The organism is Burkholderia ubonensis, from assembly GCF_902833085.1.
GTDB lineage: Bacteria > Pseudomonadota > Gammaproteobacteria > Burkholderiales > Burkholderiaceae > Burkholderia > Burkholderia ubonensis.
This window is the reverse complement of record NZ_CADFEB010000010.1, coordinates 337,466-393,433: the sequence shown is the minus strand read 5'-3', so window position 1 is coordinate 393,433 and position 55,968 is coordinate 337,466. Positions and strand designations below refer to the sequence as shown.

General features: G+C 68.9%; 56 protein-coding genes, 1 tRNA gene and 1 riboswitch (1 of these 58 running past the window's edge). Of the genes, 16 read left to right on the top strand and 41 right to left on the bottom strand.

The window, feature by feature from the left end:
* Positions 1–917, bottom strand: the 5' portion of a protein-coding gene (locus HWX31_RS28120; protein ID WP_174964664.1) for a LysR family transcriptional regulator. The gene continues 10 nt to the left of window position 1, outside the view; only the first 917 of its 927 coding nucleotides appear in the window; the start codon lies at positions 915–917; the stop codon falls past the left edge of the window.
* Between the two features lie 93 nt (positions 918–1,010).
* On the opposite strand from HWX31_RS28120, the gene HWX31_RS28115 reads away from it, so the two are divergent.
* A complete protein-coding gene (locus HWX31_RS28115; protein ID WP_174964665.1) occupies positions 1,011–2,303 on the top strand; it encodes an MFS transporter in 1,293 nt (430 codons plus the stop codon).
* Positions 2,304–2,379: 76 nt separating this feature from the next.
* Here HWX31_RS28115 and HWX31_RS28110 read toward each other — a convergent pair whose 3' ends face one another.
* Positions 2,380–3,021 (bottom strand): LysE family translocator, encoded by a 642-nt coding sequence (locus HWX31_RS28110; protein WP_174964666.1) that lies wholly within the window; start codon positions 3,019–3,021, stop codon positions 2,380–2,382.
* A 79-nt stretch (positions 3,022–3,100) separates the two neighbouring features.
* On the bottom strand, positions 3,101–4,066 hold the full coding sequence (locus HWX31_RS28105) for an NAD(P)-dependent oxidoreductase (RefSeq protein ID WP_269764390.1): 966 nt from the start codon (positions 4,064–4,066) through the stop codon (positions 3,101–3,103).
* On the opposite strand from HWX31_RS28105, the gene HWX31_RS28100 reads away from it, so the two are divergent.
* Positions 4,065–4,808 (top strand): Mut7-C RNAse domain-containing protein, encoded by a 744-nt coding sequence (locus tag HWX31_RS28100; RefSeq protein ID WP_174964667.1) that lies wholly within the window; start codon positions 4,065–4,067, stop codon positions 4,806–4,808. The genes HWX31_RS28105 and HWX31_RS28100 overlap by 2 nt on opposite strands.
* Before the next feature lie 84 nt (positions 4,809–4,892).
* On the opposite strand, the gene HWX31_RS28095 is transcribed toward HWX31_RS28100, so the two are convergent.
* On the bottom strand, positions 4,893–5,126 hold the full coding sequence (locus HWX31_RS28095) for a hypothetical protein (protein ID WP_010097315.1): 234 nt from the start codon (positions 5,124–5,126) through the stop codon (positions 4,893–4,895).
* A gap of 311 nt (positions 5,127–5,437) precedes the next feature.
* Between HWX31_RS28095 and HWX31_RS28090 the strand changes: the two genes are divergently transcribed.
* The 4 genes from HWX31_RS28090 to HWX31_RS28075 are packed head-to-tail and all read left to right on the top strand — an operon-like array spanning position 5,438 to position 9,709.
* Positions 5,438–6,646, top strand: coding sequence for an efflux RND transporter periplasmic adaptor subunit (locus tag HWX31_RS28090; RefSeq protein ID WP_174964668.1), 1,209 nt, complete (start codon positions 5,438–5,440; stop codon positions 6,644–6,646).
* A gap of 1 nt (position 6,647) precedes the next feature.
* Positions 6,648–7,358 carry an ABC transporter ATP-binding protein gene (locus HWX31_RS28085; RefSeq protein ID WP_059775942.1) on the top strand — a complete coding sequence of 237 codons (711 nt, stop codon included), beginning with the start codon at positions 6,648–6,650 and terminating at the stop codon, positions 7,356–7,358.
* Between the two features lie 21 nt (positions 7,359–7,379).
* The gene (locus tag HWX31_RS28080) at positions 7,380–8,534 is read left to right on the top strand and encodes an ABC transporter permease (RefSeq protein WP_059631649.1); all 1,155 of its coding nucleotides are present in this window, start codon (positions 7,380–7,382) and stop codon (positions 8,532–8,534) included.
* An 8-nt stretch (positions 8,535–8,542) separates the two neighbouring features.
* Positions 8,543–9,709: an ABC transporter permease gene (locus HWX31_RS28075; RefSeq protein ID WP_059614843.1), complete on the top strand. Its 1,167-nt coding sequence runs from the start codon at positions 8,543–8,545 to the stop codon at positions 9,707–9,709.
* A 12-nt stretch (positions 9,710–9,721) separates the two neighbouring features.
* On the opposite strand, the gene HWX31_RS28070 is transcribed toward HWX31_RS28075, so the two are convergent.
* Positions 9,722–10,444, bottom strand: coding sequence for a glutathione S-transferase family protein (locus HWX31_RS28070; RefSeq protein WP_174964669.1), 723 nt, complete (start codon positions 10,442–10,444; stop codon positions 9,722–9,724).
* Positions 10,445–10,550: 106 nt separating this feature from the next.
* Here HWX31_RS28070 and HWX31_RS28065 point away from each other — a divergent pair, with 106 nt between their 5' ends.
* The 3 genes from HWX31_RS28065 (at position 10,551) to HWX31_RS28055 (ending at position 14,429) form a co-directional block, all read left to right on the top strand.
* A complete protein-coding gene (locus HWX31_RS28065) occupies positions 10,551–11,456 on the top strand; it encodes a LysR substrate-binding domain-containing protein (protein WP_174964670.1) in 906 nt (301 codons plus the stop codon).
* 154 nt (positions 11,457–11,610) lie between these two features.
* Positions 11,611–12,951, top strand: a complete 1,341-nt coding sequence (locus HWX31_RS28060; protein ID WP_174964671.1) for an MFS transporter — start codon at positions 11,611–11,613, stop codon at positions 12,949–12,951.
* Between the two features lie 56 nt (positions 12,952–13,007).
* On the top strand, positions 13,008–14,429 hold the full coding sequence (locus HWX31_RS28055) for an enolase C-terminal domain-like protein (RefSeq protein ID WP_174964672.1): 1,422 nt from the start codon (positions 13,008–13,010) through the stop codon (positions 14,427–14,429).
* A gap of 83 nt (positions 14,430–14,512) precedes the next feature.
* Here the strand turns inward: HWX31_RS28055 and HWX31_RS28050 are convergent, their stop codons facing one another.
* From HWX31_RS28050 to HWX31_RS28025, 6 genes are all read right to left on the bottom strand, one after another.
* On the bottom strand, positions 14,513–14,854 hold the full coding sequence (locus HWX31_RS28050) for a hypothetical protein (RefSeq protein ID WP_174964673.1): 342 nt from the start codon (positions 14,852–14,854) through the stop codon (positions 14,513–14,515).
* 174 nt (positions 14,855–15,028) lie between these two features.
* Positions 15,029–15,104: transfer RNA gene (locus HWX31_RS28045), tRNA-Ala, on the bottom strand.
* A 51-nt stretch (positions 15,105–15,155) separates the two neighbouring features.
* Complete coding sequence (locus tag HWX31_RS28040) at positions 15,156–15,500, bottom strand: c-type cytochrome (protein ID WP_059530573.1); 345 nt, start codon at positions 15,498–15,500, stop codon at positions 15,156–15,158.
* Positions 15,497–16,288, bottom strand: a complete 792-nt coding sequence (locus HWX31_RS28035; protein WP_059655286.1) for a BON domain-containing protein — start codon at positions 16,286–16,288, stop codon at positions 15,497–15,499. The genes HWX31_RS28040 and HWX31_RS28035 overlap by 4 nt, the downstream gene beginning before the upstream one ends.
* 17 nt (positions 16,289–16,305) lie before the next feature.
* The gene (locus HWX31_RS28030; protein ID WP_174964674.1) at positions 16,306–16,890 is read right to left on the bottom strand and encodes an SIS domain-containing protein; all 585 of its coding nucleotides are present in this window, start codon (positions 16,888–16,890) and stop codon (positions 16,306–16,308) included.
* A gap of 126 nt (positions 16,891–17,016) precedes the next feature.
* The gene (locus HWX31_RS28025; protein WP_415493185.1) at positions 17,017–17,466 is read right to left on the bottom strand and encodes a YraN family protein; all 450 of its coding nucleotides are present in this window, start codon (positions 17,464–17,466) and stop codon (positions 17,017–17,019) included.
* A 46-nt stretch (positions 17,467–17,512) separates the two neighbouring features.
* Here HWX31_RS28025 and rsmI point away from each other — a divergent pair, with 46 nt between their 5' ends.
* Complete coding sequence (gene rsmI / locus HWX31_RS28020; RefSeq protein ID WP_174964676.1) at positions 17,513–18,391, top strand: 16S rRNA (cytidine(1402)-2'-O)-methyltransferase; 879 nt, start codon at positions 17,513–17,515, stop codon at positions 18,389–18,391.
* Between the two features lie 84 nt (positions 18,392–18,475).
* Here the strand turns inward: rsmI and HWX31_RS28015 are convergent, their stop codons facing one another.
* Positions 18,476–19,081, bottom strand: coding sequence for a septal ring lytic transglycosylase RlpA family protein (locus HWX31_RS28015; protein ID WP_059609541.1), 606 nt, complete (start codon positions 19,079–19,081; stop codon positions 18,476–18,478).
* Positions 19,082–19,715: 634 nt separating this feature from the next.
* On the opposite strand from HWX31_RS28015, the gene HWX31_RS28010 reads away from it, so the two are divergent.
* The 3 genes from HWX31_RS28010 (at position 19,716) to HWX31_RS28000 (ending at position 21,566) form a co-directional block, all read left to right on the top strand.
* Entirely contained in the window at positions 19,716–20,360 is a 645-nt protein-coding gene (locus tag HWX31_RS28010; protein WP_059490028.1) for an MBL fold metallo-hydrolase, read from the top strand.
* Entirely contained in the window at positions 20,357–21,016 is a 660-nt protein-coding gene (locus HWX31_RS28005; RefSeq protein WP_174964677.1) for a 3'-5' exonuclease family protein, read from the top strand. The genes HWX31_RS28010 and HWX31_RS28005 overlap by 4 nt, the downstream gene beginning before the upstream one ends.
* 79 nt (positions 21,017–21,095) lie before the next feature.
* Complete coding sequence (locus tag HWX31_RS28000; RefSeq protein ID WP_006477376.1) at positions 21,096–21,566, top strand: Lrp/AsnC family transcriptional regulator; 471 nt, start codon at positions 21,096–21,098, stop codon at positions 21,564–21,566.
* Positions 21,567–21,595: 29 nt separating this feature from the next.
* Here HWX31_RS28000 and HWX31_RS27995 read toward each other — a convergent pair whose 3' ends face one another.
* The 3 genes from HWX31_RS27995 to HWX31_RS27985 all read right to left on the bottom strand — a co-directional run bounded on the left by HWX31_RS27995 (position 21,596) and on the right by HWX31_RS27985 (position 24,302).
* Positions 21,596–22,762 carry a cation diffusion facilitator family transporter gene (locus HWX31_RS27995; RefSeq protein ID WP_174964678.1) on the bottom strand — a complete coding sequence of 389 codons (1,167 nt, stop codon included), beginning with the start codon at positions 22,760–22,762 and terminating at the stop codon, positions 21,596–21,598.
* 235 nt (positions 22,763–22,997) lie between these two features.
* On the bottom strand, positions 22,998–23,291 hold the full coding sequence (locus HWX31_RS27990) for an H-NS histone family protein (protein ID WP_010092987.1): 294 nt from the start codon (positions 23,289–23,291) through the stop codon (positions 22,998–23,000).
* A 351-nt stretch (positions 23,292–23,642) separates the two neighbouring features.
* A complete protein-coding gene (locus tag HWX31_RS27985; protein ID WP_174964679.1) occupies positions 23,643–24,302 on the bottom strand; it encodes a HugZ family pyridoxamine 5'-phosphate oxidase in 660 nt (219 codons plus the stop codon).
* Positions 24,303–24,511: 209 nt separating this feature from the next.
* Here HWX31_RS27985 and HWX31_RS27980 point away from each other — a divergent pair, with 209 nt between their 5' ends.
* Complete coding sequence (locus HWX31_RS27980) at positions 24,512–25,723, top strand: MFS transporter (RefSeq protein ID WP_174964680.1); 1,212 nt, start codon at positions 24,512–24,514, stop codon at positions 25,721–25,723.
* 91 nt (positions 25,724–25,814) lie between these two features.
* Here the strand turns inward: HWX31_RS27980 and HWX31_RS27975 are convergent, their stop codons facing one another.
* Together HWX31_RS27975 and HWX31_RS27970 are read right to left on the bottom strand one after the other, a co-directional pair.
* A complete protein-coding gene (locus tag HWX31_RS27975; RefSeq protein WP_174964681.1) occupies positions 25,815–26,957 on the bottom strand; it encodes a branched-chain amino acid ABC transporter substrate-binding protein in 1,143 nt (380 codons plus the stop codon).
* 417 nt (positions 26,958–27,374) lie between these two features.
* Positions 27,375–28,454: an NAD(P)H-dependent flavin oxidoreductase gene (locus HWX31_RS27970; RefSeq protein WP_174964682.1), complete on the bottom strand. Its 1,080-nt coding sequence runs from the start codon at positions 28,452–28,454 to the stop codon at positions 27,375–27,377.
* 231 nt (positions 28,455–28,685) lie between these two features.
* On the opposite strand from HWX31_RS27970, the gene HWX31_RS27965 reads away from it, so the two are divergent.
* Entirely contained in the window at positions 28,686–29,378 is a 693-nt protein-coding gene (locus tag HWX31_RS27965) for a dienelactone hydrolase family protein (RefSeq protein WP_174964683.1), read from the top strand.
* Positions 29,379–29,455: 77 nt separating this feature from the next.
* Positions 29,456–30,928 (top strand): amidase, encoded by a 1,473-nt coding sequence (locus HWX31_RS27960; protein ID WP_059775913.1) that lies wholly within the window; start codon positions 29,456–29,458, stop codon positions 30,926–30,928.
* A 95-nt stretch (positions 30,929–31,023) separates the two neighbouring features.
* On the opposite strand, the gene metF is transcribed toward HWX31_RS27960, so the two are convergent.
* From metF to flhD, 24 genes are all read right to left on the bottom strand, one after another.
* Complete coding sequence (gene metF, locus HWX31_RS27955) at positions 31,024–31,854, bottom strand: methylenetetrahydrofolate reductase [NAD(P)H] (protein WP_010092999.1); 831 nt, start codon at positions 31,852–31,854, stop codon at positions 31,024–31,026.
* A 27-nt stretch (positions 31,855–31,881) separates the two neighbouring features.
* Positions 31,882–32,235, bottom strand: coding sequence for a phage holin family protein (locus tag HWX31_RS27950; RefSeq protein WP_010093000.1), 354 nt, complete (start codon positions 32,233–32,235; stop codon positions 31,882–31,884).
* A gap of 124 nt (positions 32,236–32,359) precedes the next feature.
* Positions 32,360–33,778 carry an adenosylhomocysteinase gene (ahcY, locus tag HWX31_RS27945; RefSeq protein ID WP_174964684.1) on the bottom strand — a complete coding sequence of 473 codons (1,419 nt, stop codon included), beginning with the start codon at positions 33,776–33,778 and terminating at the stop codon, positions 32,360–32,362.
* Between the two features lie 34 nt (positions 33,779–33,812).
* Positions 33,813–33,931, bottom strand: a riboswitch (S-adenosyl-L-homocysteine riboswitch).
* Between the two features lie 63 nt (positions 33,932–33,994).
* Positions 33,995–34,729, bottom strand: coding sequence for an RNA polymerase sigma factor FliA (locus HWX31_RS27940; RefSeq protein ID WP_059609364.1), 735 nt, complete (start codon positions 34,727–34,729; stop codon positions 33,995–33,997).
* Between the two features lie 22 nt (positions 34,730–34,751).
* Positions 34,752–35,567: a MinD/ParA family ATP-binding protein gene (locus HWX31_RS27935; RefSeq protein WP_174964685.1), complete on the bottom strand. Its 816-nt coding sequence runs from the start codon at positions 35,565–35,567 to the stop codon at positions 34,752–34,754.
* Complete coding sequence (flhF, locus tag HWX31_RS27930; RefSeq protein ID WP_175933988.1) at positions 35,560–37,308, bottom strand: flagellar biosynthesis GTPase FlhF; 1,749 nt, start codon at positions 37,306–37,308, stop codon at positions 35,560–35,562. The genes HWX31_RS27935 and flhF overlap by 8 nt, the downstream gene beginning before the upstream one ends.
* The gene (gene flhA, locus HWX31_RS27925) at positions 37,305–39,407 is read right to left on the bottom strand and encodes a flagellar biosynthesis protein FlhA (RefSeq protein ID WP_059609367.1); all 2,103 of its coding nucleotides are present in this window, start codon (positions 39,405–39,407) and stop codon (positions 37,305–37,307) included. The genes flhF and flhA overlap by 4 nt, the downstream gene beginning before the upstream one ends.
* Positions 39,404–40,615 (bottom strand): flagellar biosynthesis protein FlhB, encoded by a 1,212-nt coding sequence (gene flhB / locus HWX31_RS27920; protein WP_059775910.1) that lies wholly within the window; start codon positions 40,613–40,615, stop codon positions 39,404–39,406. The genes flhA and flhB overlap by 4 nt, the downstream gene beginning before the upstream one ends.
* 178 nt (positions 40,616–40,793) lie before the next feature.
* Entirely contained in the window at positions 40,794–40,985 is a 192-nt protein-coding gene (locus HWX31_RS27915; RefSeq protein ID WP_174966088.1) for a hypothetical protein, read from the bottom strand.
* Between the two features lie 255 nt (positions 40,986–41,240).
* Positions 41,241–42,500: a DUF3443 domain-containing protein gene (locus tag HWX31_RS27910; protein ID WP_174966089.1), complete on the bottom strand. Its 1,260-nt coding sequence runs from the start codon at positions 42,498–42,500 to the stop codon at positions 41,241–41,243.
* A gap of 14 nt (positions 42,501–42,514) precedes the next feature.
* Complete coding sequence (locus tag HWX31_RS27905; protein ID WP_174966090.1) at positions 42,515–43,018, bottom strand: DUF2844 domain-containing protein; 504 nt, start codon at positions 43,016–43,018, stop codon at positions 42,515–42,517.
* A 253-nt stretch (positions 43,019–43,271) separates the two neighbouring features.
* On the bottom strand, positions 43,272–44,006 hold the full coding sequence (cheZ, locus tag HWX31_RS27900) for a protein phosphatase CheZ (RefSeq protein WP_174966091.1): 735 nt from the start codon (positions 44,004–44,006) through the stop codon (positions 43,272–43,274).
* A gap of 1 nt (position 44,007) precedes the next feature.
* A complete protein-coding gene (gene cheY / locus HWX31_RS27895) occupies positions 44,008–44,403 on the bottom strand; it encodes a chemotaxis response regulator CheY (protein ID WP_174966094.1) in 396 nt (131 codons plus the stop codon).
* 66 nt (positions 44,404–44,469) lie between these two features.
* Entirely contained in the window at positions 44,470–45,546 is a 1,077-nt protein-coding gene (locus tag HWX31_RS27890; RefSeq protein ID WP_042586784.1) for a protein-glutamate methylesterase/protein-glutamine glutaminase, read from the bottom strand.
* A 17-nt stretch (positions 45,547–45,563) separates the two neighbouring features.
* Positions 45,564–46,355: a chemoreceptor glutamine deamidase CheD gene (cheD, locus tag HWX31_RS27885; RefSeq protein ID WP_174966092.1), complete on the bottom strand. Its 792-nt coding sequence runs from the start codon at positions 46,353–46,355 to the stop codon at positions 45,564–45,566.
* The gene (locus tag HWX31_RS27880) at positions 46,352–47,317 is read right to left on the bottom strand and encodes a CheR family methyltransferase (RefSeq protein ID WP_174966093.1); all 966 of its coding nucleotides are present in this window, start codon (positions 47,315–47,317) and stop codon (positions 46,352–46,354) included. The genes cheD and HWX31_RS27880 overlap by 4 nt, the downstream gene beginning before the upstream one ends.
* Before the next feature lie 3 nt (positions 47,318–47,320).
* A complete protein-coding gene (locus HWX31_RS27875; protein WP_175933987.1) occupies positions 47,321–49,207 on the bottom strand; it encodes a methyl-accepting chemotaxis protein in 1,887 nt (628 codons plus the stop codon).
* A gap of 36 nt (positions 49,208–49,243) precedes the next feature.
* The gene (cheW, locus tag HWX31_RS27870; protein WP_010093021.1) at positions 49,244–49,759 is read right to left on the bottom strand and encodes a chemotaxis protein CheW; all 516 of its coding nucleotides are present in this window, start codon (positions 49,757–49,759) and stop codon (positions 49,244–49,246) included.
* Positions 49,760–49,807: 48 nt separating this feature from the next.
* Positions 49,808–52,063 (bottom strand): chemotaxis protein CheA, encoded by a 2,256-nt coding sequence (cheA, locus tag HWX31_RS27865; protein ID WP_175933986.1) that lies wholly within the window; start codon positions 52,061–52,063, stop codon positions 49,808–49,810.
* A 33-nt stretch (positions 52,064–52,096) separates the two neighbouring features.
* Positions 52,097–52,474, bottom strand: a complete 378-nt coding sequence (locus HWX31_RS27860; protein ID WP_010093024.1) for a response regulator — start codon at positions 52,472–52,474, stop codon at positions 52,097–52,099.
* Positions 52,475–52,490: 16 nt separating this feature from the next.
* Positions 52,491–53,513 (bottom strand): flagellar motor protein MotB, encoded by a 1,023-nt coding sequence (gene motB / locus HWX31_RS27855; protein ID WP_059609377.1) that lies wholly within the window; start codon positions 53,511–53,513, stop codon positions 52,491–52,493.
* A 13-nt stretch (positions 53,514–53,526) separates the two neighbouring features.
* The gene (gene motA, locus HWX31_RS27850; protein WP_017334904.1) at positions 53,527–54,387 is read right to left on the bottom strand and encodes a flagellar motor stator protein MotA; all 861 of its coding nucleotides are present in this window, start codon (positions 54,385–54,387) and stop codon (positions 53,527–53,529) included.
* 176 nt (positions 54,388–54,563) lie between these two features.
* Positions 54,564–55,118 (bottom strand): flagellar transcriptional regulator FlhC, encoded by a 555-nt coding sequence (flhC, locus tag HWX31_RS27845; protein ID WP_174960455.1) that lies wholly within the window; start codon positions 55,116–55,118, stop codon positions 54,564–54,566.
* Between the two features lie 94 nt (positions 55,119–55,212).
* Entirely contained in the window at positions 55,213–55,533 is a 321-nt protein-coding gene (gene flhD / locus HWX31_RS27840; protein ID WP_010093028.1) for a flagellar transcriptional regulator FlhD, read from the bottom strand.
* Positions 55,534–55,968: the final 435 nt, after the last annotated feature.

Here is a 55,968-nt window from a genome sequence, read left to right as displayed (position 1 = left end):
AGCACTTCTGACCCCATCTGCGTTTCCTGCGCCAGCACCTCGGCCAGCGCGTCCCGCAGCAGCGTGACCGGCCGCAGCAGGCGACCCGGCAGCGCGCCGTGCACGAACCAGATGTTGATCCGCGTCTCCAGCCCGGAGGGGCGGACTACCCGCAGCCCATCGCGATGCACGCTGCGCGCGAGCGCCGTCGGCGACGCGATGCCGATCCCCGCGCCGCGCGCGACCAGCGACAGCTGCAGATCCGACCCGAATGCCTCGACCGCGACGTTGAACGGCAGCCCGGCCGCGCCGAACGCGCGGCTCAGCGCCGAGCGCATCCCGCAGCCGTCCTGGCTCAGCACCCACGGAAACTGCGACAGCGCATCGAGCGTCAGCGGCCCGTCGGGCAGCGGGAAGTCGCGCGCCGCGACCAGCACGACCGGTTGCGTGCCGAGCAGCGTCGTCGTCAGCGCATCAGGCAACACCGCGCTCGCCGGCATCATCACCGCCGCCGCGTCGAGCGCACCCCGTTCGAGGCCCGCCACGAGCGCCGGCGACCAGCCCGCGGTGACGCGCAGCGTCAGGCGCGGGAATGCGTCGCGCAGCCGGTCGACCGGCCGCTCGAGCGCCAGCTCCGACAGGAACGGCGGCACGCCGATGCGCAGCTCGCCGGACGGTTCGCGCTCCGGTGCGCCGACCGCCATCAATTCGTCCACCGCGCCCAGCACGTTGCGCGCGAGCGTGTAGACCTCGCGTCCGGCGGCGGTCGGCTTCAGCGGCTTGCTCTGCCGTTCGAGCAGCGGCACGCCGAGCAGCGTTTCGAGGTTCTGCACGCGCCGCGTGAGACCCGGCTGCGTCAGATGGAGCTTCGCGGCGGCGGCCACCATCGAGCCGCTGTCGACCACCGCGACGAATGCCTGCAGATCGCGTGTATTCAAAACAAACTCGCATAATCATTTTAGACATATTTCAATTGTCGCATAAACATCCGCCGCCTACGATGGGGCTTTCCACTCCCCGACAGGCTCGCGATGACCCGCCCCGCCGATCTCTGCCCTGCCTCTGCCGCCGCGCCGCGCGCATCCGGCGGCACAACGCCCGCGTTGAGCGCGGGCATGACGCTGTTCTTCGCCGCGACGGTCGGCGTGATCGTGGTCGACCTGTTCGCCGCGCAGCCGCTGACCGGCCCGATCAGCGCCGAGCTGCGCCTGCCGCCGGGCCTCGCGGGCCTCGTCGCGATGCTGCCGCAGCTCGGCTATGCGGCCGGGCTCGTGCTGCTCGTGCCGCTCGTCGACCTGCTGGAGAATCGCCGGGTGATCGTGACGACGCTCGCCGCGTGCGCGGCGATGCTCGCGCTGCCGGCGCTCACGCGGTCGGGCACCGTGTTCCTGCTCGCGACGCTCGCGGCCGGCGCCGCGTCGAGCGTGATCCAGATGCTGGTGCCGATGGCCGCGTCGATGGCGCCTGATGCGCAGCGCGGCCGCGCGGTCGGCAACGTGATGAGCGGGCTGATGCTCGGCATCCTGCTGTCGCGGCCGCTCGCGAGCCTGATCGCCGGCTCGTTCGGCTGGCGCGCGTTCTACGGCATCGCCGCGGCCGCGGACGCGGCCATCGCCGCCGTGCTCGCATTGCGGCTGCCGGCGCGCCGGCCGCATGCGACGGCCGGCTACCGCGCGCTGCTCGCGTCGATGGGGCGCCTGCTCGCCGACGAGCCGGTGCTGCGCCGGCACGCGTTCTCCGCCGCACTCGTGATGGCCGCGTTCAGCGCGTTCTGGACCGCGATCGGGCTGCGGCTCGCGCAGCCGCCGTTCGATTTCGGGCTGCACGGGATCGCGCTGTTCGCATTCGCCGGCGCGAGCGGCGTGATCGCAACCCCATTCGCCGGCCGGGCCGGCGACCGCGGCCACGGCCCCGCCGCGCTGCGGTTCGCGCACGTCGCGATGGTGGCGGCGCTCGTCGCGATCGGCGTCGCGGGCGCCGGATGGTTCGGCTTCGACGCGCACGCGCATCGCAACGCGGCGCTCGTGCTGCTGGCGGCCGGCGCGGCGCTGCTCGACGCGGGCGTGGTCACCGACCAGACGCTCGGCCGCCGCGCGATCAATCTGCTGAATCCGGCGGCGCGCGGGCGTCTGAACGGGCTGTTCGTCGGATCGTTCTTCGTCGGCGGCGCGCTCGGCGCGGCGCTCGCGGGCAGCGCGTGGGCGTGGGCCGGCTGGCCCGCGGTGTGCGGCGTCGCGCTGGCGTTCACCGGCGCCGCCGGCGCGTTCGGGCTCCTGGCCGAGCGCCGTCCCGGCACGGCGGCCGTGCCCGGCACACGCCCCTGAAAAACGAACGCCCCGCCCTCGGACGAGGACGGGGCGTCGGGCCGAAGCAGCCGGAAATCGCCGGAAATCGCCGGAATCAGTGCCGCACCAGCGCCATCATCGCGCCGAAGCCGACGAACAGGCCGCCGGTCAGCCGGTTGAACGCCTTCGCGACGTTCTGGCTCTTCAGCGTCGCGCCGATGCGCGTGCCGAACGACGCATAGACGAGATACCAGCTCACCTCGATCACCGCGAACGTGGCGACCAGCACGCCGAACTGCGGCAGCGTCGGCTCGGACGCGTTGATGAACTGCGGCAGCAGCGCGGCGGCGAACAGGATCGCCTTCGGGTTGCTGCCCGCGACCAAAAAGCCGTTGCGGAACAGCACCCAGCGCGATGCCCGCGCGGCCTGGCGGGCCACCGGCTCGACGTCGTCGCCCGGCGTGCCGGCATCGACGCGCGCGCGCCACGCCTTCACGCCGAGGTAGACCAGGTAGGCCGCGCCCGCGTAGCGCAGCGCGTTGAACATCGCCGGCCACGCCTCGAGGAACACGCCGAGCCCGGCGGCCGACACCGACAGCATCAGCACCAGCGCGCTCAGGCAACCGGCCATCGTCGCCGACGAGCGCCGCAGGCCATGCCGCGCGCCGTGCGTCATCACGAGCAACATGTTCGGACCGGGAATCGCCGACACGACGAACACCGTCGCCACGAAAAGCCACCACGTATGCAAGCTCATTGCCGCCTCTGCGTGAAGGAAAACGAAACGACGATTATGCCGCCTGCGGCACGGGTTTGTCCCGCGCCGCCCGCCCGCTTCAGCGGCCCGCTCGGCGCGACGCGACCTCGCCGAGCACCGCGAAGTCCAGCTCGCCGCCGCCGTGCGCGAGCGCATCGAGCAGGTTGTCGCGCACGAGGCTCGCGACCGGCAGCGGCACCGACACCGCGTCGCCCGCCTCGAGCGCGAGCCGGACGTCCTTCAGGCCGAGGCGCGCCTTGAAGCGCGCCGGCTCGTAGCGCCGCTCGGCGATCATCGCGCCGTAGCCTTCGTACACGGGCCCCGGAAACACGCTGTGGGTAATTACGTCGAGGAAATCGCGCATCGCGACGCCGTGTCCGGCGAGCAGCGCGGACGCCTCGCCGAGCGTTTCGATCGCCGACGCCAGCGTGAAATTCGCGGCGAGCTTCGCGACGTTCGCATGCTGCGGCAGCGAGCCGAGCCGCCAGGTCTTCTGGCCGATCGCGTCGAACAGCGGCTGCATCCGGTCGATCGCTTCCGCCGGGCCGGCCGCCATGATCGTCAGGCGCGCCGCCGCCGCGACGTCCGGCCGCCCCATCACGGGCGCCGCGACGTAATCGAGGCCGCGCGACGCATGCGCGTGCGCGAGCGACTCGGCGAGCGCGACGGAAATCGTCGCCATGTTGACGTGAATCAGGCCGCGCGGCGCCTGCGCGAGCAGCGCGTCGTCGAACACCCCGCGCGCGGCGGCATCGTCGGCGAGCATCGAGAACACGGCGTCGCCGCGAAACGCGTCGGCCGGCGTGTCGACCGCCTGCGCGCCGAGCGCGACGAGCGGCTCGGTCCGCTCGCGCGAACGGTTCCAGACCCGCACCTGGTGCCCCGCCTTCAGCAGGTTCGTCGCGATCGCCTGCCCCATTTCGCCCAGCCCGATAAATCCGAGATCCATCGCCCGCTCCTTCGACAAGTGAAGCCGCGAGTTAAACACAATCGCGTGCAACCTGCAGGCAGCGCCGCCGCCCGCACGATGCGATACTGCGCGCATGGCGACCGCGACCTTCCGTTTCCACGGCGAACTGAACGCGTTCCTTGCGCGAACGCTGCGCGACCGCGCGTTCGCCCGCGCGTGCGGCAGCGAAGCAAGCGTCAAGCACATGGTCGAGGCGCTCGGCGTGCCGCATACGGAAGTCGGGCGGCTGTGCGTGAACGGCGCGCCGGCGCCGTTCGACCGGCGGCTCGCGGACGGCGACCGCGTCGACGTCTACCCGGAGCGCGCGCCGCAACCGGCGGACGGCGCTTGCGCGCCGGCGCCGCCGGACTGGCGCTTCGTCGCCGACGCGCACCTCGGCGGCCTCGCGCAACTGCTGCGCCTCGCCGGCTTCGACACCTGCTACGACAATCATTTCAGCGACGAAGAAATCGCCGTGCTCGCCGCACGGGACGGCCGCATCGTCCTCACCCGCGACCGCGAGCTGCTCAAGCGGCGCGCGGTCGCGCGCGGCTGCTACCTGCATGCGCTGCAGCCGGCCGCGCAGCTGCGCGAGCTGTTCGCGCGGCTCGACCTGGCGCCGCACATGCGGCCGTTCCGCCTGTGCCTGCGCTGCAACGCGCCGCTGCATCCGTTGAGCGCCGAAGACGCGGCCCAGCGCGTGCCGGACGGCGTGCGGCAGCGCCACCGCCGCTTCGCCGCCTGCGACGTGTGCCAGCGCGTGTTCTGGGAAGGCTCGCACTGGCGGCGCATGCGCACGGTCGTCGACGCGATGCGCACGGTTGCGCCCGGGGCCTGAAAAAACACAACCCCGCATGCGGGAACATGCGGGGTTGCCGGGTTGCTTGCAATTGGCGGCCGGAAGACCGGCCCCGGGCGCGACTTAGTTTTGCATGCCCTTGTCGTCCGTGCCGGCGGCCGATGCCGCCGCGGCCTTCGCCTTGCCCTTCGCCGAGCCGTGCTGCTTCAGCTGGTGCTTCGGCTTGGTGTGATCCTTCTTCATCGGCGCCGATGCGGCGGCCGGCGCTTCGGCAGCCGGCGCCGAAGCCTGTGCGAATGCCGAAACCGATGCGAGTGCGAATGCCGCGGTCATGATCGAAGCGAGCGTCTTCTTCATTGTTCTTCCTCTGTCTGGGAAAAAAAATCAAACGAACCGGTATGAAAAGATGCGAGGCATCCGCATCGGAACGCCAGCCGCGGCCGGGACGGCCTTCGCCTTCCCCGCGCGACGAATACTGACGCACTGGCTGCATAACGCGCCGTCGTCGCGGCGAGTTGACAGGTCGCCTGCGGCATCCGGGCTTTCCCTGACGCACCGCATCGCCGCGCAGGAAGCGCCCGTCGCCCGCCGCCGATACGACGCTATACTTGGCCTGGCTTGCGTCCCTTCCCCGAAACCGGCCCGCGACCGCCACGAGGCGCTCCCAATTGCCCGATCACAATCTGGACAGGTTGAAAATCGACCGGCCGTCGCTCACCGCGGCCGCGCAGCGACGGCACCCCTGGCGCCGCCATGCGGCCATCGCGCTCGTCATCGCCGTCGCCATCGGCGCGTGGTTCGCGCTGACCGGCCGGCAGACGGTCGAGACGACGACCGTGACCTCCGCCTATCCGTTCCAGAACGACACGCTGCTCAACGCGACCGGCTACGTCGTGCCGCAGCGCAAGGCCGCGGTCGCGTCGAAGGCCCAGGGCCGTGTCGAATGGCTCGGCGTGCTCGAAGGCACGCGGGTGAAGGAAGGCGAGGTGATCGCGCGCCTCGAGAGCCGCGACGTCGCGGCCGCGCTCGGGCAGGCGCTGGCGCAGGTCAAGGTCGCGCAAGCCAACCTGGCGCTGCAGCAGGCCGAACTGAAGGACGCCGACATTGCGTTCCATCGCACCGAAATCCTCGCGCCGAAGGGCGCGGTGCCGGCGGCGCAGTACGACACCGATCTCGCGCGCGTCAACAAGGCGCGGGCCTCCGTCAACAGCAGCCGGGCCGCGATCGCGTCGGCCGAGGCCAACGCGCAGGCCGCGCAGGTCGCGGTCGACCAGACCGCGATCCGCGCGCCGTTCGACGGCGTCGTGCTCGAAAAGCACGCGAACGTCGGCGACAACATCACGCCGTTCTCGTCCGCGTCGGACAGCAAGGGCGCGGTCGTGACGATCGCCGACATGGCCACGCTCGAAGTCGAGGCTGACGTCGCGGAATCGAACATCGCGCGGATCCGCGTCGACCAGCCGTGCGAGATCCTGCTCGATGCGCTGCCGGACCAGCGCTTCGCCGGCCGCGTGTCGCGCATCGTGCCGACGGTGGACCGCTCGAAGGCGACCGTGCTGGTCAAGGTGCGCTTCGTCGAGCGCGACGAGCGCGTGCTGCCGGACATGAGCGCGAAGATCGCGTTCCTGTCGAAGCCCGTATCGGCGCAGGACAAGCAGCCCGTGACGGCGGTGCAGGCCGGCGCAGTCGCCGAGCGCGACGGCCGCAACGTGGTGTTCGTCGTGAAGGACGACGCCGTGCGCGAGGCGGCCGTGACGACCGGCGCGCGGATCGGCGAACTCGTCGCGGTCCGCGGCGTGCACCCGGGCGACACGCTCGTGCTGGCGCCGGGCGCGAAGCTCAAGGACGGCGCGAAGGTGACCGTCGCGAAGAAATAGCGTGAATACCGCGCCGCCCGCCCTGCCCGCCCCGCTCGTCGAGATCAGCCACGTCGCGAAGTCGTACCGGCGCGGGGTGCAGACCGTGCCGGTGCTGACCGACATCACGCTCGACATCGGCGAAGGCGATTTCGTCGCGCTGATGGGGCCGTCGGGCTCCGGCAAGAGCACGCTGCTCAACCTGGTCGCCGGCATCGACCGGCCCGACAGCGGCGAGCTGCGCGTCGGCGGCCTCGACATCACGCGGCTGGCGGAAGCGGCGCTGGCCGACTGGCGCGCCGCCCACGTCGGCTTCATCTTCCAGTTCTACAACCTGATGCCGGTGCTCACCGCGTTCGAGAACGTCGAGCTGCCGCTGATGCTCACACGCCTGCCGCGCCGGGAGCGGCGCGAGCGCGTCGAGCTGGTGCTGGACATGGTGAGCCTCGCGGACCGGATGGACCATTACCCGTCGGAGCTGTCCGGCGGCCAGCAGCAGCGCGTCGCGATCGCGCGCGCGCTGATCACCGATCCCGCGCTGATCGTCGCCGACGAGCCGACCGGCGATCTCGACCGCGCGTCCGCGACCGAAGTGCTGGCGCTGATGCAGCGCCTGAACGCCGAGCTCGGCAAGACCATCATCATGGTGACCCACGACGCGCATGCGGCCGGCGCGGCGAAGGCGCTCGTGCATCTGGAAAAAGGGGAGCTGACCAATGGCCGGGCCCGCTGAGCGCGCTCGCGGAGTCGCACGATGTACGTGCTGAAGCTGATCGTGCGCAACGCGCTGCGGCACAAGCTGCGCACGCTGCTGACCGTGTTCGGCCTGACCGTCGCGGTGCTGGCGTACGGCCTGCTGCACACGGTCGTCGACGCGTGGTACGCGGGCGCCGCCGCGGCGTCCAACGCGCGGCTCGTCACGCGCAACGCGATCTCGCTCGTGTTTCCGCTGCCGGTGAGCTATGAGAACCGGATACGCGGCGTCGACGGCGTGACGATCGTCGCCCGCTCCAACTGGTTCGGCGGCATCTACCGGGAGCCGAAGAACTTCTTCGCGCAGTTCGCCGTGTCGGACAACTATCTCGACCTGTATCCGGAGTTCATCCTGAGCGCGCAGCAGCGCGCCGACTACCAGCGCGACCGCAAGGGCTGCCTGATCGGGCGGCAGCTCGCGAACCAGTTCGGCTTCAAGGTCGGCGACGTGATCCCGATCAAGGGCACGATCTACCCCGGCACCTGGGAGTTCGTCGTGCGCGGCATCCTCGACGGGCGGGACGAATCGACGATCACGCGGCAGCTGATCTTCCACTGGGACTACCTGAACGAGCGGGTGCGCAAGACGACGCCGCGGCAGGCCGACCAGGTCGGCGTGTACGTGTTCGGGATCGCCGACCCGGACGATGCCGCCGCGATCTCCCGCAACGTCGACGCCGTGTTCAAGAACTCGCTCGCCGAGACCCTCACCGAAACCGAGCAGGCGTTCCAGCTCGGCTTCGTCGCGATGTCGAACCAGATCATCGCGGCGATCCGCGTGGTGTCCTACGTGGTGATCGTGATCATCATGGCCGTGATGGCCAATGCGATGGCGATGAGCGCGCGCGAGCGCACCACCGAATACGCGACGCTCAAGGCGCTCGGCTTCGGCCCCGGGTTCCTCGCGCTGCTCGTGTTCGGCGAATCGCTCGTGATCGCCGCGATCGGCGGCAGCCTCGGCATGCTCGCGATGCCGCCGGCGGCGCACCTGTTCAAGCAGGCGACCGGCGGCGTGTTCCCCGTCTTCAACGTGTCCGCGCAGACGATCGCGCTGCAGGCCGCCTGCTCGCTCGCGGTCGGCGTCGCAGCCGCGCTCGTGCCGGCGTGGCACGCGGCGCGGGTGCGCGTCGTCGAAGGCCTGCGGGCGATCGGCTAGGCGCCGCGATGGCCATTCCGCTCGCCTACATCGCGCGCAACCTGTGGGCCCGCCGGCTGACCGCCGTGCTCACCGCGGGCGGGATGGCGCTCGTCGTGTTCGTGTTCGCGACCGTGCTGATGCTCGACGCGGGCCTCACGAAAACGCTCGTGTCGACCGGCGAGCCGGACAACGTCGTGGTGATCCGCAAGGGCGCGGAAACCGAGGTGCAGAGCGCGATCGACCACAAGCAGGCCAACGTCATCGAGATGCATCCGTCGGTCGCGCTCGGCGCCGACGGCCGGCCGCTGGCGTCGAAGGAGGCGGTGGTGCTCATCTCGCTCGTGAAGGCCGCGACCGGCAAGCCGTCGAACGTGGTGATCCGCGGCGTGTCGCCGGCGGGGATCGGGCTGCGCCCCCGCGTGCGGCTCGCGGCCGGGCGCATGTTCAACCCCGGATCGTCCGAGATCGTCGTCGGCAGCGCGATCGCGAAAGGCTTCAGCGGCACGCGGATCGGCGACCGGCTGCGCTTCGCGCAGCGCGACTGGACCGTCGTCGGCCACTTCGACGCCGGCGGCAGCGGCTTCGATTCGGAGATCTGGGGCGACGTCGACCAGCTGATGCAGTCGTTCCGGCGCACCGGCTATTCGTCGATGATCGTGCGCATCGCGCAGGCCGATGCGTTCGCGCGCTTCAAGGCGGACATCGACGTCGATCCGCGGCTCGCCGACGAAGCCAAGCGCGAGCAGGCGTTCTACGGCGACCAGTCGCGGGCGCTGTCGACCTTCATCAACATCCTCGGCATCACGCTGTCGTCGATCTTCTCGATCGCGGCGATGATCGGCGCGATGATCACGATGTATGCGTCGGTGGCCAACCGGGTCGCGGAAATCGGCACGTTGCGCGCGCTCGGCTTCAAGCGCGCGAACGTGCTCGCCGCGTTCCTGCTCGAGGCGCTGCTGCTCGGCCTCGTCGGCGGCGTCGCCGGGCTGGGCTGCGCGGCGCTGATGCAGTTCGCGTCGTTCTCGACGACGAATTTCCAGACCTTCTCGGACCTGTCGTTCCGCTTCGTGCTCACCCCGGCCATCGTCGTGAAGACGCTGCTGTTCTCGCTGGCGATGGGGCTGATCGGCGGCTTCCTGCCGGCGATGCGCGCCGCGCGGATGAATATCGTCGACGCGCTGCGGGCGCGATGACGGCTCCCGCCGTCAGGCCGGCGCGGACGCCGGCGCGAGCCGGGCGAGCGCAAGCGCGGCATCGAGCGCGACGTGCCCTTCGAACGCCGTCGAGGCCGGCAGCGCGCGCTCGTCCTCGATCGCGTGGGCAAATTGCACGCCGGGGTCGTCGCCGAGCCGCGCGCGCAGCGCGGCGATGCGCGGGAACGCGGCGCTATCGAACACCTGGTGATAGTCGGCCCAGCGGGCGAGACCCGCGAAATACGCATCGGCGAGCGTGCGCTGCCGGCCGAGCAGCCACGGGCCGTCGCCGAGCATCGCTTCGAGCTGCCGGTGCGCCTTCATCACGCGAGCGCGGCCATACGCCTGCAACACCTCCTTTTCCGCGCCTTCGCTGGCGTGCTCGTACACGTACCAGAGCGCGCCGAACGCGCTGAAGAACGTGGTGTTGAGGTACGCCAGCATCCGGTTCAGCCGGTCGAAATCATGCGTACCCTGCCGGAACGCCAGGCCGGTGCCGACGGCTTCCGCGCCGATATGGCCGAGGATCGCCATGCTCTCGGTCAGCACGTTGCCGGCCTCGGTGATGAACGCCGGTGTCTCGGCGATCGGGTTGAGCTCGAGGAACGCGTCGCTCGTCACGAGGTCGGGCATCGTGATGCGAGAGAGCCGGTAAGGACGGCCGGCCCACTCGAGCGCGACGATCGAGCCGAACGAGCAGCCTGCGGGAACACCGTAGAAAAGGATCGGAGACATCGGACATATCCGGGTGATTGAACGAGTTCGAATGCTCTCATTTCGAACGATGCCGCTGTAGCCGGTAAAATCGAAACCCGTCGTTTCTATTTGTGGACGCTGACCGGTGAATCTGAACGATCTCTACCTCTTCGTGCAGGCGGTCGAAGCCGGCAGCATGTCCGCGGCCGCCCGCCTGCTCGACCTGCCCAAGTCGACGGTGAGCAAGCGCGTCGCCGAGCTCGAGCGCACGCTCGGCGCGCGGCTCGTGCACCGCACGTCGCGCAGCTTTCGGCTGACGCCGGTCGGCGCCGACTTCTTCCAGCACGCCCGTGCGGCGGTAATCGAGGCGGAGAGCGCGCGGGACGCGGTGCTGCGGCAGGCCGCCGAGCCGCGCGGGGTCGTCCGCATCACGAGCTCGGTGCCCATCGCGCAGCATTTCCTCGCGCCCTGCCTGCCGGCGTTCGCCGCCGCCCATCCGAAGCTGCAGCTCCAGATCCATGCGAGTGACCGGCTCGTGGACCTCGCGCAGGAAGGCTTCGACATCGCGGTGCGCAGCCATTTCGCGCCGCTGCCCGACTCCGCGCTGGTGCAGCGCCCGCTCGCGGTTTCGCCGATCATCCTCGTCGCGTCGCCGGCCTATCTCGCGCGGTGCGGCGAACCGGCCGAGCCGGCCGGGCTCGCGCGGCACGACGGCCTGTATCCGGGCCTGCAATCCGCCCCGTGGCGCATCGGCCGCGGGGGCGAAAGCGGCGACATCGTCGAGATTGCGCCGCGCCCCCGCCTGCACGCGGACGAATCGACGCTGCTGCTGCAGGCGGCCGTCGCCGGCCTCGGCATCGCGTGCCTGCCGGACTGGCTCGCCGGCGACGCGCTGCGAACGGGCGCACTCGTGCGCGTGCTGCCCGCGTGGCATGCCGGCCATGTGACCACGACGCTGCTGATGCCGCACCGCCGCGGCCAGCTGCCCGGCGTGCGCGCCGCGGTCGAGTTCCTCGTGCAGCACGTGGCCGGGGCGCCCGAACCGGCATAGCGCGGCGATTCAAAATCTGAATCGATCAAGTCATGAATTGGCATGAAAGCGGAACTTTCGCCATGCAAGAATGACCCGGCAGCACCAACACGAGATCGAGCGCGCCCGACGCGCCGGCCGCCCCGCGGCCCCCTTCCGTTCCGGAGGAGACATCATGAATCCGCTTCACGCGTTGCCGGCGTCCGCGTCGGCGACGGCCGCGCGCACCCGCGTGCACTGGCTCGTGCTGGCCGCGCTGTTCGCGGTCACGACGATCAACTACGCGGACCGCGCCGCGATCTCGATCGCGGGCCCGAGCCTCGCCCGCGCGCTGCACCTGAGCCACGTGCAGATCGGCTTCATCTTTTCCGCGTTCGGCTGGTCGTACGTGATTGCGCAGTTGCCGGGCGGGTGGCTGCTCGATCGCTACGGGTCGCGCATCGTCTACGCATTCAGCATCTTCTTCTGGTCGCTGTTCACGCTGCTGCAAGGCGCGATCGGCTTCTTCGGCGGCGGCGCCGCGTTCGCGCTGCTGTTCGCGCTGCGCTTTTGCGTCGGCGCGGCCGAGGCGCCGTCGTTCCCGGCCAACAGCCGGATCGTCTCCGCGTGGTTCCCTGCGCCTGAGCGCGGCACCGCGTCGGCGATCTTCAACGCGGCGCAGTATGCGGCGACCGTCGTGTTCGCGCCGCTGATGGGCTGGCTCGTGCACGCGTTCGGCTGGCAGTCGGTGTTCGCGGTGATGGGCGTGCTCGGCTTCGCGTTCGTCGCGGTGTGGAACCGCATCGTGTACGACCCGAAGGACCACCCGCGCATCAACCGCGCCGAACTCGACTATCTCGCCGACGGCGGCGCGCTCGTCAACATCGACCAGGCGACCGGCCGGCGCGACGGCGGCCCGCAGCTGCGCCACGTGAAAGCGCTGCTGAGAAGCCGGATGCTGATCGGCATCTACGTCGCGCAGTACTGCATCAACGCGCTGACCTATTTCTTCATCACGTGGTTTCCCGTCTACCTGGTGCAGGCGCGCGGCATGTCGATCCTCAACGCCGGGCTCGTCGCGTCGATCCCGGCGGTGTGCGGGTTCCTCGGCGGCATCCTCGGCGGCCTCGTGTCCGATGCGCTGCTGAAGCACGGCGCGTCGCTGTCGGTCGCGCGCAAGGTGCCGATCGTCATCGGCATGCTGCTGTCGATGTCGATGATCGTCTGCAACTACACCGAATCGCATGTGCTCGTCGTGCTGTTCATGGCGCTGTCGTTCTTCGGCAAGGGGCTCGGCGCGCTCGGCTGGGCCGTCAACGCCGACACCGCGCCGCGCCAGATCGCCGGCCTGAGCGGCGCGCTGCTCAACACCTGCGGCAACCTGTCGAGCATCACGACGCCGATCGCGATCGGCTACATCGTCGAGCGCAGCGGCTCGTTCAACGGCGCGCTCGTCTACGTCGTCGCGCATGCGCTCGTCGCGGTGATCTGTTACGTGTTCGTCGTCGGCGAGATCCGCCGCGTCGAGCTGGAATGAACGACGCGGGCTCGCGCCGGCGCGACCGGCCGCCCGCGCCAACCAGGAGCGAAGCGATGTCCGAACCCCGCAGCACCGGCCCGACGCCGGGCACCCCGCTGGTGACGCGCATGCAGGTGATCCCGGTCGCCGGGCGCGACAGCATGCTGCTGAACCTGTGCGGCGCGCACGCGCCGTTCTTCACCCGCAACCTCGTGATCCTCGCCGACAGCAGCGGGCGGACCGGCGTCGGCGAAGTGCCGGGCGGCGAAGGAATCCGCCAGGCGCTCGAGCGCATGACCGGCCTCGTGGTCGGCCAGCCGATCGGGCGCTACCAGGCGACGCTCAACGCGGTGCGCGCGGCGCTGTCCGGCGGCGGCGCGGCGAGCCCGGCGGCCGGCCGCGCGATCCGGCACGAGGTGACGTCGGCCGGCGAAGCCGCCGTGCTGCGGCAGCCGCACGAGATCAACCTGCGGCTGGACAACGTGATCACCGCGATCGAGGCCGCGCTGCTCGACCTGCTCGGCCAGTGCCTCGACGTCCCCGTCGCGGCGCTGCTCGGCGAAGGCCAGCAGCGCGACACGGTACCGATGCTCGCGTACCTGTTCTACGTCGGCGACCGTCGCCGCACGGATCTGCCGTATCGCGACGAAGCGCACGCGCCGGACCCGTGGTTCCGGCTGCGCAACGAAGCGGCGCTCACGCCGGCCGCGATCGCGCGGCAGGCCGAGGCCGCGGTCGAGCGCTACGGCTTCGCCGATTTCAAGCTGAAGGGCGGCGTGATGGCGGGCGCGGACGAGATGGGGGCGATTGCCGCGATCAAGGCGCGCTTTCCCGATTCGCGCGTGACGCTCGACCCGAACGGCGCGTGGTCGCTCGACGAGGCGATCGCGCTGTGTCGCGGGCAGGGCCGCCTGCTCGCCTATGCGGAAGACCCTTGCGGCCCGGAAGCCGGGTATTCGGGACGCGAGGTGATGGCCGAATTCCGCCGCGCGACCGGCATTCCGACCGCGACCAACATGATCGCGACCGACTGGCGGCAAATGGATCACGCGATCCGCCTGCAGGCGGTCGACATCCCGCTCGCCGATCCGCACTTCTGGACGATGCAGGGCTCGGTGCGGCTCGCGCAGCTGTGCCGCGACTGGGGGCTCACGTGGGGCTCGCACTCGAACAATCACTTCGACGTGTCGCTCGCGATGTTCACGCATGCGGCCGCCGCCGCGCCGGGCGCGATCACCGCGATCGACACGCACTGGATCTGGCAGGAAGGCGATGCGCGGCTCACGCGCGAGCCGCTCGCGATCGTCGGCGGGCAGGTGGCCGTGCCGGAGCGGCCGGGGCTCGGGATCGAGCTCGATATGGCGCAGGTGGAGGCCGCGCATGCGCTGTACCGGCAGGTCGGCGGCACGGCGCGCGACGATGCGGTTGCGATGCGCTGCCTCGTGCCGGGGTGGACTTATGATCCGAAAAGGCCGAGTTTCGGGCGGGGCGTCTGACGGCACGGCATCGAGCAGCGCAAACAAAAAGGCTCGACCTCGCGTCGAGCCCTTTGAATCAAGGTAAATCCGGCAGCGGGTCATCAGCGCCCGCCTTCTCGCGCTTCCTTTAACAGTTCGACCTCAAACGGGGGCGGCTTGTACGCCGTGTCGATCGAATACCCTTTCGCCCTAAGTTCAATTTCCCGTGCAGTACGCTTCGCCTGCGCCTTCTTCAGCTCGTCGGGAAGAAATTCCCTCCAGCGTTTCCATTGCTCCGATCCTGGTTCGAAGTACGCGCGATAAAACGAGGCCTCGCTTTTGATGTCGATTCGGGTTACCGGGAAGTTTTGGACCGTGATGTAAACGTGATCCTTGTAAAACACCCATGTCCCGCCAGCAATGCACTTGCTTTCGGCAGCATCGAGTGGATAACCCGAATCCATTGAATAAATGGCCGTGACCGCTCTCCACAGTTCCGGACATTTCGTTACGCGGGCATGACCTGCCTATGAAAGGTCACTTGGTTGCCGATTTCAAACACGGGCCGCGCCGGTGCCGCCAGGGCGGCGCGCAAACAAAAAGGGCTCGATCTTGCGATCGAGCCCTTCGGATTCTGTTGGTGGAGCGGAGGAGGATCGAACTCCCGACCTTCGCATTGCGAACGCGACGCTCTCCCAGCTGAGCTACCGCCCCAACAAGCGAACATCATACACACGCTTTCGCGCGCTTGGCAATAGTGTCAAATTACTTCGACGGCGCGCCTGCCAGCACCCATTCGACGACCGAGCGGACGTCCGCATCGCTCATGCGCGGATGCGCGGGCATCGGAATCGCGCCCCACACGCCGGAGCCGCCCTCCTTCACCTTCTTCGACAGCTTCGCGACCGCCTGCGGATCGCCCTTGTAGCGCGCCGCGATGTCCTTGAACGACGGGCCGACCAGCTTGCGGTCGACCGCGTGGCAGCCCATGCACGCATTGCCGCGCGCGACCTTGAGACCGTCGCCGACGTCCGCGTGCGCGATCGCGCCGAACGTACCTGCCAGCAGCGCCGCGGCCGCGGCGCCCTTGATCCACTGCTTCAGCTTCATTGCGGTGCCGCCTTCGGATTGCCCGGATGAAGGTTGGTCGAATTCGAGATCGGCGCGGGCGACTGCAGCGGCGTCGCCTGCACCGACGCATCGGGCACCGCGCCGACCGTCGCGCCGTCAGCCGGCGCAGCCGCCGCGGACGCGCCGCTCGCGGGTGCCGCCGCCTGCAGCGCCTGCGCATCCTGCGGCTTGATGTACTGGAACACCTTCACGACCTTCTCGACGCCCGGCACCTGGCTCGCGACTTCCGCGCCGCGGTTGCCTTCGTCGACCGTGACGAGCCCCATCAGGTACAGGTTGCCGCGCTCGCTGACAACCTTGTAGTTGTTCGCGGAAAGGTCCTTCGTCGCGATCAGCGCGGTCTTCACGCGCCCTTCGAGGTACGAGTCGTTCGCGCGATCCGACAGCGAGCTGGCCGGCCCGACCGCCAGCTCGTTGACGATGCCGTTCACGTTGTTGATGCCGCGCACGATTTCCTCGGCGCGCTGCTTCGACGCATCGTTCGGCACCTCGCCCGTCAGCAGCACGCGGCGGTTGAACACAGTCACGGCCACGTGCGACTGGTCCGGCAGGCCGTTGTTGATCTGCGTCGTCGCCTTGAGCTGGATCTCGCGGTCTTCCGTCTGCGCGCCCAGCGTGCGGCGATCGGTCGCGATCAGCGCGCCGCCGCCGGCCGCGGCACCCACCACCCCGAGCACGCAGCCCTGTAGCGACACGGCGAGACCGGCCGTCAGCGCGGCCAGCAGCGTGGTTCTGACGAGCGTCTGTTGGACGCGGCTTTTTTTCATCGACGGCTCTCCTTCGTTCAATCCTCACCCAGCAGCATCGCGTCGATGCCGTCGCACAGGCAGTGGATGGTCAGCAGATGGATTTCGTGAATGCGCGCGGCACGGTCGGCCGGCACGCTGATCGGAATGTCGGTGTCGGACAGCGCGGCCGCCAGCGCAAGGCTGCTGCCGCCGGTGAGCGCGACCACCGTCATCTCGCGCTCGTGCGCCTCGTCGACGGCGGCCAGCACACGCGGCGACGCGCCGGTCGAGTCCAGCACGAGCAGAATGTCGCCGGTCTGGCCGAGCACGCGCACCTGTTGCGCAAACAGCTGATCCGGCGCCAGCGCGCCGGTCAGGCCGGCATGGGACGCGTCGGTGGCGAGCGCGATCGCCGGCAGGCCCGGGCGCTCGCGCTCGAAGCCGCCGACCAGCGACACGGCGAGGTAGTGCGCGGCGGCGGCCGACGGGCCATCACCGCATGCGACGATCTTGTTGCCGTTCGCCAGCGCGGCGAACATCGCATCGACCGCGGCCGCGATCGGCAGCGACAGCGCATCGCCGGCTTCGACGTGAAGCGCGGCGCTGTCGTGGAAATGTTGCTGAATACGTTCGACTGACATCGATTCCTGATCGGGTGCTATGCGTGATGGGGCATCGCGCGACATCGTGAGTGCGGCGAGTTTACCGTACTCCACGGCCTCGCCCCGGAGGCCGGCAGAACTCTTTACATCTGGTCACAGCTCGCGTTACGCGTCGTCCGCGCGAAACGCGTCGCGCAGCCACACGAGCTGCACGGCCTCGAACGCGACCACGTCGAAACGGCACGGCGCGCCTGCGCCGTGCCGCGTCCAGAAGTGCAGGGCCGCCGCGACGAGTCGTGCGCGCTTGCGCCAGCCGACGCTCGCCGCCGCGCCGCCGTGCCGGGCGCTGCGCCGCGCGCGCACCTCGACGAACACCAGCGTGCCGTCCGGCTCGCGCATCACGAGATCGAGCTCGCCGCCGCGCATCGTCACGTTCGCCGCGACGAACACGAGCCCGCGGCGCTCGAGGAACTGCCGCGCCCGCGCCTCGAACGCCGCGCCGACCGACTTGGATCGCGCCGCGCCGGAAAAGTTGTCCGCGCGTGCAACCGGCTGCCCATCCGCGCGCGACGGCGCGCGTCCGCCGGCCGATCCGGCCGGCGCCCCGTGGCACAATGCCGACCTTGTTCCGCTTGCGCCGCGACCGCGCGCGTTGCCCGCCATGACTGCCCTCCTCGAACTTGCGCACTCGCAGCACTACCCGAGCGCCGCGCTCTATATCGTCGCGACGCCGATCGGCAACACCGCCGACATCACGCTGCGCGCGCTCCACGTGCTCGGCCTCGCCGACCGCATCGCCGCCGAAGACACCCGCAACACCGGCCAGCTGCTCGCCCGCTACGGGATCTCGAAGCCGCTCGTCGCCGCGCACGAGCACAACGAACGCGAAGCCGCGCTGCGCGTGATCGAGCACCTGCGCGCGGGCGAACGCGTCGCGTACGTGTCGGACGCCGGCACGCCGGGCATCTCGGACCCCGGCGCGCGGCTCGTCGACGCGGTGCGCGCAGCCGGCTTCGCGGTGATTCCGCTGCCGGGCGCGAGCGCGGCCGTGACCGCGGTGAGCGTCGCCGGCGACTGGGCCGGCGCGTTCACGTTCGCGGGTTTCCTGCCGCCGAAGGCGAAGCAGCGCGCCACCGCACTGCAGGCGCTCGCCGCGCATCCGTATGCGCTCGTGTTCTACGAAGCGCCGCACCGGATCGTCGAGACGGTCGCCGCGCTCGCGGACGCGTTCGGCCCCACGCGCCGGCTGCTGATCGCGCGCGAACTGACCAAGCTACACGAGCAACTGTTCCAGGGCACCCTGGCCGAAGGGCTGACGTGGCTCGAAGGGGACGCGAACCGGCAGCGCGGCGAGTTCGTGCTCGTCGTCGAAGGCGCGCCGGCCGATCAGGGTACGGCCGACGACACCGCGCACGACGCGCTGCTCAGGCTGCTGCTGGAAGAGGTGCCGGTGAAGAGCGCGGCCAAACTCGCGGCCGCGCTGACGGGCGCGTCGCGCAACGCGCTGTATGCGCGCGCGCTCGTGCTGAAGGACGGTTGAGCGGCGGCGCCGCGAAAACGACAAAGGGCTGCCGATGGCAGCCCTTTGTCGTTTGGCCCGCTCGTGGAAGCGGGAGCCGTCGCGTTACTTGGTCGAGATCGACGCGAGCATTTCGTCGCGCGCGACGCGCGCTTCCTGCGGCGACAGCCCTTCGATCTTCACGCGCCCGGTGCCGGCATGCACGAGGCCGATCAGCTTGGCAGCCGCGTACGACAGGTCGAGCACGCGACCACGCTTGAACGGCCCGCGGTCATTGACCTTCACGACGACCCACTTGCCGGTCGACGCGTTCGTCACCTTGATGTACGACGACAGCGGCAGCGTCCGGTGAGCGGCCGTGAACGCGTTCATGTTGAAGCGCTCGCCGTTCGCGGTGCGGCGGCCGTGGAAGCCCCTGCCGTACCACGACGCCCGGCCGGTCTGGCGGAAATCGGATACGTCGGCGCCGTCGATCGGCTGCGCATCGGCGAGCGACGCGCCCTTGGCTTCCTTGCTGTCGGCAGCCGGCATCGTCGCCAGCGCCGAATCGAAATTCAGTTGCGAGCTGTTGTCCGCGCCTGCGGCGGCGGTCGTCCTGACCGCGTTCTTCTGGTTCGTGTTGCTGCTCGTCTGGCTGGGCGGCACGGCACAGCCCGTCAGCGCGAAAAATACAGCCAAAGTTCCGAATCGGCTCGGAAATCGAAAATTCATCGACGTGTCGCCTTCTGGTTCGGGCCGCGTCTTCACAGCATTGCTATGCGGCCCGGACGGCAAATGCGCGCAACGCCCCGCTCGAACACGAGCAGGCGGCTAGCATGGACGCGGCTATCGTACTCGCCGCAACCGTCCTGATTAGCTTTCACGTCTGGCGCAACCTGTCCCCGGCAGCCTGACCAGACCCCACATGCCGCCATCGAACATGGCTTTCACGTTCGCGCGCGTCGATACAGCCAACGCACAGGAACGGCGGCACAGGCCTCATCCGGCGGCGCGGCAGCAGGGCCGCAGCGGGCGCGCAGCACCCGGCCGGACAAGACGTGAGCACCGAACACTCGGTGCTGGATTCACCGCCGGACTCCCCGGCGGCCGATGCTTTGACGGTGCTCATGACCCCGTGTCAATCGGGGTTCGAACACCAGCGGATTGCGTAAACTTCACGCAGGATGGGCGCCATTATACAGAATTCAAAAACGTGTCCCGAAAACCGCCGTCGGCGCACCATTGATTCTCGCTATGGCTGTAACAATCGGCATGCTCGCGCGCGCGTCGCGCGGCCCGCGCGGCGCGGCCGACCGGCCGCGTGTCCGCCCGGTACAATCGGACCTTTCAACCCGCCGGTGCTTCCATGAAAGTCACGCTCATCCCGGTCACGCCGTTCCAGCAGAACTGCTCGCTGCTCGTCTGCGAGGCGACCGGCCGCGCCGCCGTCGTCGATCCCGGCGGCGATCTCGAACGGATCGAACAGGAAGTCGCCCGCCAGAACGTGCAGGTCGAGAAGGTGCTGCTCACGCACGGGCACATCGATCACTGCGCGGGCGCGAAGGCGCTCGCGACGCGCTACGGCGTGCCGATCGAAGGGCCGCAGGAGGACGAGCGTTTCTGGATCGAGAAGCTGCCGACGCAGAGCGAGCGCTTCGGCTTCCCGGCCGCGGACGCGTTCGAGCCCGACCGCTGGCTGAACGACGGCGATACCGTGCAGTTCGGCGACGAGACGCTCGAGGTCTACCACTGCCCGGGCCACACGCCGGGCCACGTCGTGTTCTTCAGCCGGGCGCACCGGCTCGCGATCGTCGGCGACGTGCTGTTCGCGGGCTCGATCGGCCGCACCGATTTCCCGCGCGGCAATCACGCCGACCTCGTCCGCTCGATCAAGGAGAAGCTGTGGCCGCTCGGCGACGACGTCACGTTCGTGCCCGGCCACGGCCCGGTCTCGACGTTCGGCGACGAGCGCCGCACGAATCCGTTCGTCTCGGACAAGGTGTTCGGATGAACCAGAAGGCGATTCAGGAAATCTACGTCAGCACCGACGTCGAGGCCGACGGCCCGATTCCCGGCCCGCACTCGATGCTGAGCTTCGCGTCGGCCGCGTACACGGAGGACAAGCAGCTGATCGCGAAGTTTTCCGCGAACCTCGAGACGCTGCCCGGCGCACAGCCGCATCCGGTGCAGGACGCATGGTGGAAGACCCAGCCCGACGCGTGGGCCGCGTGCCGGCGCGACCTGCAGGCGCCGGAAGCGGCGCTCGTCGCCTACGTCGACTGGGTCGAGGCGCTGCCCGGCAAGCCGGTGTTCGTCGCAATGCCGGCCGGCTTCGATTTCACGTTCATGTTCTGGTACATGATGCACTTTGCCGGCCGCTGCCCGTTCTCGTGGTCGGCGCTCGACATCAAGACGCTCGCGTTCGCAATGACGGGCCTGCCGTACCGCAAGGCGATCAAGCCGCGCTTCCCGAAGCACTGGTTCGACGACCACCCGCACACGCACGTCGCGCTCGACGACGCGATCGAGCAAGGCGCGCTGTTCTGCAACATGCTCGCCGACCTGCGCGTGCAGCAGGCCGCGCTCGCCGCGCGGGCGCCCGCCGCCGACTCGGCGGCAGACGACGGCCCGGCGGGACAAAATCCTACGGACCCACGCGCAAATTAGCGAATCTCCCTCAGCGGCGGCGCATCGGATTGCCTTTCCTTTCGCGCCCCTCTAACATTCGGAGTGTTGTAGCTGCCGCATGGAGGCGCAGGTGACGCTCGATTCCTTTTCGCAAAAAATCCTTCGCCTGTTGCAGCTCGACGCGCGCCGTTCAGTCCAGGAAATCTCCGACCAGGTCGGCCTGTCGAGCACGCCGTGCTGGCGCCGCATCAAGGACATGGAGCAATCCGGCGTGATCCAGCGCTACACCGCGCTGCTCGATCGCGAAAAGCTCGGCCTGCACGTGTGCGCGCTCGCGCACGTGCACCTGACCCGTCACAACGAGGGCGGCGTCGAGCAGTTCGAGCGCGAGATCGCGACCTGCCCGGAAGTCACCGAGTGCTACAGCACGACCGGCGAAGCCGATTACATCCTCAAGATCGTCGCGCCCGACATCAAGGCATACGACGTATTCCTGCACGAGCGCATCTTCAAGATTCCGGCGGTGTCGCAGGTGCGCACGAGCGTCGTGCTGCGCGAGATCAAGTTCGATACGCAGCTGCCGCTCTAGATTCCGGACGACACCGATGCGCGTCCCCGTTATGGACGCTCCGGCACCGCCCGCGTGAAACTGATCCGGCGCGCGCCGAACTGGCGCGCCAGCGCGCCGACGTCGAGCCGCTCGGCAAGCGCCGCGTCGGCATCGGCGCTTGCGTGCGGATCGGCCGCGAGCGTCACGTCGATCTCGAGCCCCGTGCTCAGGTAGTGGAGATTCACCGTGTCGGCGCGCAGGCCGCGCCGCGCGAGCTCGGCCTCGAGCCGGGCCGCGATCTCGCCGCGCGGCGGCAGCGCGAGCGCCGGCCGGCGCGCCGCGTCGTTCTCCGGATCGACGTGGATCAGCGCGTCGAGCACGCGCCGGTCGGACAGCACGCGCGCGCGCGCGGTCTCCGCGATGTAATGCCCTTCCGATACGGAGATCATCGGATCGACGAGGATATGCGCATCGACGAGCGCCGAGTCGCCCATCTTGCGCGTGCGCAGGTCGTGCACGTCGCGCACGCCGGGCGTGGCCGCGAGCAGCGCGCGAATCTCCGCGGTGTCGGTCTCGTCGAGCGCGCGGTCGGAGAGGTCCTGCAGCGCGTCATAGCCGAAGGTCCAGCCCATCCGCGCGACCATGAAGCCGACGATCGCGGCAGCGATCGGGTCGAGCAGCCGCACGCCGGCAAGACTGCCGACGATGCCGATCGCGACCACGAGCGACGACGCGGCATCCGAGCGCGCATGCCATGCATTCGCGACGAGCATGGCCGATCGCACGCGCTGCGCCTCGCGCAGCATGTAGCGGAACAGCGCCTCCTTCGACACCAGCACGGTGAGCGCGACGATCAGCGCACTGAAATGCACGGGCGGTATGTCCTCGAGATGCACGAGGCGATCGCCCGCGCGCCACAGCATGCCGATCCCCACCGCGATCAGAATCCCGCCGAGAAACAGCGACGCCACCGTCTCGTAACGGCTGTGCCCGTAATTGTGATCGGCGTCCGGCATTGCGCCACTGTGGCGATTCGCGACCAGGACGACAAAATCCGAGATCAAATCGGAGATTGAATGGATGCCATCAGCAATCAGCGCCTGCGAATGCGCAATCGTGCCGACTACGATCTGAAACGTCGCCAGCACGACATTGAGCACGATACTGACCAGCGTGCTCTTGCGCGCAACCGCGTGCTTTTCTCCGCTATGCGCGTCGCCGGAAAAGGTGGACATGAAATATGAGATAAGAGGATGCGATATCGAATTCTACCAAGGCGCGTCGCACGCCATTCCGATAACCCAAAATTTCTCATTTAAATCAACCGGTTATGCGAACGGGTCGCATTTTCATTCACACCGATTGTGACATTTTAGTGACAGCCGGCGGGCACCGGCGGCACCCAAAACAAAAGGCCGCGCTCCGGTCAAGGACACGCGGCCTTTCAGCGCAAGGCTGTCGAACAGGCGTTTAGATTGCAAACTGTTCGCGGTTCTTGCCTGCGATCCAGCGCGGCGGCTTGCCGCGGCCCGACCACGTCGCGCCCGATTCCGGATCGCGGTATTTTGCCGCGACGCCGGCACGCGGACGGCCGACCTTGCCAGCCTTCGCACGGCTCAGGCCGAGCTCGGCGAGCGTAAAGCCGTAGTCAGCGATTTTCTGCTTCACGTCATTGAGGACTTCCGCGTATTCACGCGACTTCGCCTCTTCGATTTGCTTCTCCAGCTTTTCCCGCTGGGCCAGCAGGTCCTTGTAAGAAGACATAGTTTCCCTTTTATCTGACCAATGGTGCCGGTCTTGAGCCGGTTCACCATTCTTGAAATATTTGTGCCTCGGATTTTGAAGGCAGAGATTAGCACAAAACGGAATTGAATGAAGCAGACTCAATGAAAATCCCGAGTTGAATTGCCATTCGGCCGGGTCATTTTGACCCGTCGCCGCCATTTCTCAATTTTCCATGTCCTTACAGCGAGATTAGGACAAAAGCAGGCGGCTATTAAGACTTTCAGCATACGCAATTACCCTGCATCCCAAAAATCAAAGCTTTCATCAGACGACAGGATCGGAAAGATCGACTTGTATAGTCAACGAAATAAACAGATCGACGCCGCGACGTCACGCCACACGTTGTGCGCATGCAACCAGTTGCGTGCGCAGCGCGCCGGTGTCCGTCTGCGGTGCGTCGAACGCGGTGCGGATCCGCCGGCCGTCGTGCCGCCAGTCCGCGCCGTAGCGGTCGACGCCCAGCAGGTCGAGCCCGGCGCGGCGCACGTCGGCGGCGTCGTATGCGGCCCACAGCGCCTGCTCGTCGTCGAAGCCGAGCGGCGCCCGCGCGTCGAGCGCCGCACCTTCCACCCAGCCCATCCGGCCGAATCCGCCGATATAGCGCAGCCGCTCCACGTCGAGCGCCCAGAACGTGAAATCGCCGAGCGCGAGATAGCGCGCGGCGTCCGGTTCGTAGCGCAGGTAGCGCGCGACCAGATGCGGATCGGCATCGACCGGCGCGAAGCGGCCGAGCAGCGTCGCGCGCTCGGCGTTCAGCACGTCGCCGTCCGGCGCGTCGACGACGAGAAAGCCCGCGCGCGGATCGGCGGCGAGATTGCGCGTGTGCTCGGCGAGGCCGCTCACGAGGATCACGGGCCGGTGGCGCGCGTCCGGCGCGAACGGCACGACCGTCGGATACGGAAAGCCTTGCGGCTCGCGCGCGTGCGTCGCAAGCGTGCCGAGCGCGCAACGGTGCAGCAGATGCAGGGCAAGGGCGGGGTCGATGTTCACGAAAACTCCTGCGGGCGAAAGGCGGCGCAGCGTGCGCGCCGTGGTGGATCGATGTTACTCGTGACCGCCGTCGCGGCGAATCGGGCGACGTGCGCCCGGCATCGAACCACACGCACAGCGCCAGCGAAATCGTAAGCGCTTCGATAGAATCGGACGAATCTCGATCGACGTGTCGCGCGTTCGACCATTTTTCCTCTGCAGAGCTTGACGTGTCCGAATCCTCCCCCGACCTTGCGGCCGCGCCCGCCGCGCCCGCCGCGCACCGCGCCCTTTCGCTCCCCGTTCGCCAGCGGGCCCGCACCGCCACGATGGCGCTGTTCTTCGTCGCCGGCATGATGTACGCGTCGTGGGGCGTGCATGTGCCGACCGTGCGCGACAAGTTCGCGCTGAGTCCCGCGCTGCTGTCCATCGCGCTGTTCGCGGTGGCCGGCGGCTCGATCGCCGCGATGCTGACCGTCGCGCGCTGGATCGCGCGCGTCGGCTCGCGCACCGCGTGCCTCGCGGGCGGCCTCGTGATGTCGGCGTGCGCGGCGCTGCTCCTCGTGGTGCCCGACTATCCGCTGCTGCTCGCGGTGCTCGCGCTGTTCGGCTTCTCGATGGCGACGCTCGACGTCGCGATGAACGCCGAGGCGAGCGCGGTCGAGATCGCAATCGGCAGGCCGATCATGTCGGCGCTGCACGGGATGTTCAGCATCGGCGGGATGGCCGGCGCGGCGGCCGGCGGCGCGCTGCTGTCGGCCGGCATGGCGCCCGCCGCCCACCTCGCGCTCGCCGCGGCGGTCAGCGCCGCGGTGCTCGTCGCCGCGTGCCCGTCGGTGCTGCCGCACGTCCCGCATCACGCGCACACGCACGGCGGCGGCAACCGCTGGCGCTCGCCCGCGCTGTGGATGCTCGGCGGCATCGCGCTCGTGGCGCTCATCGCCGAAGGCGCGATGTACGACTGGGCGACCGTCTACATGCGCGACGTCGTCGCGGCCAGCCCCGCGCTCGCGAGCGCCGCGTATGCGGCCTTCTCCGGCGGCATGGCGGCCGCGCGCTTCGCCGGCGACGCGGTGCGCGCGCGCTTCGGCGCGCCGCAGCTCGTGTTCGCGAGCGCGTCGCTCGCGTGCGCGGGGATGATCGGCGCGCTGCTGTTGCCGCACCCGGCCGCGGTGCTGACGGGTTTCACGCTGATGGGCCTCGGGCTCGCGAACATGATGCCGGTGCTGTTCGCCGCGGCCGCGCGCGTGAAGGGCATCCATGCGGCCGAAGGCCTCGCGCACGTGGCCGGCCTCGCCTATTTCGGACTGCTGTTCGGTCCGGTCGTGATCGGCGCGGTCGCGCAAGCCGCGAACCTGACGATCGGGCTCGCGGTCGTCGCGCTGTGCGCGGCGCTCGTCGCGGCCGTCGCGCCGAAGGTGCTCGCGCATCTGAAGATCTGACGGCAGGCCCGCACGCGGCGAACCCCGCAAAAAGAAACGCGCATGCGTTGCCGCATGCGCGTTTCTACCCCTGCTGTCGACCGCTCGCTGCTTACATCTTCACTTCGTCGAGGAAGGTCTTCTTGCCGCCCTTGTAGTTGTAGAGCGAAATCACGCCGTGCTTCAGGTCGCCCTTCGAGTCGAACGACGTCGTGCCGATCACGCCCGTGTAGTTCGTCTCCGGCATCGCCGCGAGAATCTTCGCCGGATCGGTCGAGTTCGCGCGCTTCATCGCGTCGGCGATGATATACACCGCGTCATACGTGAACGGCGCGTAGATCTGGATCGGCTGGCCGAAGCGCTTCTCGTACTTCGCCTTGAACGCGCTGCCGCCCGGCATCTTCTCGAGCGAAGCACCCGCTTCCGAGCACACGATGTTGTCGGTCGCGTCGCCGGCGAGGTCGGACAGCTTCTCGGTACACACGCCGTCGCCCGCGAGGATCTTCGCGCGCAGGCCGAGCTGCTTCGCCTGCTTCGCGAACGGGCCGCCCGTCGCATCCATGCCGCCGTACATGATCGCGTCCGGATTCTCGCCCTTGATCTTGGTCAGAATCGCGCGGAAGTCGACCGCCTTGTCGTTCGTCGCGTCGTGCGACATCACCTTCAGGCCGAGCGCCTTGGCCTTCTTCTCGAACTCGTTCGCGAGACCCTGGCCGTAAGCGGTCGAATCGTCGACCACGGCGACGCTCTTGATGCCCTTCGAATGCGCGTAGTTCGCGAGTGCCGGGCCCTGCTGCGCATCGGTCGCGACGACGCGGTACGTCGTCTTGAAGCCTTGCTGCGTGTAAGCCGGGTTGGTCGCCGACGGCGAGATCTGCACGATGCCGGAATCGCTGTAGATCTTCGACGCCGGAATCGAGGTGCCCGAGTTCAGGTGGCCGACCACCGCGACGACCTTGTCGTCGACGAGCTTCTGCGCGACCTGCGTCGCCTGCCGCGGGTCGGCCGCGTCATCCTGCGCATCGAGCTGCAGCGTGATTTTCTGGCCGCCGACCGTGAGACCCTTCGCGTTGATTTCCTCGACGGCGAGACGCGCGCCGTTTTCATTGTCCTTGCCGAGGTGTGCAATGCCGCCCGTCAACGGCGCGACGTGGCCGATCTTGACGACTTGATCGGCGGACGCATTGCCTGCGGCAGCAACGCACAGCGTTGCCGCTGCGGCGATCGGCAGCAGCTTTTGCATCTTGATATTCATATAAGTCTCCAGTTTCGATCCCCAAAAACGCCATCGCCCGGTGCCCCGCTGCCATCCCTGTGCTTGCCATCACTGGACGATTCGCCGGTTGCATCGTTCATGCACTTGGCCTCAAGCACGCGAAGCGGCCGCTTTTAGCAGCCGCCCACCCGTACTTGCGCCGAAGTGTAGGTGATCAAATTAATTTGTGGGACTTTTTTGGGGTAGTGGTAACACTACCGATGCAAGCATGTATCAGGCCACCCTCGCGCCTCGCCGCAACGCCCGCAGGATAAGGGTTTCCGCTAGCCCTGATACCTTATTGAAAGGCTTTTACAAGGCGTTCGCGCAACATTCTCGATCATCATTTTAGGCATCGGTTCGCGACACCGGACGCGCGCCCGAACGCGCGTTTCATTGCACTCGAACGACGCGCGCTCAGCGCGCCGCCGCACGCCATTCGGCGTCGAGCGCATCGATCAATTGCGACGTCGTCAGTGCGTCGCCGCGCCGCCGCGCGAGCGGCGCGCCCTGCCCGGCCCACAGCGACAGATAGTCGCCGTCGTTCGCGCGCGCGGCGGCCTGGCGCAGCGGCTGCGTCAGCGCGTTCTGCACCGGATACGGCGCGACGTCGCCGGGGCGCTCGCCGAGCCGCGCCATCAGCGTGTTGCGCAGCCCGCGCGCATGACGCCCGGTGATCGCGCGCGTGACCTGCGTCGACGTGTCCGTGCTCGCAAGCAACCGCGCTTTCCAGTCGGCGGCGATTGCGCTTTCCGCGCACGTCAGGAACGCGGTGCCGAGCTGCGCGGCCTGCGCGCCGAGCGCGAGCGCCGCCGCGATGCCGCGGCCGTCCATGATGCCGCCCGCCGCGAGCACGGGCAGCCCGGTCGCGTCGACGAGCTGCGGCACGAGCGCGAGCGTGCCGATCAGCGCGTCGTCGGCCGCGCCGATGAACGTCCCGCGATGGCCGCCCGCCTCGGCGCCCTGCGCGGACAGCGCGTCGGCGCCGGCCGCCTTCCATGCGAGCCCTTCCGCGACATGCGTCGCGGTGCCGATCACATAGGTGCCGGCCGCCTTCAGCCGGGCGACGTCGGCCGCGTCGAGCACGCCGAACGTGAAGCTCGCGACCGGCACGCGCAGCGACACCAGCATGTCGAGCTGCGCGCGAAAGTCGGGCGCGAAGCGCGCGGGCGCGACGCCCGGCGGCAGGCCGAGCGCCGCGTTGAGCGGATCGATCGCGGCGAGCGCGCGCGCGATCGTCGCCGCGTCGGGCACGAGCTCCGGCAGCACGAACAGGTTGACCGCGAACGGGCGGTCGGTGGCCGCGCGGATCTGCGCGACCTCGTCGGCGAGACGGTCGGGCGCGAACGCGCCGCCGCCGAGGCTGCCGAGCGCGCCGGCGTTCGATGCGGCGGCGACCATCGCGGGCGTGGTCGCGCCGACCATGGGTGCCTGCACGAGCGGCAGGCGCAGGCCGAAGCGTTCGGCGAACGGCGTGGACAGGGAGTGGACTGACATGAGCGGATCCTTCGGTGGCGCGCGAAAGCGCGTTGTAATGGGTCGATGCGTTCGACTCTACCGAAGCGCCGCACCACCGAAAAATGAATAATCGTGAACGGAACGTTCGCTGCGCGAGAAGCGAGCGGCGCGCACTGCAACCGCTTCTTGCCGATCGGTGGCACACTAGACCGTCCCCTTTTTCAATCCCGAGAGGCGCGCGCGGCGCGGCCTCGCTTGCAGGAGTGCACCGTGACTGCCCAATGGATCGACATCCCGACCGGTAACGACAGCTTCGGCGGCTATCTCGCGCTGCCGCGGCGCGGCAAGGGCCCCGCCGTCATCATCGTGCAGGAGATCTTCGGCGTGAACGCGCATATCCGCTCGGTCGCCGACCAGTACGCGGCCGACGGCTACGTCGCGCTCGCGCCGGACGTGTTCTGGCGCACCCAGCCGCGCGTCGAGCTGGCCTACGAGGGCGCGGACCGCGACAAGGGCATCGAGCTGCTGCAGAAGACCGACGTGAACCTCGCGGTCGCGGACATCGCCGCGGCGGCCGACCTGCTGCGCACGCGGCCCGAAGTCGGCGGCAAGGTCGCCGCGATCGGCTACTGCTTCGGCGGCCGCCTCGCGTATCTCGCGGCCGCGACCGGCAAGATCGACGCGGCGGTCGCCTATTACGGCGGCGGCATCCAGAACGTGCTCGACGTCGCAGGCAAGGTCACGCAGCCGATCCTGTTCCATTACGCGGAAAACGACCACGGGATCCCGCTCGCGGCGGTCGACCAGGTGAAGGCCGCGTTCGCCGGCCGCGACAACGCCGCATTCCATCTGTATCCGGGCGCCGAGCACGGCTTCAACTGCGCCGAGCGCGCGTCGTACCACCAGCGCGCAGCGGCGCTCGCGCACGGCCGCACGCTGACGTTCCTCGCCGAGCAACTGTAAGCGGCACGGCGGTGCGGCCCGCCCGCCCCGCCGGCTTCCATCGCCACACGCCACACGTCACAACGGGGGTGACAGCGGTGCACTCGGACTATCTCGCCCACGACGCGATCGGCCTCGCCGAGCTCGTCCGCCAACGCAAGGTGAGCCCGCGCGAGCTGATCGACGCCGCGATCGGGCAGGCCGAAGCGGTCAATCCCGCGATCAACGCGGTCGTGCTGCAGGATTACGACACCGCGCGCGAGCGCGCCGCCGCGCTGCTCGAATCCGGCGGTCCGTTCGCGGGCGTACCCTATCTCGTCAAGGATCTCGGCGCGGCGGTCGCGGGGCTGCCGCTGTCGATGGGCAGCCGGCATTACCGGTATTTCGTGCCCGACGCCGATTCGCCGCTGATCGCGAAAAGCCGCGCGGCGGGGCTCAACGTCTTCGGCAAGACCAACACGTCCGAAATCGGCCAGATGCCGTATACCGAGCCGGAGCTGTTCGGCGCGTGCCGCAACCCGTGGAGCCTCGACCACACGCCCGGCGGCTCGAGCGGCGGCGCGGCCGCGGCCGTCGCGGCCGGCATCGTGCCGCTCGCGCACGCGTCCGACGGCGGCGGCTCGATCCGTATTCCCGCGTCGTGCTGTGGGCTGTTCGGCCTCAAGCCGAGCCGCAACCCGGCGCTGGTCGACGTGCCGACGAACGGCGACCTGGTCGTCCAGCACGCGATCGCGCGCAGCGTGCGCGACAGCGCGCTGCTGCTCGACGTCACGACCGGCCGGGCGCTGCCGCCCGGCGCGCCCGACACCTTCCTCGGCGCGCTCGACACGCCGCCCGCCGCGCTGCGGATCGGCCTCGTCACCCACCCGATGCTCGCGCCGGCGCTCGCCGACGATACGCGCGCGGCGCTCGACGACGCCGCCGCGCTCGTTGCGTCGCTCGGCCATCACGTCGAGCCGGCGACGCTGAACCTCGACTACGCGCGCATCGGCGAGACCTTCCTGACGCTATGGGCGACGATCGCCGAGGAGATGGTGCTCGGCGCGCGCATGCTGACGGGCCGCACGCCGCAACGCGGCGAATTCGAGGCGGCGACGTGGGCGATGGCCGTGGTCGGCCGGCGGCTCGCACGCACCCGGCTGCCGGACGTGCTCGAGTGGCAGCGCCAGCTCACCGTGCAGGTCGCGCGCGCCGCCGCGCACTACGACGTGCTGCTGTGCGCGTCGCTCGCCGGCCCGCCGGTCAAGATCGGCGAGCTGCAGCCGACGCCGTTCGAGCATGCGCAGATGAAGCTGCTCGCGGCGCTGCCGATCAAGCCGCTGCTGAAGGAGATGCTCGCGAAGGCGTCGCAGAAGGCGTTCGCGTGGGCCGGCTGCACCGAGCTGTTCAACCTGACCGGCCAGCCGGCGATGTCGGTGCCGCTCTACTGGAACGCGCGCGGCCTGCCGATCGGCGTGCAGTTCGCCGCGCGCCACGGCGACGACGCGCTGCTGCTGAAGCTCGCGCGGCAGCTCGAACAGGCGCGGCCGTGGTTCGACCGCCGGCCGCCGCTGATGCAGGCGCGGGGGTGATGCGCCGCTAGCCCGTCGCCCGTGTCCGCAAACGAAAAAAGCCCCGCCGGCAACGCCGGCAGGGCTTCGTCGCAGTCTGCGCAGCCGCGCGGCGCTTACACGCCGAGCCGTTCGCAGATCGTCTTGGTCGCGGCCGCGCTGTTCAGCGTATAGAAATGCAGCCCCGGCACGCCGGCGTCGAGCAGCCGCTGGCACAGGCCCGTGACGACGTCCGCGCCGAACGCGCGGATCGCGTCGCGATCGTCGCCGAAGCTCTCGAGCCGGCGCGCGATCCAGCGCGGCACCTCGGCGCCGCACATCTCGGAGAAGCGCATCAGCTGCGAGAAGTTCGTGATCGGCATGATGCCCGGCACGATCGGCACCTCGACGCCGAGCTTGCGCGCGTCGTCGACGAAGCGGAAATACGCGTCGGCGTTGAAGAAATACTGCGTGATCGCGGAATTCGCGCCGGCCTTCACCTTGCGCGCGAAGTTCTCGAGATCGGCCTTCGGCGAGCGCGACTGCGGATGGTATTCCGGATACCCGGCGACCTCGATGCGGAACCAGTCGCCGTGCTCCGCGCGGATGAAGCTGACCAGCTCCGACGCGTAGCGCAGCTCGCCGACCTCGCCCATGCCGGACGGCAGGTCGCCGCGCAGCGCGACGATGTGGCGGATGCCGTGCGAGCGGTACTGGTCGAGGATCGCGCGCAGGCTGTCCTTCGACGAGCCGATGCACGACAGGTGCGGCGCGGCCTCGAGGCCGTCCTTCTGCATGTCGAGCACGGTATCGAGCGTGCCCTGCTGCGTCGAGCCGCCGGCGCCGAACGTCACGGAGACGAATTTCGGCTTCAGCGGCAGCAGCTGCGCACGGGTTGCGCGCAGCTTCTCGACGCCTTCCGCCGTCTTCGGCGGGAAGAATTCAAACGAGAGTTCGATCGGTTTCATGATTCAGAAGGCGCTGGACGGGCCTGCTCAGCCGATGTTGCGCTGGCCGAAGATCAGGGCGGACAGCAGCCAGGACACGATGCTGTACAGGATCGAACCGAAGAATGCGGACCAGAACCCGGATACCTCGAAGCCCTTGAGCAGCGACGACGCGAACCAGAAGCACAGCGCGTTGACGACGAGGATGAACAGCCCGAGCGTGACGACCGTGACGGGCAGCGTCAGCAGGATCAGCACCGGCCGGATCACCGTGTTGATCAGCCCCAGCACGACCGCGACGATCAGCGCGGTGCCGAAGCTCTTGATGTGGATCGACGGCACCAGGTAGGTGATGATCAGCAGCGCGAGGGCATTGATGATCCAGGACAGGATGACGCTCATGTAATGCTCCGGTTCGGTGGACGCTCGGACGGAACGGCGCCGCCGCGCCGGTGGCGGGACGCGCGCGCGAAAGCGAAAACGCTTCGCGGCGCGCCCCGCCGCCGGCGGGCGGCGGCTTGCCGCATCAGTAGCGGTAGTGGTTCGGCTTGAACGGGCCTTCCTTCGCCACGCCGATGTACGACGCCTGCTCGTCCGACAGCACCGACAGGTTCGCGCCGATGCGCGCGAGGTGCAGGCGCGCGACCTTCTCGTCGAGGTGCTTCGGCAGCACGTACACCTTGTTCCCGTACTCGCCGCCGCGCGTGAACAGCTCGATCTGCGCGAGGGTCTGGTTCGCGAACGAGTTCGACATCACGAACGACGGGTGGCCGGTCGCGCAGCCGAGGTTCACGAGGCGGCCTTCGGCCAGCAGGATCACGCGCTTGCCGTCCGGGAAGATGATGTGGTCGACCTGCGGCTTGATGTTTTCCCACGTGTACTGGCGGGTCGACGCGACGTCGATTTCCGAGTCGAAGTGGCCGATGTTGCAGACGATCGCGTTGTGGCGCATCGCCTTCATGTGATCGTGGTTGATCACGTGGTAGTTGCCGGTCGCCGTCACGAAGATGTCGGCCTTGTCGGCCGCGTATTCCATCGTCACGACGCGGTAGCCTTCCATCGCCGCCTGCAGTGCGCAGATCGGATCGATTTCGGTGACCCACACGGTCGCGCCCAGGCCGCGCAGCGACTGCGCGCAGCCCTTGCCCACGTCGCCGTAGCCCGCGACGACCGCGACCTTGCCCGCGATCATCACGTCGGTCGCACGCTTGATGCCGTCGACGAGCGACTCGCGGCAGCCGTACAGGTTGTCGAACTTCGACTTCGTGACCGAATCGTTCACGTTGAACGCCGGGAACGGCAGGCGGCCGTCCTTTTCCATCTGGTACAGGCGGTGCACGCCGGTCGTCGTTTCTTCGGTGACGCCCTTGATGTGCGCGAGGCGCTTCGAGTACCAGTTCGCGTCGAGGTCGAGGTGCTTCGCGATCGACTTGTACAGCGCGACTTCTTCCTCGTTGGTCGGCTTGGCGATCACCGAACGGTCCTTCTCGGCCTTCGAGCCGAGGATCAGCAGCAGCGTCGCGTCGCCGCCGTCGTCGAGGATCATGTTCGCGAACTCGCCGTTCGGCCATTCGAAGATGCGGTGCGAGAACTCCCAGTATTCGTCGAGCGATTCGCCCTTGAACGCGAACACCGGCGTGCCGGACTCGACGATCGCGGCGGCGGCGTGGTCCTGCGTCGAGAAGATGTTGCACGATGCCCAGCGGACTTCGGCGCCGAGCGCCTTCAGCGTCTCGATCAGCACGCCGGTCTGGATCGTCATGTGCAGCGAGCCCGCGATGCGCGCGCCCTTCAGCGGCTGCTGCGCCTTGTATTCGTCGCGGATCTGCACGAGGCCCGGCATTTCGGTCTCGGCGATGTTCAGTTCCTTGCGGCCCCAGCCGGCAAGCGCCATGTCGGCGACGACGTAATCGTTGGAAGCTTTGAAATCGATGATGGCGTTCATCACGCCCTCCTTTCTAAAAAAGTTCTAGAAAATGGTGACGTGAGCGCCGTTCAGGAAGCGGGAGCCGGCGCATTGCGCCGCGGCCCGGCCGCTTGGTGAAGCTTTCCGAGCCTGGCGGACGCTGGATGGTCCGTCGCAACGCTCCTCGGAAAACGGGTGGGATTGTAGCAAATCGGCGGGAATATTGCGTACCCGCCTTGCGTGCGCCTGAAAGGGTCAGTTCTCCGCGCCGACCCACGCCTGCTCGCGCAGCCGGGCGCGCAGCCGCGCGACCGCCTGGCTGTGCAGCTGGCACACGCGCGATTCGCTCACTTCGAGCACCGCGCCGATCTCGCGCAGGTTCAGCCCGCGTTCGTAGTACAGCGACATCAGCAGCTTCTCGCGCTCCGGCAGCCGCTCGATCGCCTCGACCAGCGCCTCGCGCAGGTGCTCGTCGAGCAGCGACGACAGCGGATCGGCGTGATCGACGCGATAGCGGTCGAGGAACGGCTCGTCGTCGGCCGCGCGGTCGAAATCCTCGTAGTAGATGAGCTGGCTGCCGTGCAGGTCCTGCAGCATCCCCTGGTATTCGTCGAGCGGCATGTTCAGGTGCTGCGCGATCTCGGCCTCGCTCGCCGCGCGGCCGAGATGCTGCTCGACCTGGTGCACCGCATGCTCGACCTCGCGCGACGTCTTGCGCAGGCTGCGCGGCAGCCAGTCGTTGCTGCGCAGCTCGTCGAGCATCGCGCCGCGAATCCGCTGCGTCGCGTAGGTCTCGAACTGCGCGCCCTGGTCTTCCTTGTAGCGCCCGGCCGCGTCCATCAGGCCGATCATCCCGGCCTGGATCAGGTCGTCGAGATCGACGCTCGCCGGCATCTTCGCGACGAGCTGCAGGCCCAGGCGGCGCACGAGCGGCGCGTATTGCGCGAGCACGTCGGCCTGCGAAATCTTTCCTTGAGCGTTGTACATCATGGCTCTCTCCTTCCGGTGGCCCTCACGCGGCGTGCGCCGCGCCCGCCTCGAACGACGGGCTGCCGCCCGCCCGCGCCGCGCCGGCGCCCGGCCGCGGACGCAGCGGCCAGTACAGCAGGTCGGCGGCAATCTGCCGGTAATCGCGCGCGGCCGGCGACGACGGAAACGCGTCGACCGCCGTGCGCACGAGCTCGCGCGCATGCTCGACGAGCGGATCGGCGCTCACGCAGCCCGCGTCGGCGATCGACACGGTCAGGTAGCGGCTCGCGACGCCCGCGAGGTTGTCGAACGCGGTCTTCGCGTCGGCGTGGCTGCCGACGTGGTTGGTCAGCACGCGGAACTGCGCGATCGCGTGCGCGAAATGCAGCCGCTTCATGCACGCGTACGCCTCGGTGATCGCCTGCGCGGCGACGCGCGTGACGATCAGCACGTCGTGCGCTTCGCGCGCGAGCGCCGAGAACCCGCCGTCGGCGTCGAGCTGCGCATCGACGAGCACGATGTCGGCCGGGCCGTCGACGAAATCGCTGAGCTGCGCGTCGCTGTAGCCGGCGCGCGCGAGCCGCGACGCGGCGCACACGCCGAACCCGGCGGCCACGCGCGTGCGTGCGCCGTCCCGCAGCCAGGACCCGGCGAGCGTCGCGGCGGCCGAATGCACGTCCGCGCGCTCGTCGACGACGAGCACGTCCTTGCCCAGCGCGGCCAGCGCCGCGGCCAGGTTCACGACGGTCGACGTGCAGCCGACGCCCGCCGGCCCGCCCGCCACCGCGACGATCCTCGAAGCGCGCCCGGCCAGCAGGCGCCGCAATCCTTCGGCCTGGTCGATCATCCTTTTATCCAAAACGCACCTCGTGCAGCTCGGCGGTCGAACGTGCGGTCAACGCGGAAAGCAGCGTCGGCATGTCCTCGTCCTGCGGCACGAAGGGCGAGCCGTCGCGCGGCACACAGAAAGCACTCTTCATCAGGAATTTCTTCGTCGCGACGTACAGGTTCTCCGGCACCTTCTGGCCGGTCGACACGTAGTGGACCGGCAGCTTGTAGCGGATCACCGTGTCGAGCACGCCGCCGAGGTGGGTCGCCTCGTCGAGCTTCGTGAGGATGCAGCCGGCGAGCTCCGCGGACGCCGCGTCCGGATGGCCGGCCGCGCTGCGGTACGCCTGCACGACCTCGTTGAGCGTGTCGCCGTGGCTCGTCGCGTTGAGCAGCAGGAGGCGCTGCACCGGCGTGTTCGCGCCGTGCAGCATCGCGATCTGGTCGGACACCGCGCGGTCGCGCTGGCTCATGCCGATCGTGTCGATCAGCACGATGTGCTTGTTGCGCAGCTCGGACAGCGCGAGCTGCAGGTCGCCGGCGTCCTTCACCGCGTGCACGGGCACGCCGAGGATCTTGCCGAAGATCCGCAGCTGCTCGTGGCCGCCGATCCGGTAGCTGTCGGTCGTGAGCAGCGCGACCTTGCTCGCGCCGAAGCGCATCACGCAGCGCGCGGCGAGCTTCGCGGTGGTCGTCGTCTTGCCGACGCCCGTCGGCCCCATCAGCGCGAACACGCCGCCGCGCTCCATCAGCGCTTCCTCGCTGTCGAGCACCGGCAGGTTCGACTCGAGCACCGACTGCGCCCATTCGGCCGCCTGCTCGAACGTCTGCTCGCCTTCGCCCTGCGGCAGGTTGTCGACCATCATCCGCACGAGCTGCGCGGAGAAGCCGGCCGCGAACAGGTGCTTCGTCAGCGCGCCGTGCACCGGGCTGCGGCGCTGGCGCTCATGCCACATCAGGCTGTCGAACTGCTCCTCCATCATCCCGCGCAGCGAGCCGAGCTCGTTCATCACCGTGTCGTTGACGATCCGCTCGATGCGCGCCTTCACCGCGTCGGCCACCGCGGCGGCCGTGTCTTCGGGCATGCGCGCGCGGTCCGCCGCCTTCGGGGCGGGCGCTTCAGCGCCGCGGCGCGGCGCGGCGTCGTCCGCCGGCACGCGGCGCGCGACGTTGCGCACGATGTCGCGCGCCCACTCGGGCGGCGTCGCTTCGTGCGCGGCGCGCGGCGCGACTTCCGGCGCCGGCGTGGCCTGCGCGCGCGCGATCAGCGCTTCGCGCTGCTGCGTCAGGCGCTTCGCGTGCTCGACCAGCCACGGCGCGGGTTCGGAAGAGGCGGCGGGCGATCCCGCGGCAGGCGATCCTGCGGCGGGCGAACCCGCGGCAGGCACTCCCCGAGCGGGCGCAGCGGCGGCGGCAAAGCCCGCCACCGGCGCCGCCGGCGCGTCGGTCGTCTCGGCGCTCGCGCCGAACACCGACGAGAACACGTCCGGCAAGCCGCCGTCGCCCATCGCATACGGATTGACGGCCGCACGCGGCGCCGTGCCTGCGGGCGCCGGCGCGCCGGCCCGGAACGCCGCGCCGGGCAGCGCGGCTGCGCCGGCCGCGTCCGGCGGCGTGATCGCCGACAGCTCGGCGTCGGCGAGCGCGACGATTTCGACACTGCCGTCATCGAGCGTGCGGTTCGACAGCACGACGGCGTCGGCGCCGAGCGCCTCGCGCACGAGCCGCAGCGCGTCGCGGCTCGTCGGCCCGGTGAATTTGCGAATGTTCAAGCGGAACCCCCGATGACGTTAACGACTTTGATCGTGCGTGTATCCGGCACTTCGGCATACGACAGCACTTTCAATTGCGGCAGGCTGCGGCGCAGGAAGCGCGCGAGCATCGCCCGCAGCGCGTGCTGCACGAGCAGCACGGGCGGCAGCCCGAGATTCTGTTGACGCAGCATCGCTTGCTGCGTGCCGGTCAGGAGCGTGTGCGCGAGGCCGGGCTCGAGGCCCGGGTTCGCGCCCGTGGCGAGCGCCTGCGACAGCACGCGCTCGAGATTCGCGTCGAGGCCCATCACCTGCATCTCGCCCGAGCCCGGATACCACTGCTGCGTGATCGCGCGGCCGAGCGCGAGCCGCACCGCGGCCGTGATGTCGTATGCGTCGGTGATGCGGCCCGCGTGCTCGGACACGGCTTCGAGGATCGTGCGCATGTCGCGGATCGGCACGCCTTCCTCGAGCAGGTTCTGCAGCACCTTCTGCAGCGTCGTCAGCGAGATCGTCTTCGGCACGAGGTCCTCGACGAGCGACGGCGCGTCCTTGCCGGTGCGCTCGATCAGCGCCTGCACTTCCTGGCGGCCGAGCAGCTCGGCCGCGTGCTGGACGACCAGATGGTTCAGGTGGGTCGCGACGACCGTGCTCGCGTCGACCACCGTGTAGCCGTACACCTGCGCCTGCTCGCGCATCGCGACGTCGACCCACACGGCCGGCAGCCCGAACGCCGGGTCGGTGGTCGGCACGCCGGGCATCGCGGCCGTCACCTGGCCCGGGTTGATCGCGAGCCACTGGCCCGGAAACACTTCGCCGATGCCGATCTCGACGCCCTTCAGCGCGATCCGGTAGCCGTTCGGCCGCAATTCGAGGTTGTCGCGGATGTGGATCACGGGCGGCAGGAAGCCGATTTCCTGCGCGAATTTCTTGCGGATGCTCTTGATCCGCTTGAGCAGCTCGCCGTCGCTGTTCTTGTCGACGAGCGGGATCAGCCGGTAGCCGACTTCGAGGCCGAGCGGGTCGATCAGCTGCACGTCGTCCCAGGTCGCCTCGTGGCTGTCGGCGGGCAGCGCGGCGGGCGGCGCGATCTCGGTGACGTCGCCGGCCGCCTTGCGGGCCGCCGCGCGCTTCGTCTGCGTGCGGGCGAACCAGATCGCGCCGCCGCCGAGCAGCAGGAACGCGAAGTGCGGCATGCCGGGGATCAGCCCCATGATCAGGATGATCGTGCCGGTGATCGCCAGCACGCGCGGGTTCGCGAACAGCTGGCCGGTGATCTGCGTGCCGATGTCCTCGTCGGTCGCGACGCGCGACACGATCACGCCGGCCGCGGTCGAGATCACGAGCGACGGGATCTGCGCGACGAGGCCGTCGCCGATCGTCAGCAGCGTGTAGTTCGTGCCGGCCGCCGCGAACGTCATGTCGTGCTGGATCATCCCGACGATCAGCCCGCCGATCACGTTGATCGCCATGATGATCAGGCCCGCGATTGCATCGCCGCGCACGAACTTCGACGCACCGTCCATCGAGCCGTAGAATTCGGCTTCCTGCGCGACCGCGGTGCGGCGCTTTCTCGCCTGCTCCTCGTTGATGAGGCCCGCGTTCAGGTCGGCGTCGATCGCCATCTGCTTGCCGGGCATCGCGTCGAGCGTGAAGCGCGCGGACACTTCGGCGATCCGCCCCGCGCCCTTCGTGATCACCATGAAGTTGATGATCATCAGGATCACGAACACGACGATGCCGACCGCGAAGTTGCCGCCGACGAGGAAGTGGCCGAACGCCTCGATCACCTGGCCGGCCGCGTCCGGGCCCGTGTGGCCCTCGAGCAGCACGACGCGGGTCGACGCGACGTTCAGCGACAGGCGCAGCAGCGTCGAGAACAGCAGCACGCTCGGGAACGCCGCGAAGTCGAGCGGCTTCATCGTGTACATGCTGACCAGCAGCACCATCACGGACAGCGCGATGTTGAACGTGAACAGCAGATCCAGCAGCAGCGGCGGCAGCGGCAGGATCATCATCCCCAGGATCATGCAGATGAGGACCGGGCCCGCGAGCGCGCGCAGGTTGGTGCCCGCGAGCAGGTTCGGGCGCTTCGCGAACAGGCCGGCTGGCGTGCTCATGCGTTACCCCCCTGGGTGCGGGCCTGCGCGCCGAGCACGTCTTCGGCTTCCTCGCGCTCGTCGTCGGCGGACACCGACGCGCCCTTGTCGAGTTCGGCCGGCACGTCGAGATCGACCGGCGCCGCCGGGAACGCGCCGCCTTCCGAACGGAAGCGCTTGAGCTGGTACACCCACGCGAGCACCTCGGCGACGGCCGAGTACAGCGAGCCGGGGATCTCGCGTTCGAGTTCGACGTTGTGATACAGCGCCCGCGCGAGCGGCGGCGCTTCGAGCAGCGGCACGTTGTGCTCGGCCGCGAGCTCGCGGATGCGCGCGGCGACGAGATTCACGCCCTTCGCGACGACCTTCGGCGCGCGCATCGCGCCGTCCGTGTATTGCAGCGCGACGGCGAAGTGCGTCGGGTTCGTGACGACGACGTCGGCCTTCGGCACGGCCGCCATCATCCGGCGCCGCGCGATCGCGCGCTGCTGCTGGCGGATCCGGCCCTTCACGTGCGGATCGCCTTCGTTCTCGCGATGCTCGCGCTTCACTTCTTCCTTCGTCATGCGCAACTTCTTGTTGTACTGCCAGAGTTGATACGGCACGTCGAGCGCGGCGACGACCAGCATCCCGGCGACCGTGGTGCCGCAGCACACGGCGACGAGGTGCAGCGCGTCGGCGAGCGCCGCGTGGAGCGGCTGCATCGCGAGGCCGAGCAGTTCGTCCTTGCTGCGCCAGATCGCGATGCCGCCGATCCCGCCGACGACCAGCGTCTTCGCGAGCGACATGCCGAGCTGGATCGGCCCCTGGACCGAGAAGATCCGGCCGAGGCCGGTGATCGGGTTCAGGCGGTCGAGCTTCAGCTCGAACGTCTTCGACGAGATCAGCCAGCCGCCGAGCGCCATCGGCGCGAGCAGCGCGGCAACCCCCATCATCGCGAGCAGCGGCGCGAGCGCGGCGAGCCCTTCGAGGCTCACGCTGCCCGCAGAAGTCAGCATCCGGTTCGTATCGAACGCGATCCCGCGGTCGAACGTGAAGGCGCCGCGCAGCATCGTCTGCAGGTGCTGGCCGATCGGTCCCGCGAGCAGCCACGTGCCGTAGAAGCCCGACGCGAGCAGCGCGAACGAAGCCAGCTCGCGCGAGCGCGCGACCTGCCCCTCCTCGCGCGCCTTCTCGCGGCGCCTGGGAGTGGCGGCTTCGGTTTTGTCGAGATCGCTCTCGTCTGCCACGTGGCCTCCAGACGGGTACGGCGGGATGCCGCTTTCCAGTGACACCGATTATTCATGGACGCGTCAAACGCCGATCGGTCGAGCAAAGCCTGGAAAGGGGGGTATTTCGGAGAATCGGGCGGACGACGGCGCGGGGACGGCCGGCGGCGCGCGGACGGGCGCGCCGGGCCTGCGCCGGTCAGCCTGCGACGAACGGATCGGGGCCGAAGCGGCCGGGATGGTCGGTGCGGTGCGCGCGCCGCCCCGTGAGCGGAACCGTCGGGCCGACGTGCGAGATGAAGGCGATCAGCGGGCCGTGCGCACGGTGTGCACGGCCCTCGAATCCTGGATATTGATCAAACGCTGAGCGAACGGCATCCGTGAAGTCCATTTCGTTCACCTCCTGTTCTTATCAATGCTTCCGGAGTCACGCGAAGAGTATAGGTAGGATTTTTTCGGATTATTCCGATTTTCCGAGGACGGCGGACAGCGCCCGGGCGACGGCACTTTCGCACGAGCGTTATTTTTAAATAATCACCCCCAGATAAAACCTGGCCGCAGCCGATAATTGAAAAATCGAAAGCCGGATAAATAAAAAAGGGGGCGATCGCTCGCCCCCTTTGTCATGCGGTCCGCCCGCCGCCGCTCAGAATGCGACGTAGGGCGCGGCGCCGCCGCTGCCGCGCAGGTCCATCCCGAAGTAGATCGTCTTGCCGTAGAAATGCGGCAGGCCGATATCGAGCCATGGCGCCGGGTTCGAGACCGGCGTTTTACTGAAAGGCCCCCCGATATCGTTGAACGCGTACGTCGACGGGTTCGCGAACAGCGTATCCGCATTCGCGACCGGCATGGTCACCGTCGCCTGCGCACCGTTCTGGCCCGTGAGCGTCGCCGTATAGGTCACGGTCCCCGACGACGGACAGTAAAACGATGAATTGCGCGTGCAAATCGTCTGCGAGTCGTCGAAGAAATAGGCGTTCGAGCCCGTATCGAAGAACGCGCCGCCACCGGCCGCCGGCGACAACGTGCGGCCGAGGAACGACGCGGTGACGTCGCCCGCCGTCGTGGACGGCAGCACGTTCGACGCGCCCAGCTTGTTGTTGGCCTGCGTGCCGATGCCGAACGTCAGCAGCCCCGTCGCGCTCGCCTCGCCGTTGGCCGAGATGCCCGACATCTGCACGATCACGCCATTGTTGTCGCTCGCGAAACGCTGCACCGGATTGGCCACCTGCTGCGCGAGCGGCACGAGCGTCACGTTGCAGCTCGCATTGCCGTTCGGGCACGCGTAGTAGTTGTTGCTGAGCGACGACGTCGACGTCGTGCAGGTCGCGCCGCAATCGAGCGGCGCCGGCCCGATGCCGAGGATGCCGTTCGCGCCGAGCGCGCCCGCCGAGTTGGCGGCTGTACCGTTGTTGGTGCACGAGGTCGGGACGTTGGTGGTGCCGAGGTCGCCGAGAATCTGCACGGGCAGCGAGCTGGCCGTTTCGCCGCCGATCTTCAGGTCGGCGGTACGCACCGAGCCCCATGTGTAGGTCGACACGAACTTGCCGCACTCGGCGAGCGGCGCGCCGTTCACGGTGGTCACGGGCAAGCTGCCCAGCACGCCCGGCACCGCGTCGCTGACGAGCCGCAGCCCGTACGACGCGGTATCGACCAGCACGTTGTCGACGACCTGGCAGTTCGACGTGCCAGGCGCGCAGACCGTCACGCTGACGGTCGGGATATTGATGACGTTCGCGACGCCGCGGCCGACGGTGATGACCGCGGTGTTCGACGCGGTGGGCGCGGGCGGCGGCGGGGAGCTGCCGCCGCCGTCACCGCCGCCGCATGCGGCGACGAGCAGGGCCGTGGCGGCCGCGAGGCTCAGTGCGCCGAGCCAGCGAATGAAGGTACGAGAAATTCGCAAGATCGCTCTCCCGGTCACTGGATGTCGTTGCCGGTCACGCCGGCAGGCAGCGCCTGCGGCAGCCAGGCTTGCCCCGAGAACGAGCCCATGTGGCCGCCCGTCCGGATCACGATGGCGCTCGAGTCGACCGACACGGGCGCGCGCCAGCCGCGCGCCGCGTGCGCCGCTTCGACGCCGGCCTTGTACTGCGGAAGATAGCTGCCGAACACCTGCCCGAGATCGGGCATCGACGGGCCGCGCCACGCGACGCCGAACACGGTGCCGGCGGCGGACGTGTATTCATGGATCACGGTGCCGGACGCAAGCGAAAGCTCGCGCACCGTATAGGCGGGCGTGTTCGCCGACGAGCCGTCGGCCGCGCGCATCGCGCGCTGCAGCGCGCGCACGGTGGCGGTATGGTCGTCCGCCGGCGGCGACATCGGCGCGCCGCCCAGTTCCGCGTGCGCGTGGATGCTCCACAGCACGCCCATCGAGGCCGTCGCGCACGCAACGGCACAGCCCAGACGTTTCAGTTTCACGTTCCCCCCCAGGGAATTGCCTCGTTGTCGACGGCGAGCGCGGTGCGAACCGCGACGCCGTCGCATCATGTCAGACGAACCGACGAACGATGATTCTGATACAGCTTGAAGCGTAGTATGCCTGCGGAGTGTAACGAAGTGTCAATGACGCGTATGAGGATTCGCCCGGGGGCCGTGCCGCCGGGGCGCGGCCGGAACGGCCGCCGCGCGGGGGCCCGGGCGGGCGCGGGCGAGCGCCGCGCCCGCGGGATCGTCAGAAGCCGAGGCTTGCGAGCAGGTCGTCGACCTGCGCCTGGTCCTGGACGACGTCGGTCTTGCCTTCCGGATTGATCTGCGGGCCGTTCAGCAGCGACGCGGGGCTGCCGGTGCTGCTCACCGGCTGCTCGGCCGCGAGCGCGGCCGCGGTCGCCGCGAACTGCTCGCGCCGCTCCGGCGCGATGTTCTCGACCAGCACGGTCAGCAGCTGCTGCTCGATCAGGTAGACCATGTCCATGATCTTCTTGATCACCTGCCCGGTCAGATCCTGGAAGTCCTGCGCGAGCATGATCTCGAGCAGCTGCGCGCTGGTCGCGGACGTGGACTCCGGCAGCGCGCGCAGGAACGCGCGCGTGTCGTCCATCAGCTCGCGGACCTCCGTGCGCTCGATCGGCGCCGCATACCACTGCGCCCAGCGCGCGTCGAGCGCCTCGGCCTCGTTCTGCATGCGCTCCTGCATCGGCTTCGCGACCTCGATCGCGGTCAGCACGCGCTCGGCCGCCTGCTCGGTCATCGTCGCAACGTAGCGCAGCCGGTCGCGCGCGTCCGGCACGGCTTCCGCCGCGCGCTCGACGTGCTTGTCGAGCCCGAGCTCGCGCATCGAGTCGCGCAGCGCGCGCGTGACGGAGCCAATGCGCGCGAGGATGCGGTCGGCTGCCAGATCGGTGCCTTCAGGGTGGCTGTCGGCGGCAAAGCCCGCGCCCGCCATCGCCGCATGGATCGGCTCGTTCACGTCAGCTCCCGGTCTTGGCCATCTTCTCGATGATCTTGGTCAGCTTCTCGTCGAGCACCGCCGCCGTGAACGGCTTCACGACATAGCCGCTCGCGCCGGCCTGCGCGGCCGCGATGATGTTCTCCTTCTTCGACTCGGCCGTGACCATCAGCACCGGCAGGTGCGTGAGCGTCGCGTCCGCGCGGATTTCCTTCAGCATCGCGAGGCCGTCGAGGTTCGGCATGTTCCAGTCGGAGATCACGAAGTCGAAGCCGCCGCCGCGCAGCCGCGCGAGGCCGGCCGCGCCGTCCTCGGCCTCGTCGACGTTCGTGTAGCCCAATTCCTTGAGCAGGTTGCGGACGATCCGGCGCATCGTCGGGAAGTCGTCCACCACCAGGATTTTCATGCTCTTGTCCATCATTGTTCCTTTCCAGATTCGTTTCGTCGGGACGCGTGCATGATAGCGCGCGTCCGTCACAATTCCTTATACGCGCTGCACGCGATCCGCGAGACGCGACATCACGCGGCGGCTCATGTCGGCGAGCGGCACGACCTCTTCCGCGCCGCCCAGCGCGATCGCCTCGCGCGGCATCCCGAACACGATGCAGCTCGCCTCGTCCTGCGCGAACGTGTAAGCGCCCGCGCGCTTCATCTCCAGCAGGCCCGCCGCGCCGTCGCGGCCCATCCCGGTCAGGATCACGCCGATCGCGTTCTTGCCGGCGTGCGTCGCCGCCGAGCGGAACAGCACGTCGACCGACGGCCGGTGCCGGTTGACCGGCGGCTCGTCGGACAGCTGCGCGATGTAGTTCGCGCCGCTGCGGGCCAGCAGCAGGTGCGCATGGCCCGGCGCGATGTACGCGTGGCCGGGCAGCACCCGCTCGCCGTGCTCGGCTTCCTTCACCGCGATCCGGCACAGGCCGTTCAGGCGCTGCGCGAACGACTTCGTGAAGCCGGGCGGCATGTGCTGCGCGATCAGCACCGCCGGCGCATCCGGCGGCAGCGGAGTCAGCACTTCGCGGATCGCCTCGGTGCCGCCCGTCGATGCGCCGACGATGATCAGCTTTTCGGTACTGACGAGCGGGTTGTTCAGCATCGGCGCAGCGGGATGGCCGCTTGCCGCGCGCGCGGCGGCGGCCTGCGGCTGCGGCGCCTGCCGCACGCGGGCGCGCGACGCCGCGCGGATCTTGTCGGCGAGCTTCTCCGCGTAGTCGAGCATCCCGTCGCGGATGCCGACGCGCGGCTTCGTGACGAAGTCGACCGCGCCCAGCTCGAGCGCGCGCAGCGTGATTTCCGAGCCGCGCTCGGTCAGCGACGAAACCATCACGACCGGCATCGGCCGCAGGCGCATCAGCTTCTCGAGGAAGTCGAGCCCGTCCATGCGCGGCATTTCGACGTCGAGCGTCAGGACGTCCGGGTTGTGCTGCTTGATGAGATCGCGCGCGACGAGCGGGTCCGGCGCGGTCGCGCACACTTCCATGTCGGGCTGGCCATTGATGATCTCGGTCATCAGGCTGCGAATCAGCGCCGAATCGTCGACGCACAATACCTTGATCTTTTGCACTGCGTTCTTGCCTCCTGCTATTTCGATATCGTCTGGGCGTAGCGGCCGCCCGCGTATGGGCTTCCGGCGGCCGAACCGCCCGCCCCCGCACCGCCGCGCGCGCCGAACAGCTCGATGCGCGCACGCGCCGGCTGGGCCGCGCCCGGCTGCTTCGCGAGCGGGTTCGCGCCGGGCTGGCCCGGCGCGGGCCGCGTCGCCGGCGTGCTGAACAGCTCGACGTGCGGGCGCGGCCGCGCGGCGCTGCCGGCTTCGGCCGCGCGCGCGAGAGCGGCTTCGCGCTCCGTGACGCCATGTACCTGCAAACGCAACTTCTTCACCGCCGCGCGCCCCGAATGCGGCATGAACGCGACCTTGCGAGGATGCACGCCCTGCAGGTCTTCCGCCGTGATCCGGATGCGCTCGAGCGCGAGATAGCGGCGCACGAAGTCCGAATTGCGGTCGCCGATGTTGATCGTCGTCATGCCGGCCAGCACGGCCGCGCCGCCGAACACCTTCGCCTCGAAGCGCTCGCGGCGGCCGCCCGCCTTGATCATTTCGTTGATCAGCACTTCCATCGCGTACGCGCCGTAGCGCATCGACTCGGACGCGGCCGCGCAGGCGTCCGCGCCGTCGTCGGGCAACATGAAGTGGTTCATTCCGCCGATGCCCGCGTACGGATCGTGCAGGCACGCGGCGACGCACGAGCCGAGCACGGTCATCAGCACCATGTCTTCGCCGGTCGTGTAGAACTCGTTCGGCAGCAGCTTCACGCCCGGCAGGCCGAAGTGGCTGTCGAAGTAACGGTTGGTCGCGATCGGCAGCGCACTCATCGGCGTTCCCCGACGGCCGGCGTCGCGGCCCCGCCCATGCGCGCGCGCGGCGCGGCGCCGCCGGACGCGGCCAGGCGCGACGCGTCGCGCGTCAGCTCATAGACCGTCTGGCCGCGCAGCCGGAACGCCTGCGTGACGTACGTGAAGTTCTCCGAGTGGCCGGCGAACAGCAGGCCGCCCGGCTTCACGAGCGGCTCGAAGCGGGACAGCACCTGCCCCTGCGTCGGCTTGTCGAAGTAGATCATCACGTTGCGGCAGAAGATCGCATCGAACGGCTTGCCGATCCCGTAGTCGGCATCGGTCAGGTTGAGCTGCTCGAAGCGGATCATCGCGCGCAGCTCCGGGCGCACCTTCACGCGGCCGGCCTGCGCGCCCGTGCCCTTCAGGAAGAAGCGCTTCAGGCGCTCCGGCGACAGGTGCTTGACCTGGTCGTACGTGTAGATGCCGGCCTCGGCCTTCGCGAGCACCTGCGTGTCGAGGTCGGTCGCGAGGATCGACGCGCTGCGCGCAGCCGAGTCGCCGAGCGCCTCGATCAGCGTGATCGCGATCGAATACGGCTCCTCGCCGGTCGACGCGGCCGAGCACCACACCGACACCGGCGCGTCGCGGCCCTTCACGAAATCGGCGAGGATCGGAAAGTGGTGCGCCTCGCGGAAGAATGCGGTGAGGTTCGTCGTCAACGCGTTGGTGAAGGCTTCCCACTCGACGGGATCGTCCTCCCGCTCGAGCTGGTCCAGATAATCGCGAAACGTGTCGAGACCGCGGGCGCGCAGCCGGCGCGCGAGCCGGCTGTATGCCATGTCGCGCTTGTGCTCGGACAGCGAAATGCCCGCACGCTGGTGGATCAGCGTGCGGATGCGCGCGAAGTCGGCGGCCGTGAACGCGAAGTCGCGCCCGGCCTCACCGGCCCGGGTCGAAGCGTCCTGAGATTCGGCACGAAGCGGAGCGCGCGCAGTCAGCATGGCTTAGAAGGTCTCCCAGTCGTCGTTGGACGTGCCGGCCGCGGCAGGCGCCGGCTTCTCGCCGGACAGCGCGGGCCGCACGAGCGCGGGCTTCGCCGCCGGCGCGGCGGGCTTTGCGGCGGCCGGCTTCGCGACGCGCGGCGCATAGCCGCCCGACGACACCTTCGGTTCGGCGGCGAGCGCGGCGCGCTTCACGGGCTGCGGTTCATGCGCGTGTGCGTGGGCCGAGTGTCCTGCGTGCGGCAGCGCCGGCACGGCGGCCGGCTGCGGCGCCGGGCGCGCGGCGGGCAGCGCCGGCGGCGCGGAGCGCACGGGCGCGGCCGCATGCGCGATGCCGCCGAGGACGCGCCAGCCGGCCACGACCGCCTTCATCTGGCGCGTCTGCTCCTCGAGCGACGCGGCGGCGGCCGCGGCCTGCTCGACGAGCGCGGCGTTCTGCTGCGTGACGGCGTCCATCTGGCCGACCGCGCGGTTGACCTGCTCGATGCCGGTCGACTGCTCTTCGGACGCGGCGCTGATCTCGCCCATGATGTCGGTCACGCGGCGCACGGCCTGCACGATCTCGTCCATCGTCGAGCCGGCGCGCGCGACCAGCTCGGAGCCGCTTTGCACCTTGTCGGCCGAATCGCCGATCAGCTGCTTGATTTCCTTCGCGGCGGTCGCGCTGCGCTGCGCGAGCGAGCGCACCTCGCCGGCGACGACCGCGAAGCCGCGGCCCTGCTCGCCGGCGCGCGCCGCTTCCACCGCCGCGTTCAGCGCGAGGATGTTGGTCTGGAACGCGATGCCTTCGATCGTGCCGATGATGTCGACGACCTTGCCCGAGCTCGTCGCGATGTCCTGCATCGTCTCGACCACCTGGCCGACCACGTCGCCGCCCTGCGTCGCGATGTCCGACGCGTTGACCGCGAGCTGGCTCGCCTGGCGCGCGTTCTCGGCGTTCTGCCGCACGGTGCCGGTCAGCTGCTCCATGCTCGACGCGGTTTCCTGCAGCGACGCGGCCTGCTCTTCCGTGCGCTGCGACAGGTCGGTGTTGCCGGTGGCGATCTCGCGCGCGCCGACGTCGATCGACTCCGCGCCGCGATGCACGGACTGCACCATCGCGGTGACCGCGTCCTGCATCCGGCGGATGCCGCCGAACAGGCGCCCGATCTCGTTCGTGCTCTGGACCTGCACCGGCTCGGTGAGGTCGCCCGCGGCGATGCGCTCGAAGTGCGCGACCGCCTGCTCGAGCGGCTGGATGATCAGCCCGCGCAGCGCGAAGCGGATCGCGACCACCATCACGAGCGACAGCGCGATGCCGGCCGTGATCAGCGCGATCATCAGCGAGATCCGCGTTTGCGTCGCATCCTGGCGCGCTTCCGCGCGCGTCTGCAGCGCGCCGATCACGGCTGCCGCCGCCTGGTCGTAGGCGACGAACATCGGGCTGATCTTCGTGTCGGCGATCGCGTGATACGCGGCCAGGTCGCCGGCGCGCGCGGCAGCGAACTCCGGCTCCACGCCGTCCTTGACGATCGTCGCGTAGCGCGCGGCCAGGTCGTCGAGGAGCGCCTGGTCGACGCCGTCCTTCGGCGTCGCCTGGAACGCCTGCCAGTTCTGGTTCGACTTCGCGTACAGTTCCTGAGCGCGCGCCAGCACCTTGCCGGCCTCGTCGGCGTTGCCGCCTTCGGTCAGCGAGCGGAAGCGGTCGAGCGACACGCGCGCGCGCAGCAGGAACGTCGACGTGTCGTCGAGCGCATGGATCGCCGGCAGGTCGCCATGCGCGATCCCGTCGAGCGAACGGCTCGCGTGATGGAGCGCATAGAGGCCGAGCCCGCCGACCGCCGCGGCGAGGCACGCGAGGATGAGTCCGACCGCCGTGAGCGTCGTGCGGATCGACCAGTTTTGCAACATTGCAGATTCTCCCGAAATTCCTTGCGCCCGGCGCGCTTACACGCCGAGCGTTTCGATCAGCGCCATTTCGCGGCTCGACATCAGCTTCTCGATGTCCATCAGGATCAGCATCCGGCCGTCGACCGTGCCGAGGCCCGTCAGGTACTCGGTCGTCAGCGTCGCGCCGAATTCCGGCGCGGGCATGATCGCGTCGGTCTGCAGCGTCAGCACGTCGGACACGCCGTCGACCACCATCCCGACCACGCGGTTCGACACGTTCAGGATGATCACGACGGTCTGGTGGTCGTACTCGACGCGGCCCAGGTGGAACTTGATCCGCATGTCGACGATCGGCACGATGATCCCGCGCAGGTTGATCACGCCCTTGATGAAGTCGGGCGCGTTCGCGATGCGCGTGACGCTGTCGTAGCCGCGGATCTCCTGCACCTTCAGGATGTCGATTCCGTACTCTTCGTCGCCGAGCGTGAAGACGAGGAACTCCTGACCCGTCGCATCGCCATGCTCCGCGTCGCGGCGGCTCGTGGCCGCGTTCGCCGCGGCCGGATTGATCATTTGGACTTCAGCAGACACGTTTGCCCCCAAATCGGTTGATGGCGAGAGTCAGAATGCGAGCGCGGCGGCCGGATTGGCGCCGTGCGTCGCACGGGTTTCGCGGTTCAGCGCCGCGACGTCGACGATCAGCGCGACGCTGCCGTCGCCGAGGATCGTTGCTGCCGAGATGCCGTGCACCTTGCGGTAGTTGGTTTCGAGGTTCTTCACGACCACCTGCTGCTGGCCGACCAGCTCGTCGATCAGCATCGCGAAGCGGCGGCCCTCGGTTTCCATGATCGTGACGATCCCCTGGGTCGGGTCGGTGCGCGCCTCGTCCACCGAGAACACTTCATGCAGCGCGACGAGCGGCAGGTATTCGCCGCGCACCCGCACCACGCGCTCGCCGTTGCCGACCGTGTAGATGTCGTCCGCGGACGGCTGCAGCGACTCCATCACGAAATTGAGCGGCAGGATGAAGATCTCGCCGCCGACCTTCACCGACATCCCGTCGAGGATCGCCAGCGTGAGCGGCAGCACGATGCGCGTGGTCGTGCCGCGGCCGGCGTGCGACGAGATCTCGACGTGGCCGCCCATCGACTGGATGTTGCGCTTCACGACGTCCATGCCGACGCCGCGGCCCGACACGTCGGTCACCGTCTCGGCGGTCGAGAAGCCCGGCGCGAAGATCAGCTGCCAGACTTCGTCGTCACTGATGTTGTCGGATATCTGCATCCCCTGCTTCGCGGCCTTCGCGAGAATCCGCTCGCGGTTCAGGCCGCCGCCGTCGTCGCTGACCTCGATCACGATGTTGCCGCCGTGATGCGCGGCCGACAGCACGAGCTGGCCGACCGCGTCCTTGCCGGCCGCGCGCCGCTTGTCGACGGTCTCGATCCCGTGGTCGAGGCTGTTGCGCACGAGGTGGGTGAGCGGATCGATGATCCGCTCGATCAGGCTCTTGTCGAGCTCGGTCGCCTGGCCGAACGTGACGAGCTCGACCTGCTTGCCGAGCTTGCCGGCGAGATCGCGCACGAGCCGCGGGAAGCGGCTGAACACGTAGTCCATCGGCATCATCCGGATCGACATCACCGCTTCCTGCAGGTCGCGCGCGTTGCGCTCGAGCTGCGCCATCCCGTTGAAGAGACGGTCGTGCAGCGCGGGGTCGAACGCGCTCGCCGTTTCCGCGAGCATCGCCTGCGTGATCACGAGCTCGCCGACCAGGTTGATCAGCTGGTCGACCTTCTCGACGCCGACGCGGATCGAGCTGCCCTCGCCGCCCGATGCGGCCGCGGCGGCCGGACGCGCGCGCTTGTCGTCATGGTGCGGGTGCGCCTGCGCGGCGGGCGCCGGCTGTGCGGCGGCCTGCGGGGCGGCCTGCGGGGCGGCCGGCTCGGCGGCAGCCTGCGGCGCCGGTGCGGCGGGCTGCGCGGCCGGAGCCGGCGCGGCGGCGGCCGCCGGTGCTGCTGCAGCAGCTGCGGCTGCCGGTGCGGCCGGGGCGGCCGGGGCTGCGGCGGGCTGCGCGGCGGCGGCCGGTGCGTCCGCGGACGCGGCCGGCGCGGTGCCGCGGCCGATCTTGATCTGGCTCTCGTCGATCACGAAGCAGCAGACCGCGACGATGTCGTCGGTCGACACGTCCGACTCGAGCCACAGCGTCAGGTCGCCGCCCGCCTCCTCGCGGCCGACGATGCGGCCGAGATTGCCGAGTTCCTCGGCGAGAAGCTCGCGGTCCTTCGCATCGACGCCGGTCAGCGTGATCCTCAGGTGCGGGCCGCCGGCGTCCGCGGCCGCGGCGGGCTCGCCTGCACCGGCAGCCGGATGCGCGGCCTCGAACGCCTGCTCGACGACGTGATCGGGCACACCGGCCTCGGCCGATGCCGCCGGCGTGACCGGCGCTGCCGGAGCGGCCGGCGCAGCGGCTGCCGCCGGCTCGCCCGCGCCGCTGCCGGCCTTCAGCCGTTCGAGCTTCGCGCAGATCGCCGCGGCGGCTGCCGCATCGGGCTCCGCGCTCGCGCGATAGTCGGCGAGCTGGTCGGACAGCACGTCCTTCGCCTCGAGGAAGACGTCGACCATCTCCTTCGTCAGCTTCAGCTCGTGGTTGCGCACGCGGTCAAGCAGCGATTCGAGGATGTGCGTCGTCTCGGTGAGCGCCGTGAAGCCGAAGGTCGCCGCGCCGCCCTTGATCGAATGCGCGGCGCGGAAGATCGCCGCCCCGTCCTCGGGATCGAGCGCGTCGACGTCCAGATTCAGCAGCAGCTGCTCCATCTGCGCGAGCAGCTCGTCCGCCTCATCGAAGAATGTCTGGTAGAACTGAGTGATGTCGAGAGTCATGCCGGGTCACCGGATAAGGTCGTCGCGGTCAAATCAGGAATCGGCCGGCGCGGACAGCGTCGCGACCAGGTCAATCAGCACGGCCGGGTCGATCGGCTTCTCGATCCAGCCGGTTGCGCCCGCATCGCGCGCCGCGGCCTTGAAGGCATCGCTGCCCTCGGTCGTCAGCACGAGGATCGGCGTATCCGCATAGGCGGTCAGCTTGCGCAGCGCCGCGATCACTTCGAGGCCGCTCTTGCGCGGCATGTTCTGATCGGTCAGCACCAGGTCGTACGCGACGGTGGCCGCCATGTCGAAGCCGGCTTCGCCGTCCGGCGCAACCGTCACGTCATAGCCGGCCTGCGCGAGCGTCCCCTGCAGGAGCGCACGCATGGTCGCGGAGTCGTCGATGGCAAGAATGGTTCGGATCATGTCAGTCTCGGAAGCCTCAATGTCGCGGCGCGGACGCGGCGGCGCCGGCCAGCGCCGGACGCACGCCCACCGTCGCCGGGGGGGCGATCTGCTGCGCGAGCTGCTTCGAGCCCGCGGCGTCGGCCGACAGCGTCGTGGTCGTCGCGTCGTCGCGCATCAGCGCCTCTTCGGATTTGCGATTCAGCACGATCACGCTGATCCGGCGGTTCTCCGGATCGAGCGGATCGGCCTTGTTCAGGTTCTGCGTCGACGCAAGGCCGAGCACGCGCAGCACCTTCGATTCGTCCATGCCGCCCGAGATCAGCTCGCGGCGCGATGCGTTCGCGCGGTCGGCCGACAGCTCCCAGTTGCTGTAGCCGCCTTCGCCGCCCGCGTACGGCACCGCGTCGGTGTGGCCCTGGACGATGATGCGGTTCGGCACGTCGTTCAGCGTCTTGCCGATCTCGCGCAGGATGTCGCGCATGTACGGCTCGACGTGGTCGCTCGACATCGCGAACATCGGCCGCTTCTGCGTGTCGACGATCTCGATGCGCAGCCCCATCAGCGTGGAGTCGATGCGGATCTGCTGCTTGAACTGGCGCAGCGTCGGGTTGGCCTCGATCGCGGCCATCAGCTTGATCTGCAGGTCGTGCAGGCGCGCCTGCTCGCGGCGCTCGAGCGAGCCCTGCGCCTGGGCCTGCGCTTCGTCGTCGTTCTTCTTCGCGACGCGGTCCGCGAGGCTGGTCGAGCCGTCGGTGCGGCGCGTCGAGCCCGCGTCGACGCTCGAGATGTCGCGCCCGCCGCCGTTGATGATGCTCGAATCCTGCGAGCTGCGGTCGCCGCTGCCGAACAGCGCGGCCTGCAGCGGCGTGTTGAAGTATTCGGCGATCCCCTTGAGCTGCACCGGCGTCACCGAGCTCAGCAGCCACATCAACAGGAAGAACGCCATCATCGCGGTCATGAAGTCCGCATACGCGAGCTTCCAGGCGCCGCCGTGATGGCCCTTCTTCGCCGGGGCCACCCGCTTGACGACGATTGCGCGATCCTTGCTCTTGCTCATCGGGCGCTCCGCGTCACTTCGCCTTCACGCGGCGCACGTGCTCTTCGAGCTCGGCAAACGACGGCCGCTCGGTCGAGAACAGCACCTTGCGGCCGAACTCGACCGCGATCGCCGGCGCGTAGCCGTTCAGGCTCGCGAGAATCGTGACCTTGATGCACTGGAACATCTTCGTCGACTCGGCGACGCGCTGCTCCGCGAGGCTCGCGAGCGGGCCGATCAGCCCGTACGACAGCAGGATGCCGAGGAACGTGCCGACCAGCGCCTGCGCGATCATCGCGCCGAGCACCGCGGGCGGCTTGTCGGCGGACGCCATCGTGTGCACGACGCCCATCACGGCCGCGACGATGCCGAACGCCGGCATCGCGTCGCCGACGCGCATCAGCGCGTGCGCCGGGCCTTCGCCTTCGGCGTGATGCGTCTCGATCTCCTCGTCCATCAGGCTCTCGATCTCGAACGCGTTCATGTTGCCGCCGACCATCAGCCGCAGGTAGTCGGTCAGGAATTCGACGATGTGGCGGTCGGCCAGGATCTTCGGATACTGGGTGAAGATCGGGCTCTTGTCCGGATCGTCGATGTCGGCCTCGAGCGTCAGCGTGCCTTCCTTGCGCGCTTTCGCGAGCAGCACGTACAGGAGCCCCATCAGCTCCATGTAGACGTCCTTGTTGTACTTCGAGCCCTTGAAGAGCGTCGGCAGCACTTGCAAGGTCGCCTTGATCGTCTTCATGCCGTTGCCGAGGATGAACGCGCCCACGCCCGCGCCGACGATCATCAGAATTTCGATCGGCTGGATCAATGCGCCCAGATGCCCGCCTGCCAGCGCGTAACCGCCGAAGACGGACAAAATCGTCACGAGTGTTCCCACGATAATCAGCACTGCCTGTCCCTCACGAATGACCGGCGGGGAGACCGCCGTTAAGTGGTTTACGGCAGTCGGCAGGAAAACTTTGGGCGCCCCGCGGCGGCCGCCGGGCCGTGTTTACCAGCATTCCGCGGCGGCTCTCGCCTGCCCGCGGCGCGCGGCTGCGGCCCGCCGCCCCCGCCCCGAGGGGCTCAGACCGCGAGCGCCGCCTGCCCTGCCTGCGCGGCCGCCGCCTTGCGGGTCTTGCCGGCGCGCGACGGCGGCTGGCAGAGCCCGCAAACGAAACCTTGATGCGGATCATGCGCGTGCGCGACGAAATGGCCGCCGCAGCGCGTGCACGGCGTCATCTGCAGCATCCCCGAATCGAAGAAGCGCACGAGCGTCCACGCGCGCGTGAGACTCAGCGCCGCCTCGTCGCCGGACAGGTTCACGTGCTCCAGATACAGCCGGTACGCCTTCACGATCGACTGGATCGGCTCGCAGCGGCCGTGGTCCTGCATGAACCGGTAGATGTTGTAGAACAGCGACGAGTGGATGTTCGGCTGCCACGTCATGAACCAGTCGGTCGAGAACGGCAGCATCCCCTTCGGCGGCGACACGCCCTTCAGCTCCTTGTACAGCTTGATCAGCCGGTCCCGCGACAGGCTCGTCTCCGCCTCCAGCAACTGCAGCCGGGCACCCAGTTCGATCAGTTCGATGGCGAGCGTGATTTCCTTCACCTCGACCACGACGCTTTTGCTTGCCATAAGTGTTAGCCGTGCGCTTCTCGTTGCTTCGGATCAGACGCCCATGCGCCGGCCACCGGCGCGACGCGCCGGGACGAACGCAGGGCAGGGAGCGTCAGCGGACGCTTTCGACCGGCTGGCCGGCCATCAGGATCGCCGAATGGGCGTGCGACACCACGGTGCTGCGGCCCTTGTCGGCCAGCGACGACAGCAATGCGTGATCGTCGAAACGAAAGCGGCACAGCATCTGGTTCGACGCCGCGAGCTTCACGGTCTGCGCGAGCGTGAGGTTCCCGAGGACATCGGCCAGCTCCTCGGAAATTCCCATGCGGAACATGCCCATCGCCTTGTCCTCGCGCAGCAGGCGTTGCGCGAGCAGGAGGTACGACAGGTTTACCTCTTTGATCTCACTGAGCATTTCGCTGGTAGCGCTCATGATTTCCCCGTTAAGTGCCTTTGGCCATTCGTGTAATGAAAACGTTTGCTCGACGTCGCGGCTCGTGGCGCGAGTCGGCATGTTTATGGTCTTACAACGGGATTTTGGCTAAACGGGTTTTATGCCGGTATCAGCAAAGTGGCGTGCGCCGCGCAGGATTTGTCTGTAAACCATGTAGGAATTTTTCCTACAAAGGCAATTGAAAGGAAGATTGTTGAATTTACGCGGCAGATTGCCGCGGAAGGCCGGCTGGTGGAGCTTTCGGCGCGAGGATCGGTAAAAATTATAGTACTTTTTCACGGTCGCGCAACAATTGACTTGGCCGTCTCACATTCTGCGTCGCACCCCATTTATCGGGGTTTTCTCGTATTTCAGCGTGTAACAAGCCTTAAGCGTTTGCAAAAACACTCGAACCCCTGCGAGCGATCCCGATAA

What these genes read in the sequence shown, in the direction of transcription:
- HWX31_RS28115 (WP_174964665.1), top strand. Translation starts at nt 1,011, where the DNA reads ATGACCCGCCCCGCCGATCTCTGCCCTGCCTCTGCCGCCGCGCCGCGC.
- HWX31_RS28110 (WP_174964666.1), bottom strand. Translation starts at nt 3,021, where the DNA reads ATGAGCTTGCATACGTGGTGGCTTTTCGTGGCGACGGTGTTCGTCGTG.
- HWX31_RS28100 (WP_174964667.1), top strand. Translation starts at nt 4,065, where the DNA reads ATGGCGACCGCGACCTTCCGTTTCCACGGCGAACTGAACGCGTTCCTT.
- HWX31_RS28105 (WP_269764390.1), bottom strand. Translation starts at nt 4,066, where the DNA reads ATGCGCGCAGTATCGCATCGTGCGGGCGGCGGCGCTGCCTGCAGGTTG.
- HWX31_RS28095 (WP_010097315.1), bottom strand. Translation starts at nt 5,126, where the DNA reads ATGAAGAAGACGCTCGCTTCGATCATGACCGCGGCATTCGCACTCGCA.
- HWX31_RS28080 (WP_059631649.1), top strand. Translation starts at nt 7,380, where the DNA reads ATGTACGTGCTGAAGCTGATCGTGCGCAACGCGCTGCGGCACAAGCTG.
- HWX31_RS28075 (WP_059614843.1), top strand. Translation starts at nt 8,543, where the DNA reads ATGGCCATTCCGCTCGCCTACATCGCGCGCAACCTGTGGGCCCGCCGG.
- HWX31_RS28070 (WP_174964669.1), bottom strand. Translation starts at nt 10,444, where the DNA reads ATGTCTCCGATCCTTTTCTACGGTGTTCCCGCAGGCTGCTCGTTCGGC.
- HWX31_RS28060 (WP_174964671.1), top strand. Translation starts at nt 11,611, where the DNA reads ATGAATCCGCTTCACGCGTTGCCGGCGTCCGCGTCGGCGACGGCCGCG.
- HWX31_RS28055 (WP_174964672.1), top strand. Translation starts at nt 13,008, where the DNA reads ATGTCCGAACCCCGCAGCACCGGCCCGACGCCGGGCACCCCGCTGGTG.
- HWX31_RS28050 (WP_174964673.1), bottom strand. Translation starts at nt 14,854, where the DNA reads ATGGATTCGGGTTATCCACTCGATGCTGCCGAAAGCAAGTGCATTGCT.
- HWX31_RS28040 (WP_059530573.1), bottom strand. Translation starts at nt 15,500, where the DNA reads ATGAAGCTGAAGCAGTGGATCAAGGGCGCCGCGGCCGCGGCGCTGCTG.
- HWX31_RS28035 (WP_059655286.1), bottom strand. Translation starts at nt 16,288, where the DNA reads ATGAAAAAAAGCCGCGTCCAACAGACGCTCGTCAGAACCACGCTGCTG.
- HWX31_RS28030 (WP_174964674.1), bottom strand. Translation starts at nt 16,890, where the DNA reads ATGTCAGTCGAACGTATTCAGCAACATTTCCACGACAGCGCCGCGCTT.
- rsmI (WP_174964676.1), top strand. Translation starts at nt 17,513, where the DNA reads ATGACTGCCCTCCTCGAACTTGCGCACTCGCAGCACTACCCGAGCGCC.
- HWX31_RS28015 (WP_059609541.1), bottom strand. Translation starts at nt 19,081, where the DNA reads ATGAATTTTCGATTTCCGAGCCGATTCGGAACTTTGGCTGTATTTTTC.
- HWX31_RS28010 (WP_059490028.1), top strand. Translation starts at nt 19,716, where the DNA reads ATGAAAGTCACGCTCATCCCGGTCACGCCGTTCCAGCAGAACTGCTCG.
- HWX31_RS28005 (WP_174964677.1), top strand. Translation starts at nt 20,357, where the DNA reads ATGAACCAGAAGGCGATTCAGGAAATCTACGTCAGCACCGACGTCGAG.
- HWX31_RS28000 (WP_006477376.1), top strand. Translation starts at nt 21,096, where the DNA reads ATGGAGGCGCAGGTGACGCTCGATTCCTTTTCGCAAAAAATCCTTCGC.
- HWX31_RS27995 (WP_174964678.1), bottom strand. Translation starts at nt 22,762, where the DNA reads ATGTCCACCTTTTCCGGCGACGCGCATAGCGGAGAAAAGCACGCGGTT.
- HWX31_RS27990 (WP_010092987.1), bottom strand. Translation starts at nt 23,291, where the DNA reads ATGTCTTCTTACAAGGACCTGCTGGCCCAGCGGGAAAAGCTGGAGAAG.
- HWX31_RS27975 (WP_174964681.1), bottom strand. Translation starts at nt 26,957, where the DNA reads ATGAATATCAAGATGCAAAAGCTGCTGCCGATCGCCGCAGCGGCAACG.
- HWX31_RS27970 (WP_174964682.1), bottom strand. Translation starts at nt 28,454, where the DNA reads ATGTCAGTCCACTCCCTGTCCACGCCGTTCGCCGAACGCTTCGGCCTG.
- metF (WP_010092999.1), bottom strand. Translation starts at nt 31,854, where the DNA reads ATGAAACCGATCGAACTCTCGTTTGAATTCTTCCCGCCGAAGACGGCG.
- HWX31_RS27950 (WP_010093000.1), bottom strand. Translation starts at nt 32,235, where the DNA reads ATGAGCGTCATCCTGTCCTGGATCATCAATGCCCTCGCGCTGCTGATC.
- ahcY (WP_174964684.1), bottom strand. Translation starts at nt 33,778, where the DNA reads ATGAACGCCATCATCGATTTCAAAGCTTCCAACGATTACGTCGTCGCC.
- HWX31_RS27940 (WP_059609364.1), bottom strand. Translation starts at nt 34,729, where the DNA reads ATGATGTACAACGCTCAAGGAAAGATTTCGCAGGCCGACGTGCTCGCG.
- flhA (WP_059609367.1), bottom strand. Translation starts at nt 39,407, where the DNA reads ATGAGCACGCCAGCCGGCCTGTTCGCGAAGCGCCCGAACCTGCTCGCG.
- HWX31_RS27915 (WP_174966088.1), bottom strand. Translation starts at nt 40,985, where the DNA reads ATGGACTTCACGGATGCCGTTCGCTCAGCGTTTGATCAATATCCAGGA.
- cheY (WP_174966094.1), bottom strand. Translation starts at nt 44,403, where the DNA reads ATGGACAAGAGCATGAAAATCCTGGTGGTGGACGACTTCCCGACGATG.
- cheD (WP_174966092.1), bottom strand. Translation starts at nt 46,355, where the DNA reads ATGAGTGCGCTGCCGATCGCGACCAACCGTTACTTCGACAGCCACTTC.
- HWX31_RS27880 (WP_174966093.1), bottom strand. Translation starts at nt 47,317, where the DNA reads ATGCTGACTGCGCGCGCTCCGCTTCGTGCCGAATCTCAGGACGCTTCG.
- HWX31_RS27875 (WP_175933987.1), bottom strand. Translation starts at nt 49,207, where the DNA reads ATGTTGCAAAACTGGTCGATCCGCACGACGCTCACGGCGGTCGGACTC.
- cheW (WP_010093021.1), bottom strand. Translation starts at nt 49,759, where the DNA reads ATGATCAATCCGGCCGCGGCGAACGCGGCCACGAGCCGCCGCGACGCG.
- cheA (WP_175933986.1), bottom strand. Translation starts at nt 52,063, where the DNA reads ATGACTCTCGACATCACTCAGTTCTACCAGACATTCTTCGATGAGGCG.
- HWX31_RS27860 (WP_010093024.1), bottom strand. Translation starts at nt 52,474, where the DNA reads ATGATCCGAACCATTCTTGCCATCGACGACTCCGCGACCATGCGTGCG.
- motB (WP_059609377.1), bottom strand. Translation starts at nt 53,513, where the DNA reads ATGAGCAAGAGCAAGGATCGCGCAATCGTCGTCAAGCGGGTGGCCCCG.
- flhC (WP_174960455.1), bottom strand. Translation starts at nt 55,118, where the DNA reads ATGGCAAGCAAAAGCGTCGTGGTCGAGGTGAAGGAAATCACGCTCGCC.
- flhD (WP_010093028.1), bottom strand. Translation starts at nt 55,533, where the DNA reads ATGAGCGCTACCAGCGAAATGCTCAGTGAGATCAAAGAGGTAAACCTG.